This is a genomic window from Nostoc sp. UHCC 0252 (assembly GCF_034931145.1).
Taxonomy (GTDB): Bacteria; Cyanobacteriota; Cyanobacteriia; order Cyanobacteriales; family Nostocaceae; genus Nostoc.
The window spans coordinates 1-42,562 of sequence record NZ_JAYGHE010000064.1; the positions used below are offsets into that span (position 1 = coordinate 1).

Here is a 42,562-nt window from a genome sequence, read left to right on the forward strand (position 1 = left end):
GATAAATCTTTCCTGGTCTATACCTCACACCTTCTTAACGAGAGCATCCCACTTTGATGAGCTTCCCATTTAAACGATAAGTCACTTGACCACAAACGAAACCCGCCGACTTAGGTTCTACATAAGTCCGTGCGGGTGGATTTTGTTTATCTAGCTGCGATTTCCAGTTGCCAGATATTTTATTTAAACTAGGATATTTTTTTAAAAACTGAGAATCTGCAACGATATCGTGACGGCCTTTAACACTTATCTTTGAACTGTTCAAGTAAATATTATAATCATAAACAACGTTGTTATTTTTAGTATTATTATTAATATTCTTTCCAGGAAAACCATAGAGAATATTCCTTAAAATTCTGACATCAGATGACGTATGGGCAAATATTTGTCCTCCCTTAATTTCTGGACTCTGATTATTTAAAACAGCAGTATTATTTACAATATCAACATGATCGCTTAAATATGTATGAATGCCTGAACCACCATTATTAAATGTAAGATTGTTTTGAACTAAAGTACGTCCTATATAGGGAGTCAACTTTGAGTCTTGCCGCTCATTTCTTGAACCATCAATAATAATACCATTCCCGTCTGATATCTTGCCAACTTCAATCCAAGGGACGTACATGCGATTGTTGTAAACCTTGTTGTTGGTAACAAACATTTTGTATCCCCGATTATTGTCAGAATTCCAATTGTGCAACATTGAAATACCACTAGAACCATAAATACCATACCAGGCATTATCGAACACAGTGTTATTATCCACCGTCACATAATCGGACTCCATTACTGCAATCCCTCCTCCTCCGCATTTGTGTACTTTGTTGTTCAAGATACGAACGTGACGAACATGACCATTGATTCGTCCGTCAACATTTATGCAGTTTCCGTTTGTAAGCTTGTTTGTTCTGTTAGTCTTCTGACTTAATGCATAATCAAGAGTAATATTGTCATTGTTTCCTATAACCTCTAACCCATTGATCTCGATATATGAAGCTCGATGTGAAATTGCAACACCATTCCATGTATTGTGTTTAATTTTTGGGAAATGACCAGGATATGCTTTATACCTAATCCATGCGTTTGCAGTTCCAGAACGTTTAATACTTACTGCACTCCCAGCTTGGGGTAAATTTGTGTATACTCCGTTCATAATCAATACTGTATCGCCAGGGTTAGTTATATCTGCTGCCCTTTGAATTGTCCTAAAAGCGGATGAAGTAGAAACTCCGCTATTTTTATCATTTCCATTACCACTAACATAGTATGTTTTCGGAGTCGTCTTAGCGCTGATTAGCTCACGGTTGGGTAGGATCGCTTCATTGTAAGTGGACACCTGACGAACATTTTCGTTTTCAACTGAAGACACTTTTATTTTGTCTCCTTCAATTAAAAGACCCAAGACCACGGGAATTGCAAGATAGGCGCTTAATCTGAAACCGTGAGTTACCACAAGAAAAGGCTCCTTTATCAGCAGTACTTAATAAAAATATCAGGATATTCACTAATTTTAACTACTATTTTGTATAAAGATTATGATAAGATTACCTTCCTAATTCCCGCGACTTCTATCTTGCCCATAGGCTTGCCAAGCCAAATCTACCAATCCATCAACGATCGCAGCTGCAACAACTGCATTACCTTTGCGACTCTCGATTGTAATATGGGGCACTAAGGAGTCTTGTAAACGCCCCTTCGCTTCATCAACATCAACGAATCCCACTGGAGTCGCAATTACCAAAGCAGGTCTAATTTCCTCAGCTTCAATTAAATCTACCAGTGCTGTTAGCGCTGTTTGCGCTTGACCCACCACAAAAATGCCCTCTGGATAACGCTTTGCTAAGGTTTCAATTCCCCATGCTGCCCGAGTTTTTTCTTTTTGAGGTCGTGTCAAAGCTTCCATGCTGCAATACACAGGATTAGCAAAGGTGTTTTGAATCTCAGATGCAATACCTACTTGTACCATCGGAACATCTACCACAATGGTGGTACGCGCAGCTAGTGCTGCTGCTCCTGCTTGCAAGGCACGCTCAGAGAAACGAATCAAAGACTTATACTCAAAGTCGGCTGTAGAGTATATTACTCGACGCACGATCTCATATTCTGCGGGTGAAAAGACATGATTTTCAATTTCGTTATCGATGATTGCTAAACTTTGAGCATCAGTTACGTGCCATTCCATTTTCGTTGAGCTTCTTAAATATTAGCTTTCAGCTTATCAGCTCCAGGGAGTTAGGAGTAGAGACGCGATTAATCACGTCTCTACAAGAGTTAGGAGTTAATTAAAAACTCATAACTCATTACTGGAAGAAGGTCGACTGAAAACAGGAGAAAGATAGGCAACCAAAACACCAATCATAAAGCCAGATATATTGCGAACTAGAGGTAGCCAGTCATTTGTGCGCGTCACTACTGGCCCAATGCCAAAGGCGATAAATAAGATTCCCCACAAAGGTGAGAAAATTAAAGCCCATTGCCAGGCAAAAATTTGTCCTTTCTCACGGGGTTGAGCCGCAAATCCACAAATTATCCCACCAATCACTGAGGTAATCAAAGTAAGAATCCATTGCTCTCGCGGTAGTCCGGGAACAACGTTGCAACCACCTTTGAGCAAACAGCCTTTAACTGATTCTAAAGCTTGCAAAATAGCTTGGTCTTCGCCTTGTTCGCGGACAAAGTACAAATTACCAAAGCGGGTTTGCAGTTCTATCCAGAATGTTCTGGGTAAAAGTTCATAAACAGCATCACCGACACTAAAGCTGAGAATGTTACCACCACGAGAATCGGCAACTAATAAAATGCTTTTGTCATCCAAACCCCAATATTTGATCACTGCCCGACCTGGGGTGCGGTCATACTGAGTCAATACTCGCAGTTTCCAGCCCGTATCGGCTTCAAACTGTTCTAAATCTTTGACCAGCTTTTCTTCTTGCAGCACAGGCAGAGATTTAGCTAAGTCTACAACTGGGGTAAAGGTGTTAGGGAGTAAGTCAGGATTGTCATAAGCCAGGGCTGGGGGAGAATGCATGACCCAAATTGACCCAGCCAGGAAAAATACTGCAATAGATACGAGAATTCGCCGCCAAAAACAAGATTGCATGGACGTTTTTATATAAATATCAACGGTAGAAGTGAACAAGTTGTTTTAAAAGAGTACTAGAAAAATGATAGTTCTTTACACTTGTTTACTTTACTCTAATCTAAGGGATCAAAGCAAAACGTTTTTGGGAATTGGGGACTAGACAGTAGCATTAATGGAGTTTTAATATAAAGTGCATTTTGTCAATCAGTTAAAATACTCAAAATTGACTAAGCTATAACGGAGTTACCTATACAATAGAAGGAGAATAATTTAGAGGTGAGAGATGACTAACAAAGAATTATTAATCCAAGAAATAGAAACGTTACCGCCAGAGTTGCTAATAGAAGCGCTCGATTTGATACGTTCTATTAAGGTTAACTATACAAACAAAGAGTTGAAACCAGGTAAGCTTGAATCTATCCCTTTAAGCGATTATACAGAAACTTCTAGCGATCAAGAGCAACTTACATACCGTCCTGCTTCAGGACGCTCCATCCTTCGACACGCTGGCACTTGGGAAGGTAACGACTTTGAAGAATGCCTTCAAGCAGTATATGCTACTCGTGGTCAAGCTAAATTTGATGACGAAAACCTATTTTAATAATGTATTTACTCGATACAAATCATTGTAGTGCCATTATTTTAGGCGAACCAAATGTTATTCGTCGTGTGAATGAAGTTGGAGAAAATAATATTGCCACTTGTGTAATTGTCCAGGGTGAATTGACATTCATGATGGAAAAATCCCAACGCAAGGAAAATAATTTAGTTCGCTTGAGAGAATTTTTAGAAGATATTCGTATTTACCATATAACAGAGCAAACAGCAACAGTTTACGGTCAAATTAAGGCAGCTTTATTCAATCAATTTGCACCCAAAGATAAAAACAAGTGGCGAAAAACTAAAATTGTTAATTTGGGTTTTGATGAAAATGACATTTGGATAGCTGCTGTTGCACTGCAAAATAATTTAACTGTTGTTTCAAGTGATAGTGACTTTTTGCGAATTCAACAGGTGAGAACCTTTTCGCTGGAATCTTGGGTTTGATTTGCAGCATAAACCTATAGCTTTATAATTAACTTTACAGCACCCATTTTTTAACTAGCGTTAAAATACAGCTATCTCCAATTAAAATATATGGTGCAAAGGCTGTGTTTTCATTCCAGTCATTAACAAGAGAATAAAAAGTAATCTCACAGTTAGATTTAAGAAATAATCTTTTTGTTATTGTCTCAAAGAAAATTTCAAAATTAGGCTGATTCCTAAACCAAGAATTTCTCAAATTCTCAAATTTATCTTTACTAAAACATTCCGCTCGACGATAAATGTCCAATTCATCCCAATAATATGTACCCAGTATATTTTCTACCTCTGGATATAAATATTTGCCAAATTCACACAAATTGACAACATTACGGGTGCGAATGTAGCCTTTATCAAAACTCCGATATCCGCTACGTTTTGCAAATACTTTTAAATCACCTATTCCACTGTCCCAAGATTCATCATATTGGCTATTAAGGGTATCTACAAATTTACGAACAACTTTGTATGTACTTGGTTCTTGACAAAAATTTGGGAACAAGCACATTTCTCCTAAAAAGACTGCTTCATTAAAATATGCTTCACCCGTTCTGCCAAATTGATCAATACAATGCCAAAGTTTATCCATAAACAAAGCTCACTTTTTTTAAGCTGATAAAATAGCAAGTTTTGATATTGCATAAGGAAGATAAGCAATACGCCATACCATTTTTTGGTCAATCTTCGTCATCGAAATTGGTTTCCCAGTTAGCAACGTCATCGTAACCTTCGTTAGCGCGGTATACTTCTGCTTTTACGCGACGATTTTCTTGCCTTAGCACTTCTCGTTCTCGCAACGTTAGTGGTGGTTGTTCATTGCTTGGCAAGCGATCGCTATTTCGCCTCGGAGGTTTTGGGCGTGTGAAGTTTCTCCAAGCAGCTTTCGCACCAACAAAGATGCTACGTGTAGTTACTTGCAGATTTTGAGCCTGAATTCTTGCACTATCAAGGCTTTGATCGACTTGCTTGGCTACTTGACTGGCACTTTTTACACCTTCACTGACATCATCAGTTAAATCAGTTATTTCTAAGCCAGTCACACGGATAGCTTCTAGAGTGGGCGGTAACTCCCGTGAGAGGGTATCGAATAGCTTTTCTGCACTGCGAGCCGCGCGTGCTAACTCCTGCAAAGCCGGTATTGCCGCCACTAAAACCGCAGTTAAGCTTGTGGCGACTAAAAGTAAGGAGAGTCCCAACCAAAACAGGGGATCAATCACGATAATGTCATTTATGAGCGTTCTAATTGCTGGGGAAGATAATCTGAGTCTTCAGGTGATGTTTGCCGCTTTAAGATTTGGCTTTCCTTCTGAGTGGCATCTACACCTGCTGCGATCGCTTCCCGTAATCGATCTAAAGTCTCATCCCAGTTCTTTAGTGCGCCGGCAGAGAGACGATCTGCTTGGATTTGCACACTCGTTGATAAATCTTCAGCCAATTCTGGGATAGCATTAGCTGATTTCTTCAAAATTTTACGTGTTTCGCGCCCTGTACGTGGAGCCACAAGCAAACCGGTTAAAGCACCGATGGTAGCTCCCAGCATCAAACCGCCAAAAAATACTCCAGAACGGTTATTAGACATATTGTTGTTTATCTCCTTAAATCTATTTTAGGTGGGTTTTCTCTCCTTGCAAGGCTGACTGATTTTATTCAGTTAATCTATCCTGACAAAATCTCAGCCAAAAATGTTGCTTTTATTCATTAAACATTAAAAACATTAATTATTTATAATTCAAAACTCCTTGTGTCCCTGGTCTACCGGATCTTTTTGCCCTCATGTCAGCCCTAATTATAAATGTTCATGTGAACTTGACATAACTCATTTTGCAACAATTTTTTTCCCGGATATTAACTCTAGCCTCCAAAAATAACGCCGCCAGATTTTCTGTCCTTGTAAAAGTAGACTGATAATTTGTCGCACTTGTTGAATTTGTATTTGTAGCGCTTGATTTTTCTGCCGTAAATTATAAATATTCTCCTGGCTGAAATAAATATTTTCGGGTGCTTTATTCAATGCTGCATGAGTATAAGCTTCATAGATGATTAACTTATCTGCTATGTATGTTAGCTGCTGCTTGAGTTGCTGCACTCGCCAAACCACATAGAGTAGTATCAGCGAAATGACAATATTAACGAGAATAACTAAAATTACCATTGTTTATCTTCACCAATATCAGCTTTGACGAATTGTTCTATGTACTGGACTACGAATTTTAGATATTAGATTTTTTGGTTCACACTCAAAAAATCGCCAATTCGCCAATTTTGTAACAACTATATGCCCACACCTCACAAAACCACAGCTACAATTGCCTTAGATTCACGACTCGGTTTGCGAAATCAACCCGTATGCTCAAAAAGCCCCAGCATTACTACTCGCTACTTCAGCTGATCATTCTAGTCAATTTGCGAGCTTTGCGGAATCTAAGGATAATGGCATAGCCCTTCAACATCGGGTGAGAGAACTACACTACACTCCCGATCGCAGGCTTCCCAGCATCACCTTTATTATTGTGCTACTGCCTCTACCAGTTTTCCAGTTTGTCGTGTGAAGTTCACTAAAATTTTGTCTGCAAAATCTTACCAATGCTTAAATCAGCAAAACTTGCTGGATGTGCGCTGGGGAAAGGGAAAGTAGAGAAAGAGAGAGTCTATCAATTCCTCCTCCCTTATACAATTTTCCTAGCCGATGGCTTGCTTCATTGAAGGCTTTCCCCCTAATATTTCGCAATCGGTTACTAATAATGATTATTTTTTCTATATATCCAGTAGGACGTGAGGATGTCAAAAAAATTACCATCAGCTAATTTATTACGAGTCATTTTTGTTGCTTTGACAATTGGATTTGTTGGGTGTGGAAATCAAGCTGCAAGAACTACATTCACTGAAACTACCGCCCAGGTAAATGAGAATCTTCCTCAAGTTGTAGCAACGACAAGTATATTATGTGACTTAACCAAACAAGTTGCTGGGAATACAGTTAACCTCACTTGCTTAATTGAACCTAGTGCCAATCCTCGCGTTTATAAACCAAAGCCAGAAGATCGTAGAGCCATTGAGCAAGCTAATCTCATTCTCTATAGTGGCTATAATTTAGAACCAAATCTGATCAAATTAATTAAAGCAACTAAAAATCCTGCGCCGAAAATAGCTGTCGGACAACTTGCGGTATCTAAGCCAGAAAAATTTCAGAAAGATAGCAAGATTTTAATTAATCCTCATCTTTGGCATAATACTAAGAATACTATCAGAATGGTGGAGGTAATTAATAGTAATCTGAGAAAATTAGAATCTAGTAATGCAGCGAATTATCAGAGCAACACCAAAAAAATCACAAATGAACTGACTCAACTAGATAGTTGGATTAAGTCAAGAATTACGAGTATTCCGACCAATAAACGTAAGTTAGTTACAACCTCTAATGCACTGAGTTATTACGCCAAAGCATACGGTATTCCATTAGCAGGGGGATTACAAGGTATTAATAGTAGCCAAAACTTGACACCTAAACAAGTTAGAAATTTAGTTACAAATATTAAAGGGGCTAAAGTCTCAACAATTTTCCCTGAAACGGCAAGTAACGAGAATTCACTTCAATCTGTAGCAAGAGTTGCTGAAGTGAAAATTTCTGATAGAAAGTTATACGTTGAGGGACTTGGTGAACCAGGAAGCGAGGCGGACACTTATCAGAAAATGATGATTGCCAATACACGCACAATTATAGAAGGGTTAGGAGGGACGTATTTAATGTTTCAACCGAAAACTGCTAACTAGTTATAAATTCCATTAAAGAATCTGATAAACCGAATTCTTTTAGATTATTTGGATCAACGAAAACTCGGTTTATCAGCCCTTTTTTGAAGAGGAAAAGGCGAATGCTATTTGTCTTTTAATCTAATATCAATAACAGTTGCATTGAAGTTGTAATTAAAGCCTTCCAACTCAAATGGCATTCCAATTTTAACCTTACTGTTACCTAGAACAGGTCCATTTTCTGTTACCTGGGCTTTGCCATCTAGAGTCAAAAGCAAATCTGTACTAAAATTGTTGGTTTTAGGATCTGGTAATTCTTTAACAGTGCCATCAGGTTGGAAAACATTGACTGTTCTGGGTAGCTGTTGAACGGATTTAATCTCAATCTGCCCATAAGGTTGATTGCGGATAATCACATTAGTCTTCCCACCTTTTTTTAAACCTTGGTTAAATAATTGTTCAGGGTCACGGACATTTAAACCACGAACTACTAGGTCTACTTCTATAGGGATTGTTTTCGCACCGACTTGGGCAACAGAACCAGAAGTACCAGGGAAGACAAAGATGCCAAATATAACTAGCAGAATTACTAGGGCAGCACCTAAATCTAGAAGATTAATTTTGCCAAACAAGCGACCTTTTGAATCTAAAATAGCCATAAAAATTTTTCCGAGGTAATAGCGAAGTAATTGATTGTAGCAAGAACGCTTTTGATGGAAACGCCGATTTTTCCTATTTGGTAATAACTCAAAGTGGCTAGCATTGCGGTTATGCGACAGTTTATCACGAGTTCGTGCGATCGTTAACCCTCAAACTTTTGCCCATTAAGATTGATGTACCCAGAAAGTAATATCTCGTGTTTAAGCCTATCTCTAGAGGGAATCTCTAGACCCTCACAATTCGGTAGATTTGCTTAAGTATTACCTATATCAGAACTCATTTGTTCTTGAGTTAAGAATGCAACTTAGAATACTTGAAATCCGTCTCATAATTTATCCCATCACTTTATGTTCTCCCGAAATAATCTTTAAAGCGTATTATGTTGAATTGGAAAGGTTTTGTTGCAAGTTACCGTGTATGGCGGCGTAGCTGGTTTTATCCCCTAATTTCGGTAGTAGTCGCCCTGAGTTTGTGTCTGAGTACACCCTTGCCTGGAAGAGCTTTAGACTTCTTACCTCTTATATTGCAGGGAGTCCAGGTACTTCAGCTTTCTAATATATCCGATCGCCAGGAAACTGATATTGGCAAGCAGATTAATCAGCAAATATTGGGGGGTCAAGTCAAACTTTACCGGAATGCTGAAGTTAATCGCTATGTAGAACAAATTGGTCGGCGGTTAGCAGCTAATAGCGATCGCCCCAAGCTTCCCTTTACCTTTCAAGTGGTTGAAGATGATGCGATTAATGCCTTTGCAACTTTGGGAGGCTATGTATATGTCCACACAGGTTTACTGAAAACCGCAGACAATGAAGCGGAACTTGCAAGTGTCATCGCCCATGAAATTGGTCATATTGGCGGGAAACACTTGGTTAAACAGATGCGGCAAAAAGCGGTCGCTAGTGGTTTAGCAACAGCAACTGGTTTAGATCGCAATACAGCAGTGAATATTGGTGTAGAACTTGCCTTGAATCGTCCTCGCAGTCGTCAAGATGAATTTGATGCCGATCAAAGAGGGCTACGAACCATGACACGCGCCGGGTATGCCCAGTCTGGGATGGTTTCTTTTATGCAAAAGCTACTGAAAAAGGGTGGTTCTACTCCGACATTTTTGAGTACACACCCCGGAACTAGCGATCGCATTGAGGGTCTTAGACGCGCAATCAACTCCCAACCTAGTAATGCAAATTATGGGTTGGATAATGCTAGTTATAAAGCTAATATTCGACCATTAGTAAGGTCTTGAGGGAATGGGGAATGGGAAATGGGGAATGGGGAATTGGGAATGGGAATTGGGGAATTGGGAATTGCTTAGTCTCCTTGTCTCCCTCATTTTCCACATCCTTCCCCTCGCCTGATCTCGAATATTGTTTAATTTTTATTGCGGCGATCAACTTTGATTTTGGCTGGATTAACGGTAATTACAGCCTCTTCTAAAGGAAGGGCACGGATATAATTTTTAAAAATATTAACTTGATAAACCAGGTTATTTGTGACATCTAGTGCGGTCAACCAGCCACTCCGGGGATGATAAGCGCCAGTATCTATGTCTAGCCATCCCTGCCCTTGTGCCAATTTGCCGGGAGAAACACCAGGCAGAGTAAAAGTAATGGTGTGACCGATGATAATGAGCTTATCTGGAAAGTAGGGTTTTTCAATGCTGTGAAATTCCTCTCGTATCCAACAGAGTTGATCGGCAGTTTGTTCTGTGACTAACTTGGAAGGGTCAACACCAGCATGAGTTAACCAAATATCCCCCAAGTCTAGATATGTAGGCAAACTCTTGAACCAATCCAGGTGATCGTCAGGGATTGAAGCCTCGTGATAACTGGCTACGGTAGCTTGCCCCCCACTATACAACCACGCTTGCATTGTCGGAGAGGAAGTTCTTTCATTAGTCAGAATGTTTAATAACATCTGCTCATGATTTCCCAGCAAACATGCGTAGTTATGTCGCTTGACAAAATTAACTACTTGTGAACTATGAGGCCCGCGATCAATTAAGTCTCCCAAAAAATAGATTTGATCGTCTGATGTGGGGGCGATCGCCTCCAACAAAGTCATCAAACCTTCATAGTGGCCATGCACATCCCCAATTACAATTCGTCTGGGGCTAGTTTCGCTCATTGTCTCTTAGCTTCAATAGTTTGGCTAATACTTCTGCTACAGTTTAAGCTGTCTGGTTTCCGTAATAGAAGGTAAAAATACTGAATAAGTTGCATTTTAATTTAATTATTCTCCCAAAAATAAAATATCTTGATTATTCTCTAATAAATAAAATATATTTATGATGAACATAGAATAAGATTCATAGTTCTTAATGCTAAAGAATAAAATCGGCAAATTTGACCCATGTCAGCTTAGAATCGAAGCTATTGCCGTATTGCTCATTTTTTACCTCAACAATGTCTAAGGATTTCTCTGCTGATATTAGTTCGCGCATCTGCAAACACATGAATGACGATCATGCTGATGCCATAGTGATTTATGCTAAAGCTTTTGGTGGTGTGAAGGATGCGTAGGCGTAGCCCGTCGAAGACATCGCAGCACAAATGCTGTCAATTGATGCCCAAGGTATGGATTTAACAGCACAAGTCAACGGTGAAGCTGTACCAGTTCGCATTCAGTTTGATCATGTTTTAGAGGATGCAGAAGATGCCCATCAAACTCTTATTGCAATGGTGAAGCAGGCGCGGGTAAAGGCAAAGTAGAAATTTGGAAGTCCCGAATAGACCGCCATTGCGCTTTATGTTAGCTGTCACCCAGAGATAGCTACCTTTTCCTTGACTACTGCGGCATCAGGCTTGGTTTGAATAATGTCAAACTTCCAGTCTGAAGAGTAATCAGGCAACTCATAGCCAATACTCTTAACATGAGCCAGCATCAATTCATCCCGTTGATGCCAAACTAGAAATATTTTCTCCCTGCCATCATAAAGTGTCTCTAGGTCGATTTGATAAACTTCATTTACCCGCTTTAGTTTCAAGCCCAACAAATTTAAGAGTCGGCTGAGTATTTTTATCGCCGAAACCTGCTCTTTATCTCCAACTAAATTAATACCAAGCGCCCTTTTAATATGCTTACTATGTTGAAAAACAACGTTTTTAAGCATTATCAAATCTGGATTACTCTCAGTAAACTCTCGTTCTGCTTCGAGAAACTGAAGCATTCCCAAAGCTCTCATTGCTTCAACTTTAAGCGTGTAAGTTTTTAAATCTGGTAGAAAAACTTTCCCTTCACCCCAAGACAATTGCTGATGCCATTCTTGCTGATCTCTGACGTGAAAATACTCGCTCTCATGAGTTAGATAATAATGAATTAACAATTGACGATAATATCCTTGATCGTCTTGCAACTTCAGGCAAGGAGTGACTTCTACACCATACCTTTGTCTGAGAACATATTTATTGACTTGGTTACGTTCTCCATCAGTCAGGGAATGCTTCACTAATAGCTGCTCATATTCTACATAATTGATATCTTTAGCATTAGCTACAGCAGTTGCCACTGATAGTTGATTTTGCTGCTTAATCTCTTTAATTTTGCGTTTAATATCTTTAGCTTTTTGGCGGCTTTGCGCCCAATCTTTCTGAACTTTGACAATTTCTAAAATTAATCTTCTGCGGGTAGCTGAATCATCAGCATCAGTTGCCAAAAACGCAAGGCGTAAATCTCGAATAATATTATTGTGAACAGCATTACTCCGCATCTGAATTTGATGTCCATCAGCAATCAAACCATCTTGCATAGATTGACGATAGAGGCGAATAGAAGCATTTACCCGTGCAGATAACTTAGCCCAAGTTCGCAAATGAATCGGGTCATGAACTAAAGGTAAATCCACATCTATTTTGTGTAATGGACTAAGCAAAGCTAAGTTTTCTTTTTGATTTTCTTGATACCAGTCAGATAGCAAGCGATAATTTGTACTACCACTACCAATTAAGCCAATACCTCGTTTAGCGCACCAGACAACACGCGGCACATCATCCCGCACTCTTGCTAATGCTTGTCTTGCTTCCGAGTCAGGAATTACCCCTTGAAAAATGCCATAAACTCGGTCGAAATGTTGGACATCAATACTAATTCCTGTACCAAGGCTAGGAGTAACAAAAACGCCGTCATATTCAGAGATTTTTTGATTGATTGCTGCAATAAAATCAACCGCTTCGTGGCCAGGTGTGTTTGTAGTGTGGCTACTAACTACCAAAGTTTTGGGAAATTGCCTTCGTAATTTTTGTAACCGTTCTTTGAGATAACGTTCGATTGTTTCACAACTATAACGCCCAGCGCGACTATCAGTAGTAACATAACATTTACGTCCAGCAAGTAAATCTAATTCCAGTTGGTGAATTAGCGGTGTTGGGTTCGGCGAATCGTAAAAAGTTACATCCCAACCTTGTTGAGGCTTCCATTGGTTGAGAACTACCCAAGGGGTTAATTTAATTCCGGCTAATCCCTGTAGATATTCAAGTGATACATCTGATAAATCAGCATCTTGGGCAATTACTGAACCCCCAGTTGTTAAAACTGTAGAAATTAGCTGCTGGAATAATTTTAATATTTTTACACGTTTATATTTACAAGTATTACTGTTTAGTAGATGCCACAAAGATTGCTCTACTTCATCTAAAATTATTATTGCCCCGTGCCAATTTTCAGGATTAAGTTTCCAAATGGAATCAACGCACAGTCCAAGGGATTGCTGTGGAGAAAGTGAACGGAGGATAGGAGGAGCAGGGGTAAGTGTTTTATTAATCCTTTTATCCCCATCTTCTTTATGCGTTCCCCATTGAATACCGATTTTTTCACACAAAAATCTTCCTAGTAGAATTCTGTGAGTAATTAATAAAACGGGTTGATTTCTAATTTTTGCTTGCTTAACAACAGCTTGCAACGATGTAGTTTTACCTGTTCCTTTTGCAGACTTGACTCCTACTAACCCAGAAGTTGGAAAAGGAATTTCACCTATATAAGGGCGATTCAATGTGAGACTAGGAGGAATGGTTAACTCTGTATGGGGTTTGGTTTGAGCAAGATAAATTTCTAAGTCAACACTTTGGCGATAAATTTTCTCGAAACTAGTTGCACCTTTTGCAACCATAAACTCATCAACCCCTTTTTCTATCCCTGGGAGTTCTATGACTTTTACAGAGCAATTTTTTTGCTGGAATAAACAACCAAGTTGAGAAATAGCATTATTTACAGCAGCAATTGTTTTAGGTTGAGTTTCAAAATCAAAACAAATATAAAAGCTACGTTTTGTAATTGCAAAAACTGCTAAGTCGGGAATCAACTGACGACGCGTAACTTTGCCAAATTCATCTTTAACAACCCGATAACCACTGGTAATTCCGGGAATAGCAATAGCTGCATATCCTTGTGACAACAGCGTTGCTGCTTTCTTTACACCCTCGCAAAGAATGAGGGGAATGTTATATTGCATCACCCATTGCCAAAAGTCTCTAGCTTCACCATCAGCAGTAATGGTTATATTGTCAGGCATGACCAGATTGTAACGTGCAGCAACTTGCTGCCATACTTGCAACGTCACTCGCAAACAAAATACCCGCGTTGGCGTGCTGGGGGGATGCTCGTATTTGATAGATTTACCATTGTGATTCTGTCGGGGTTGGTTTGGCTTAAAGCATCCCCATTCCATCACTTGCCAGTTATTTAAAGGGTCTAGCCCCGAACACCACCAACCCCCTTCAGTAATATGAGCATAACGCTGCAACCATCCACTTTTCACCATTCCGGTATTGGTGCGAGGGAGTAGCTCAGAAATCAATAGGTACTCATAAGCGGTTACGCCTTGGAGTGACCTGAAATTGAGTTGCACTAGGTGTAAGTCTATACCACTACTCTTGACTAATTCCTCAAGGTGTTGGGGGTGTAAATAGTGCAGATGCATAGGGAAAGACCGGAAGAAAAGACAACTGAGATTAAAACATTAACATGCATCTGCTTTTTTTATATAAGAGATATTGCGAGGCTTTTATGATGCTTTTTTTACTTCGTCATGGAAGGCACATCGGTTAAGTCTCTAGTGGGTTATTCTGCCTATTGGATCCCCAAAGTAATAATTTTGTATTGTGATATTTGTTCGATTTTAATTTTAATTTATCAGTAAATCTTTGCGTAAAGGAATGCGATCGCTAGAGGGGTTGCAGCAGCGATCGCCATAGGGTAACATCTTCATTTACGTTCAACAAAAACTTTACACTCAGCATCCACCTACTACCACGCCTCATGTTTAGGGTGTGGCATCTCTGATGAATCAAGATAAAAACCTCACTCCAAAGGTGGGCTAACAAAGGTTTGAGATAGGCAAGGCTATTAATTTTTCTTTCGCAAACAAGACTAATACAGATAACTTGACGTAACACTTTTACCCAAGTAGCACGGTAACTTCAAATTTTGATTGGAGGTAAAATAGACAACAACTTTTCAAATAATTTCAATCTGCTTATAAACCCTTTGCTTTTAGTTGCGAATGTAGGAAATATGGCTTTATACTTTTTGAGTATACCGTGTGCTTGTTTCATCACTGGCTATTTTTTATTAAAAAAAAGTAATAATGAAATCTCACATTTAGTAGCTGTGTTTGCAGCTATCAGCCTGATTTTGGGTTTAATGTTAGCTCCTTGGCAGATTTTACTTCTACTATTAATTTTTATTCTTATCAATACAAGCTACGAATACTACACAAGCAAGGTAGTTAACAGGGAAATACAATATCCACAACAGCCAGTTGCCAAATCTGAACCAGATTATAATTTAATCTACCGTGGGGCTTCCTATCGTGCTGATCTTGATGCTAAATCAAATGAATTAACCGTACCATTAGTAACCCATAAATTGAGCTTTAGGGGATGTACTTATTTTGTTCGCGCTGATCCTAATGCCCAATCGGCTGGAACAATTACACCACCAGTAACCTATAAATTGAGCTTTAGGGGAAGCAGCTATTCTATAAACAGAACTACACACAAAGAAATTAAATAGCAAAGAGTGTAGTAAAAGCAACTCAAATCATTTGTAAAGCATACCTAATTCAACGCTGGACAAAAAAGCCTATTTTGAAAGATAGGGGCTATGAGTTACGTTTTAAAGTTCTAGCTTTTGCTCTTTCCAAAGCAGTTAACAGACGGACTGCATTTTTAGGTGAACGAAGTAAATGAGATGTTTCTAGTAAACTATCTAGTTCATCAACAGCAATTAGGGCGACGTTTTCGCCTTCTTGTCGCGTGATAATTACCACTTCTCTATCTGCAACTACTTGATTGCAGAGTTCGGCTAAGTTGTTACGAGCATCAGTCAAGTTTGTCTGCTTGGACATGGTGGGAAATTTCCTAATGCTGTAGGCTTTACAGTAGATAATAGCTTGGCTGGTTGGAGGCGCGATCGCTATTGGCTTTTCTTCATCTAATGTCAAAACAACAGATTATCCTTATATCTTTCACTTTAAGCCAAGATTAGTTTATCTCACATCTCAAAAATTGAATAAATTTCTCTAATCCTTTAAAAATATCAGGGTAATTTGTTTGCACTTGTATCTCTTCTTCTAGCTCTGGAAACTCATCTAATATGTCTTCATTTGCAATATTCAAATAAAATGTAATAGTAAGAATAATTTTTTCTAGATCATCTATTGAAATAGGATTTGAAGGTTGAGAAATGGAATAGGGACTTATATGGACAAAATTGGAGAGATACTTATATAAAAAGCTGTATCTTTTATTAATCTTTTCTTTATCCTGCTCACATACAGAATTAATTTTTACTAATCTGCTTAAAAGTACATCATAATGGTTTATGAAGCATCCATTAGCCTTGATCACAGCTTTATCGAAATCCTCGGAAAATAAATCTTTACATTTTCCATCCTTAAGAAGATTTTTATATTTTTCATTTTGTAATTCTATTTGTTTATAATATTCATTTTTATTAATTTTGTTTTTTAATTCATATAATTGTTCTCCTAGCTCTTTTAAGTCCGTTTGTTCTCTTACCTGTTTTAAGTCAGTCGCTTTTAATCGCCTAATCATTTCTTGTCTTTCCAAAATATCATGTATTTCAAACATGAGAAATCTAAATTGAAACTCGGACTCATTAATATCAGCAGATGTTAAATAATAAAACGTTTTGTAAGACTCAATTATGCTTCTTGTTAAAATTGCTACCGATGAAAAATCAACAAGATTTGGATTGTCAATATTTTGATTTAAAATGCGAAAAATAGTTGTGCTGGTAGACTTCATTCTACATAAAATATGATGCCTTAATTTATTTTTATCATCTAATTTTTCATAAGTCTTATTCAAAAAATTAAAAACTTGATTAGTTAGATTCAGAGATGACTTAAAAATTTCTAATAGTTCTGAGTAATTCATAGTTATTACTTTGGTAAATGTTCGTTAGTTAAATTTAATCTTTCTCATATTTCATAATTAAAAGAAAAAAGATTTTGGTAAAGATTATACATAACTTCTCACCCCTCAATCTTATCAATTAAACTCTAAACTAAGCTCCAACAGCTTCTTTAGCGGCGTACAACACCTCAGCGTTGATTTCTTTGAAACTGCAATCGCAATTCAATTTATTGATGCTGCGCTAGATTTATATTCAGTTACGTCAAATCATTGCTGAATAGGACGTAAAACTTCTAATTCACTAGGATGAGTTAAAATTTTGCCTAATGGCTCACTGAAATAAACAACTTGATAATTAGGTGCAAGTTCTGTTTGCAATACCTTCCAAAGACTAATTCCTTCTTCTTCAAAAGCCACTTCAGCCTCTGCACTCAAATCTGGTGAGTTAGCAGGATCTTGCCAATTTAATGTTGCATTATAATCAGCCGCCCATTTTCTCAGATGGCTAATGGTTTCTTGACTGAGGGGCAGTTTTGCTGGATCGATATTACCAACCTTATCAGCATCTGCCCACCATAAAGGGTCGCACCCATAATCAGCCATTAGTTTAATCTTTACTGCCATAGCTATTCAGGTGAAATTATGGTAACGAGGCGGGATTAGCTCCGACTATATAACCATTATCGCCCACACTCACTGCTATGTATTGTGTTTGTCCATTAAAAATTACTTCATAGATTTCTCGGCGAGGTTCTATCGTTCCTTGATAACCAAGAAACTTTCCTCTTGTCACAGCAGCCATAACAGCATCAGGGATTTCATTCTGAGAGATTCCGCGTCTGGCAAAATCATCTTGATGTTCCTTTAAGATGTGTAATAATCCGCTACCTTTTCTACCAGCTTTTCCCTGCTCTAAAAATACGATTTTGCCATCGGCTTGCTTGGCAATCCGCACAACTTTTTCTGGACTGTGATTAATACCAGCCTGACATAGTGCCGCAAACAATGCCGCTTTATCATCATTCATATTTAATTTAGTTATTTTAAATAGTTATTGAAAGAAATATATAAAAATTAATATTAAATATATGATATCTCATAATTTAATTTATATCACTAAAGCAAAAAAATAGGGTAAAGAGTATACATAACTCCTTACCCCTTAATCTTCTCGATTAATCGCTAAACTAAGCTCCAACAGCTTCCTTGGCGGCGTACAATACCTCAGCGTTGATTTCTTTGAAACCGCGATCGCGGGCAAATTTCTCAGTATTACGCTTCACTTTCCCGCGAACAAATCCAGGAATCTTATTCAATTCTGCTTGACCATCTTTTGTCCAATTCAAATCAGAATCAGCAGAAATTCCTCTAGTAATTACTTCCTTGGTATCATGACCACCGAAGATTTCTAATAGGTGATCTTCCATTCCCAAAGTGAAGGAATTGTAGATCAAATCTGTAATCTGATTTGTGCCTTCGTAACCCATAAATGGTTTGTAACCAATGGGGAAGTTTTGGACGTGGATTGGTGCAGCAATTACGCCGCAGGGAATATCTAAGCGCTTACCAACGTGGCGTTCCATTTGGGTTCCGAAAATGGCAGAGGGTTCAACGCGAGCGATCGCATCCCCAATTGCACCATGATCTTCGGAAATTAGCACTTCATCGCAATACTCGCTAACCTGTTCGCGGAACCAGTCTGCATCATATTTACAGTAGGTTCCAGCCCAAACAACATGAATCCCCATTTCTCGCGCCAGAATTTTGGTAATGGCGGCGGCGTGAGTATTGTCACCAAAAACCACAGCTTTTTTGCCAGTCAAGTTTTGACAGTCAATTGAACGGGAGAACCAAGCAGCCTGAGATACATGCAAGGTTTGCTCATTGATGAAGTTTTCATAGTCAACTTCTGCACCTTGAGCGTTAATAACCTGCTGAATCTTGCGAATACAACGGGCAGTTTCCACTACGCCCATTGGAGTAATGTCTATATAAGGTGTGCCAAATTGTTCTTCCAGGTAACGAGCGGTGGTTAAACCGAGTTCGCGGTAAGGCACGAGGTTAAACCAGGCTTGGGACATCTTTTTCAAGTCATTTACCGAAGCACCTTCAGGAATTAAGGTATTTACCTCAATACCCAAGTCAGCCATTAACCGTTTGAGTTCGGTGCAGTCGTGATTGTTGTGGAAACCAAGGGTGGTAGTACCGATGATGTTAACCGAGGGTTTCGCAGTTTTGCCCTGCGCCAATTCGCCCCGCTTCCGGGCTTTTTCAATATAGTATTGGACGATTTGATCCAAAGTGCGATCGGCGGCTTGGAGTTCGTTGTAACGGTAATGGTTCACATCCGCTAGCATTACATCTCCTTTTGCTTCCAGTTGCGCCCGTTCGACAAAGTTGTGCAAATCCTCTTGCAAAATGCTGGAGGTGCAGGTGGGAGTTAACACAATCAAATCTGGGTGTTCCTCAGCATCCTTGCGGACGATGTTATCTACCACCTTCTCTTGGGAGCCGCGTGCTAAAACGTTGCGGTCAACGACACTGGTTGTTACCGGAGTAAAATCCCTCTCGCGCGATAGCATGGAGCGCATGACGTTAAAGTAGTCATCGCCAATGGGGGCGTGCATGATCGCATGGACATTTTTAAAAGAGCTAGCGATTCGCAGAGTACCGATGTGGGCTGGGCCTGCATACATCCAGTAAGCCAATTTCATGTTTGTGTTCTCCCTTTTCAATAGAAATAACACGGAGTCCGATAAGAGTGGACTATAAGTGCTTGATTATTATTAAATCGTTTCTGATTGTCTCAAAAGTTGTATCCCTGATGAAGTGAAGAGTTGTAAGGGTTTTATCTAGAATGCATAGGAGTAAGCATCCCTCAAACCTGCTTACTGATTGGGATCTAGCTTCTAAATTTAACAACATGGCTGTTGTTTTAGTTAAATAAATCTTAATTTTTCGGCAAATTTGTTTTCAATGTGGGGCGGAGTGTTAACTTCCCTTAAAAAAGCAAAACTATGATGTACACAAATCTTTACAGAGGATGCAAAATCAAAATATTGCGCGATCCTCTTCAATCCTAAAATAAATCGGGGGTGGGCGACTTTCGTGGGACTTAGGCAGAAAAGTATTCCTTTAGGAAGATTGCCTGGACTCTAGAACTACCTGCCAGCACCGGACAACAAATTTGCTGGCTCTTTAAGGAAGTCGGCAATCTCAGCTTTTCAATTACTTGGAATATAGCTATTTACAAGGCATAGGGGCACACAGATGCAAGCCCCTATTGGAGTATTTGTATTAATTGCTTCAAAAATATTCCTATAAATACGGAACAATATCATACTTATCTATTTAAGTCTTATATCTAAAGATAGAAGATTAAGGTTAAAATTTGGGAAACCTAAGAGAGGTTCATTCCTAAGAGATGTCCTGCCTACTTATCGCAGAAAGCAACTGAGGTCAGATGACGCAACCTTTAAATCAAGTCAAAGAGTGGGAACAACGTCGTGATGAAGCAAACCGCTACTACCAGCGCGGTAAGTTTCAAGAATCACTCGATCTTGCAACCCAGAATTTACACCTGGCTAGAGAAATTCGAGATCGGGCCAGAGAAGGTCATACATTAAACGATATCGGTTTGGCTCACCTCAGTTGCTGGCAACCTCAAAGAGCATTAGAGCATTTTCATCAGGCGCTTTCGGTTGCTATTGAAATTGGCAACGTGCCAGCAGAGGGGACTGCACTGAGCAATCTGGGTTCTACCTACAGCCGTCTTGGACGCTTTTCGCAAGCGTTGGAATATTTTGACAAAGCACTGCCAATCTTTAGGCGATCGCAAGATACTCAAAGTGAAGTCTCTACTCTTAATGATGTAGCGCTAATTTATACCCGTTTAGGAGAACCAAAACGGGCGCTGTTGCTACAACACCAAATTTTGCGGATGCGGCGACTGTTAGGTGACTTTTCTGGTGAGGCTACAACCCTTAATGGTATTGGGTTTGCTTACAATGTCTTAGGCAAGTTTGAAGAAGCACTAGAATTTTTTCAAGCAGCACTTCCCATTCAACGAGCCGTCAAGAATGTGCTTGGTGAAGCAACCACATTGAATAATATTGCCTCAATCTACAGTGATTTAGGAAAACCGAAACAAGCATTATTGCTCTACTATCAGGTTCTTTTGACACGTCGGGAAATTAACGATCGCGCAGGCGTTGCTACAACCCTTCACAACATTGGTTTTACCTATAGCACCCTGGCACAGCATCGCCAAGCAATGAAGTTCTACAAGCAAGCCATTGTGATTTATCAACAATTGGGCGATAGTCTGGGAGAAATTTCAACTTTACTAAATATGGGAACCCTTTACGCCACCACGAAACGCAGGAAAATGGCGCGATCGTGCTACCAGAATGCTCAAGACTTAGCAGAGCAAATTGAACACCAGCCACTCCTGGAAAAAGTACAACAGTTTATAGATTCTCTCTAGTTTAGATGCAGCATGCTCAGATTCCCGATTTCTTAAAGAAGTCGGGAATTTTTTGTTCGAGTTGAAGCTCAAAAAGTTCGCAACTTCACTACCGCCGACCATATACTAATCAACAGGTTACGATCAATTAAGAAGTAATAATTTTTTATGGCATCGCCAGGAGTCTTTTTATGTTCATTAGTGAACTGTCACCTATATTCAGAGAATTTATCCAGCATCCAGCCTCATTTGTAGGTGGGTTATTCTCTGGTGTGCTTCGGCTCAACCTTGCAGACGATCCTGTTAAAACCTGGCTGGATCAACAGACCCGCTCAAATAATTATACCAGCAACACAACAGATGCACATAATGGTAAAGCAAGTGGGCCTCAACAGATTTCGATTGACTAAATTTTTGAGTAATCGTAAATCTGGTTAATTATTATTGGGAATAGAGAATTGGGAACAGGGAATAGTGATAGAAACTTTAGTTATGGGTTAAAATCCCATCTGAAAAAAGATGTTTTTCGAGACGCGCAGCGCTCTTAAATCGGTGTCCTTGTAACAATCCCACGTTTGAAACCCGTAGGTTTCCCAATTCCCAATTCCCAATTCCCCATTCTCAATACATAACCAAGGAAATATGGAATCCCTAACCTCTCGTATGCAGAGTGTACAGTCGCCGATTATTCCTGTGGTTTGGGAACTGATTAAAAACTCTCCTGGAACAATCTCTTTAGGACAGGGTGTTGTTCATTACAACCCACCACCGGAAGCCTTAGAATTTTTATCCAAATTTTTAGCTGAACCCACTAATAATTTATACAAATCAGTTGAGGGAATTCCCCCGTTATTGACAGCACTTGCTGGAAAATTGCAAGCATTCAACGGCATTGAAATCAATGAGCAAAACTGTATCGTTGTGACAGCAGGGAGCAATATGGGATTTATGAATGCCATTCTTGCGATCACTAACCCAGGCGATGAAATTATTCTGAATACGCCTTATTATTTCAACCACGAAATGGCGATCGCAATGGCTGGTTGTCGTGTAGTATTAGTGGCGACAGATGAAAATTACCAACTTCGCCCAGAAGCGATCGCTCAAGCAATTACTCCCAAAACAAGGGCTGTAGTCACAAATTCGCCAAATAATCCCACTGGAGTGGTTTATCCAGAAGCAGCATTGCGCCAAGTAAATCAAATTTGTGAGACTCGCGGCATTTATCACATCAGCGATGAAGCTTATGAATACTTTACCTATAACGGAGTAAAACACGTTTCTCCTGCTGCATTTGGGAGTTCCAAACACACCATTTCTCTATTTAGCTTTTCTAAAGCATACGGGTTTGCTAGTTGGCGCATTGGCTACATGGTTATTCCGAAACACTTATTTCTTACCATCAAAAAAGTCCAGGATACAATTTTGATTTGTCCGCCAGTAATTTCCCAATACGCAGCTTTAGGAGCATTGCAAGCAAAAACGGAGTATTTACAGAGTAATATAGGTGCGATCGCTCAAGTTCGGCAACTAGTAATCGATTCCCTTAACCGCCTAAAAGGTTTATGTAGCATTACACCCGCCAATGGCGCATTCTATTTTTTCCTTAAAGTTGATACCCAAATGGATGCTTTTGAGTTAGTTAAAAAACTAATTCAGCAACATAAAGTAGCAGTTATTCCAGGTACAACCTTTGGCATGGATAACGGATGCTACCTGCGCGTTGGTTATGGGGCGTTGCAAAAAGAGACAGCAAAAGAAGGTATAGAAAGATTAGTGCGAGGCTTGGAAACTATAGTTAGGAGTTAGGAGTTCGAGGATGTTTTAAAAGCCCTCTTGTCGGTATTAAAAAGTTCTAGATCCTCCTAAATCCTCCTTAAAAAGGAGGACTTTGATTCTCTTAAAAAAGGGGGTTAGGGGGGATCAATAAGTGCCTAAAATCACAGCCAAATACTTTTAAAAAAACTCTTAAGAGTTAGGAGTTGATATTAAACTTATAGGGTAATAGAGTTCAGTTAAGTATTTCTTTCTTTATTCTCTCTGTGTTCTCTGCGCCTCTGTGGTTCTTTAAAATTTAACCTTAACAAATTGAACAGATGCCGATTATTAACAAAGTAGTTGAAATTGAAACTAAACCAAAAATTAATATTCATAATATAACACCACAAATTCAAGATTTTCTAAATTCAACATCAATTAAAAATGGACAAGTTTTAGTATTTTCTCGACATACAACAACAGCCTTATCTATTAATGAAAATGAAGTCAGATTATTAGAAGATATAAAAGTATTCTTGCAAAAATTAGCACCGGAATCAGATAGTTATTTGCATAATGACTTGCATTTAAGAGATGTTCCAGAAGATGAGCCGATTAATGCTCACTCTCACTTAATGGCAATGATGCTGACCACTAGTGAGATAATTCCCGTTGTGGATGGTAAATTAGCTTTGGGAACCTGGCAATCTGTATTGTTTTTTGAGTTGGATGGGCCGCGCAAAAGAACAGTATTTGTCCAAATTTCGGGCGAATAATGCAACTTTATGTCTGTAATCCTTCCATGACAACCCAAATCTGAGAAAATTACAAAAACGACTAACAACTGCATCAGTTGAATTTACTTACAGCAATTAAAAACCTGAAAGAATGTTTCTAAGTATAACCTTCCTTTCCACAAACCAGAAATCTTGTTGTGTCAAAGGCAGAGGCAATTAGTGATGAAAAATAACGATAACTTCGTATTACGTAATACCTGGTACTATGCTCTGCCTAGTAATCAGATCAAGCCAGGTATGATGATCAGCCGCATTTTTTTGGGTGAACCGGTGCTGCTAGTCCGAGGGCAAGATGGCAAAGTCTCGGCTATGAGAGATATTTGTCCTCATCGTGCCGTACCTTTGAGTTGTGGTCGATTCGATGGGCAAGAAGTGGAATGCTGCTATCACGGTTGGCGCTTTAACCCGGCTGGACGTTGCACTGCAATTCCATCACTTGTTGAGGAGCAACAGATGGATTTGAGCCGCTTTGATGTTCAATCCTACGAAATCCGGGAAGCTCAAGGGAATATCTGGATATATATGGCTGATCCCGATAATCCTAAACCTGCTTCTGAGATGGAGATTCCGGTGATTCCAGGGTTTGGCGATCGCTCTCACCAGTTCGTAGAAGTGGTAAAATTCCCTTGTTTTATAGATCATGCAGTAGTGGGTTTGATGGACCCTGCCCATTCACCTTATGTTCATCGTGCTTGGTGGTGGCGAAATGAACAACTACACGAAGAAGTAAAGCAATTTGATGCTTCACCCTACGGCTTCACCATGCGACGACATCAATTACCAGATAATGGAGGTCGATTATACTGGTTGATTGGCGGTGGTAGACCAGAAACAGAGATTTGTTTCCGTTTACCTGGAGTGAGAATAGAAGAAACCACAATTGGTAAGCATCGAGTTGTTAATTTAACGGCAGTTACACCCATTTCAGATACAGAAACTGAGGTAACTTTTGCTCTTTACTGGACACTTCCTTGGGTGGGATTTTTCAAGCCACTGCTGCATCTTTTAGCCCGGACTTTCATTGGTCAAGACCGAACGGTTGTAGAAAAGCAGCAAATTGGTCTCAAATATAATCCTGTGCTGCGACTGATTAAGGATTCAGATATGCAGGCGCAGTGGTACTACCAGTTAAAGCGGGAGTATGCCCGGTCTGTCGCTGAAAACAGAGAATTTGTGAACCCTGTCAAGGATCAAGTACTTCGCTGGCGTGCTTAAAATTAATCCAAATTAAATTCTGCAAATTCTGTTTGTGCAAATAGCATATTTCGGTCTACTGCTGACAAAATTTTGTTATTGGTGCGATCGCTATTTAAACAGCGACCAACTAATTGCGCCACATCTGCGCGATTGATGCTACCAATAATCCGAGGATCTTCAGTCAAAACGCCATTACCCGTTGCTGGTTCTGACTTTAGTCCACCTGGGCGAATGATTGTATAGGTAAGTCCACTGGCAATTAAGTGTTGTTCAGCTTTCTCTTTTTCAGCTAAAACTTTTCCTAGTACGGCTAAAACTTGGGGTGATGCAGCAACAACACTATTGCCAGCACCAATGGAAGATACAAGAATAAACTTTTGCACTCCAGCTTTAACTGCTGCATCGATCAGATTTTTATTCCCAGGGTAATCCGGTCTTTCTGTGTCTGATGGTAAACCGCCAATGGTACTAATAACGGTATGGATAGGTTCATCTGTCAACATTGCGCGTTCTACATCCTCTACATTTAAGGCATCTCCCTGAACTACCTGAATACCGATTTTTTCTAGTTCAGTAGCAACTGCTGTTGTTCTCAGGAGTGCTTTAACCTTTAGCTGTTGCGCTGTGAGATATTGAGCGATTTCTCGACCAACACCGCGACTTGCTCCAGCCAGAAAAATGTAAGATGCACTTGTCATAATAAACCTAACTACTTGCGCTCAAAGGATTTTATCAAAGGATTGGCAGTATTTAATAATTGCTCAAGCAACTGCGATGCTTCTGCTTGGTGGCGAACATGAGTATCAATAAACAAGCTAATGACTTCACCCATCAGCAGACGAAAGCTTTCTTGGGGTTGGGTGGCAGGAAAGTCCAGCAAGGGTGTATCTAGGGTAGAGTCTAGCTGATCAACTATCGAAAAGTGATTTGCTCCATCCAAAAGCATCAGATAGCTATCATTTCGTCCTCCAGTAATCGCTTCTTGGAATGTACGGATAACTGAGGTGGTAGCATTTCCAGGATTTATACCATAGCGATCGCTGCTCTTAGCAATCACTCCATCACAGGTTCCTCCCATCAGTAGAAGTGGTAGAGAGTCTGGTAAAGGTAGAATAGTACCTGCTTCGTACCCCAATAGTAACGTTCCCATAGTGTGCAAACCATAACCAAAAGATGCTGCCACTTGAGGGAAAAAATGAGGATCGGCGTTTTCGATCGCTACTCTACCACCTGCGGAGTGTCCACCTAAAATTATTCTCTGTAGATCAAGCATTCCAGCTAAAATACCCTCAGACTGTAACTGTTCCACTTTTGCTAGCAGGGTTGGCAAAGCCGATGCAGTGGGAACAGTACGGTAAATTGTTGGTTTTTCCTTTTCAAAATCAACCCCTGGAGTCAGACTAATTATTCCTGGTATGGCTTCTGCAATCCAGTTAAAGAGAATCACCACTAATCCACGTTCAGCGAGTTTAACCGCCAACCATTGATATTGTTGAGCATCACAGTTAAACCCGTTGAAGAAAATCACTACTGGAAAAGGTGCTTTTTCTAAATCAACTGGCAAAATTTCCCTATTTGTTTGTACCTTACGCCTCGACATTTGTACTGGATAGAGAATTTTGAGGTGAATGGTATCGTAAGGAGACTGGAAACCCTCGATTTTAGCAGCTTGGAAAAAAGCCCGAACTGTCATCTGGTTCTTCCTAAGAGGTTGTTTGAAAAGTGGTTGGCTGTAATTTTAAGCATTTGTCGATCTCCCCTAACCCCCTTAAAAAGGCTACGGTGTATACACAAGTCTGAAGTAGTTTACTCACCTAGTTTTTGCGTCGGTTTTACCCCACCCTAACCCTCCCCTTGCAAAGGGGAGGGAACAAGATTTTCCGGTTTCCCCCCTTTACAAGGGGGGATTAAGGGGGGTAATTAAACTTTAGCAATTATACTTAACCCAATTGTAGGAAGTATTTTGGTAAGCAATTGTGCCAATGTAGCAAATAACTTTTCTTGGGATAAACTTATGGCTAAAAAATCTCAACCAAATCTAGAACAATACCAAGATGTCAGATTATCTGCCACCACCAGAATCTGGGTGATTACAGTCGCCATTCTTGGAGTTTGCGTCCCACTGTCAGCCGTTACTAGAAGCGGTGCTATTCTTCCTTTAGTTGCTATTGGTGGTGCAGCAGTTGGTACAGTCGCTGTTTGGCGTTCTGATGAGCAAAAATCAAAAACTAACTATTTGCAACAGCAGCAAATAGAACTCTTAGAACGGAGATTAGCGAATTTAGAAACGATTGTTAGTAGTGATGACTTGAATTTGCAAATGAAAATTAAACAGATTGAGGCAAGGGATACTTTTGGCGACTCCTCTGATGTAAGTACTATGCCCAGACAACCAAAACGCAAAGGTTAAAATTAGCTAATCTTCACCATTTATGCCAATTTCAGATGATATACCTGAGAATCATCGTTACTAGGTCAGCGTAATAGAGGTATTGGTTGACTTAACGTTGCCGCAACCTTTAAAATCTCTCTTACATTAAACTTTCCTTTGCAGCTAGAAGTGTTTCCTGAGAAACAGTATCTTTTTCACCATCTCCGTTAGAATTGACTGACATCATTGAATTCTATATACTTCAACTGCATCAGTTAATGAAATGTCTAAGTGCTATCCATCTTTATCTTTCCCGGAAATATATTCCAATAGCTGTGTTTTATTAGACTACTAACATTACTGAATTTTTAATTAACTAAGGTTATAAACTTGAGTAATTGCATTGGTATAGCTTACCGTAGGTATGCAATAGTTTGCCGTAGGAATGTAGATGGATTGGATTAGCTTACTTAAAGCTCAACAAACTGACTTCCTTCAACGTGTGAAGAAACCTAAAACTTATGACTTATCTTTATTAGAAAGTCAAGTCAAGGGTTGTCACACTGAAATGATGGCTTTTTGGGGCGAACCATTGGCCAGACTGCAAGAACTTTCTCGCCAACAAGCAGAAGTTCTTGCCAAAAACCCGCCGCCTACGCCACCTGAATATCCTGAACCTCCCGACTGGACGATACCTTTTCCGAAATACTTTCAACAACAAGCTCAAGATTATCTTTTACGGGAGCATATTGTTGAGCGGGTAATGGCTGAACGCTTGGGCAAATTGGTCAAAAAGGTGTCACAAGATACCTTAAAAAATATGATTTTAGATGATGAGGGAAATTTGTGTGGCGAAAGCAAATTCTCTTATGTACTCAAAGATAATCCTCAGCTAAGTGTTCAAGTTTACGTTGCTGATGGAGAAAGTTTTAATGGTATTAAGAAAGACAAAATTAGATGGTCGGTTACTCAAGAAGATTTGAGAAATCACCAAGTATTAATTTTTCTATGTTTGTTTTATCCATCTACAGGTAATTTAGGTTACGAAAAACAAAGCATCATAACAGGCTTTTTACCAACAAATTTACTTGAAATTACTGAACCAAAACTGTATGTCACTCCGAGTAGCTTGTTGTATGCCGGAGGGTTAAGTTGGTATTTAGAATCACTAATTGGTAAAAAAGATCCGTCGCCAGTAATTAATGAGATTGCGATCGCAGATACAATAGAAACTCTACCATCAGAGCATTACCTCAAAGATGTAGTCGGTGATTGGGAATGCTGGCAAACTTTGCAAGGGCACAACAGAGGGATTAATTGCCTAGCTTTCAGTTCCTTGTGTAAGAATGGCAGAGCCTTACCCATACTGGCAAGTGGTAGTCGTGGAGAAACGAAACTCTGGGATTTAAGCAAAGGCGAATTAATCGATACATTATCAGAGTATCCTTGGGTGATGTCTGGGCTGATAGATGAAGTGAATTCCCTGGCTTTTAGTTCAGATGGACAGACTTTAGTAAGTTGCGGTGCAGATTCCACAATTAAGCTTTGGCATGTAGGCGCACTAGACTTGATAGATATTTTGCACAAACATAATGGCGTAGTGCGGTGTGCTGCTTTTACTCCAGATGGCAGAATGTTAGCGACGGGTGGAGATGATAGAAAAATTCTGTTTTGGGATTTGATGCAACGTCAAGTTGCGATCGCACTCTCTTTAGATGATACAGCTGCTCATTCCCTAGTTTTGAGCCGAGACGGGGAAACTCTAGTTACAGGTAGCTACCGTAAAATCAAAGTTTGGCGCACTTTACCCCAGACGGGGATCAAAAGTTTAAAGGACGCAGAACCTCTGCATACCCTTATGGGTCATTCTCACATTGTTCGTTCCTTAGCAATAAGTGCAGATGGTAAAACGCTCGTCAGTGGTAGCTGGGATCAAACGATTAAAATTTGGCAATTGGAGACTGGAGAATTACTTCATACTCTGAAAGGACATAGAGATAAAGTATATGCGATCGCATTAAGTCCAGATGGACAAATCATTGCTAGTGGTAGTGCTGATAAAACCATCAAATTATGGCATCTACAAACCGGGGAATTACTGGGTACGTTTACAGGTCATGGAAACATAGTTACAGCATTAGCCTTCACAGCTTCCGGCGAGATGTTGGTTAGCGGGAGTTTAGATAAAACGATTAAAATTTGGCAACGAAGTTAAAACATTTAACATTCGGCGATCGCATTTGTTGATTCGGGGTTCGCATTTGTTGATTTGGCGATCGCATTTGTTGATTCGGGGTTCGCATTTGTTGATTTGGCGTTCGCATTTGTTGATTTGGCGATCGCATTTGTTGATTTGGGGTCAAATTAAGGTTGTTGCCACAGGCGAGGGGATTTTGTCCGAACCGTAGTGCTAATTTTATTGATTGCACCATCACGCTGATAACTCATCAAAGTTGCTCTCATTGCAGCCAGTGCAATGAAAGTAACGATTGCCAGTACAACTACTAGTTTTCTAGGTTTGATTTTCCTAATCAAATTATCTATTTCAGTAGCACTACCAACCACCTCAATTTGCTTCAGCGCTGTTAAAGCAACAGATGCATTAGCATAGCGACGTTTTCGATTCGGTTCTACCATTCTCATTAACCATGACCGAAAATGCGGACTTACTTGAGGAACCAATTTCTGGAAATTAAAGCGATATTTATCATCAATTAACTTCCCAATTTCAACAGAACGAGTATTAGTAAGTAAGCAAATCAATGTTGCTCCTAAACTATATAAATCTGATGCCTTAGTCAGGGAATGACCAAACTGTTCTTCTGGTGGCATAAAACCTGGGGTTCCTGCTACAAAGCTGCTCAGAGCTATTTTTGCATCCTCTACTCTAGCCAAACCAAAATCAACCAAATAAGCATTTAATCGCTCATCAACCAAAATATTCTCTGGCTTAATATCCCGATGAATAATTGGCGGAATTTGCTTTTGGAGATAAACCAAAATCTCTAAGATTGACAAAGCAATTTGCTTAATTTCTTCTGGATTAAAACTACTTTTTAAGCCTAAAGATGGGGCATTTTTATATTCCTGCACCAGATAAAAAGCCCCTGGTATTTCAAAGGAATCTAAATAACGAGGGATGCGAGAATGATTTAGTTGCTGCAAAATCTTGATTTCGCGCTCATAAGCTTTCACTCCTGACAAATCAGCATCCGCACGAGCAAAACAAAACTCTTTAATCACCACCTGTTGCTTAGAGTTGAGGACATTCGCTAGATAAGTAATGCGTCCCCCTTCTCGATTGCGTCCTAGTTCTTTGACAACTTGATAGCCTTGTTTGGAAAAATTTGGATATTGATTTAAAGGAATTACGCCTTTATTTCCATTATGCACATCAAGATCCATTACATACACCAGATGAGTTTGATTCTGTCAAGGTGCAATTAGAAAGATTAACAACTTTTAGATTTTGGATTGAAAGATTTAAAATTCAAAATTTTTAATTGAGCAGCCTTGGTTTATTTATAAGCCACTACGGTCTTCTTTAAAAGTGATCTCCCAAGTGGGACAATTGGCGTGCTAGTAGTCAATCTAAAATCTAAAATCCAAAATTTAATCCCTCAGATTGTCAACCCCATTTCTACCCTGCATAGGCCAAGACGCATCAGTAGGAAGTGTATTTGCATTTGCGTCTTGGCATGAATTGTTAACTTTGCGCTAGCCAATCGATAATCTTGGCATTAACAACATCTGGAACCTCATCGTGGGGACAATGACCGGCATTAGGAATAGGAATAATTTTGATTTCTTTGCCATTTTCACGTGCCTCTTCGTAAATTTTGGCCCCGGTAATTGGTGTCCAGGGATCATCAGCACCCCAAATTACTAATAGAGGACGTTCTACTTTGGGCAAAAGTTCCTCTGGGCTTGGGCCAGGAGGGGCTGTGAGAATGGAAGCGAAGACTTGTTGCGCTCCTGGGTCGCAAGAGGGTGTATAAAGTAAATCGACTAATTCATCGGTAACGGCTTGGCGATCGCGGTAAACTTGGTAGAGAGTACGGCGAATTTGGGCTTTTTGGCGGATGCGGTTATAGACAAATTTACCTGTAATTGGCGATCGCACAAACCGATTAAAAGCTGCCATCACCATCCGTAGCGGCGGGTTCAATTCATGGGGACGATGACTCAAACCACCCGCAGAGTTAATCAAAATACCACCAGCAGCAATTTCTGGATGTTCTACCAGTACAATTAAGCTCAAAAGTGCGCCGATGGAGTTGCCAATAAATACAGCAGGTTCGTGTATATGTGCTGTGCAGAAATCTTTCAGCAGTTCCACCCAAACTTCCACACTGTAATCAATAGGCGCTTTATCGGAACCGCCAAAGCCTAAAAGGTCGATGGCAAATACTTGGTAGCCAGCATCAGCTAAAACTGGGATATTTTTACGCCAATGTCCAATGGAAGCACCGAAGCCGTGAACCAGTACCAGAGGCCGTCCAGTGCCCATGACAGTGTACTGAATTTTGTAGCCCTGCCAAGTCCAAATGAATTTTTCAAAGGAGTCTTGGGTTGCAAGCGGTTGTGTACTTACAGTCATTATTAAGATTAATAAAGTGTTTCTTTAATATAGTAATGTTCTCTGACCTTATAACTCCTCACCCTCATTGATTAGATGTTAGTTCCATCTACCCCAAGGGATTAATAGGTCAAGAGGTACTTAGTATCCCTTGACTTATTAGATGAATGGTAGTGTGAGATGAAATACATAAATCAAAGTTACTTTGCTCAAATGAGCAAATTTATTTTAGCTGTAACCTCAGTGGCAATATTTTCGCCAATATCTTCTGCATCGGCAGCTTTAGGGTTCTCTACTATCCTCGCCCAAATATCTGATAATTCCACAAATCAACAACTTTTAGCTGATAAAAAAGTAGAAACAACGAATCGCACTCAGGTAAATAGTAATAAAGTTTCCGCAAAAGGGAAAAAAACAGGTTTTAGCCTTGCGATTTGGCAACCTGCAAATACTTTTTCAGAGGTAATTGCCCGTGTTTCTGTCAAGAGTAAAAGTGATAATAATTATTTACAAGAACGGTTTGTGGGTGATTATAAATACAAGATTAAACAAAAAGTAAAATTTGTTAAGGGGTTAAAAGCTAGCGATCGCATCGTCGTGCGATTGTATGATATTCAAAACCGCTTTATTGGCTACAGCGAGTTTGAATGTTTGTCGGCAAATACCACAGTTAACCTGATTTTGTCGGCCAAACCTAATGAATACCAAGTCGTTCGTACTGTTTATGGTCTTGATGCTGACCAAGACGGCATTATTGACAAAAATGCCACCACCTACGACTACTTTACCCAAATCAGAAACCAAGGTGTTATTTTCCTGAGCAGTTCCCAAACCTTCCAAGGTAGTCAGTTCCAAGTAGAAGGTTTGTCAACAATTGCCAAAACTAGTATTTATCCGCTTTCTTTCACTCAGGGAGATTATGCTTTAGTTCGTCAGTCGTTCATTACCCCTTTTAGTTCCGACTTGGCAGATGTTTTACAAGCTAATCCAGGTAGTTTGGTGCAGGTGATGGAAGTCAGCGACAACTCTAGCTACGACATTAGTCAAATGCTAATGAATTATCGCCAAATCAGTATGTCTCGAACTCTGCAAGTTGGTTTTTCTGATGTTTCCGTAAACTACTGGGCTAGAAATTTTATTACCAAATTGGCAACAATGGAAATTCTCGAAGGTTTTCCTGATGGGACTTTCCGCCCAGATGCACCAGTAACTCGTGCCCAGTTTGCGGCAATGCTGCGAAAAGCCTTTGCCAAAGGGAAAATTCGCCAAGCGATCGCATTTAAGGATGTCTCAAATCGATATTGGGCTTACAACGCCATCAGCGAAGTTTATCAAATGGGCTTTTTAAACACTGTTGTGGGCAAGGATTTCAATCCCAGCCAAAAGCTTTCTCGCCTTGATGTTTTGGTAGCATTAGCGCAGAGATTAAATTATCAAACTACTGGCTCCACAGATACAATCTTATCTGTTTACAGCGATGCAAATACTATCCGTCCTGAATATCGGAGTCTGATTGCTGCCCTGACACAACGCGGTATAGTCGTCAACTATCCCAATGTGAACTTGCTAAATGCTGAACAGGTAGCAACCCGGTCTGAAGTTTCTGCTTTAATATACCAAGCCTTGTCTAGCACTGGAAGGGTTGCAAACATCTCTTCGCAGTATGTCGTTAGACAACAACAAGTTGCAGCTGAGGATTCGATGGAGCGTGTCAAACCACGTCGCCATTGTAACCAAGGAATTGGTAATGGTGCTGAGGGATGCGACCCAGGCAATTCCCATCCTCACGGTGGTAGTAATGATGAAGGTGGGCGTACTCCTGGTAATTAAGTCAATACGCTTGGGTTAAGAAGAACCGTAGGTTGGGTTGAACTTTAGTGAAACCCAACAAAGCCTTGATAATGTTGGGTTTCGTTCCTCAACCCAACCTACACCAATTTTATTTTTTAGCCTTAACCCAACCGTATTGGGTAATAAGTAACACTATTTTTTTAAGAGACGCGATTACTCGCGTCTCTAGCTTGCTCAACTGTAAAACTAATCTCCTGACCATAGGAAATTTCCAGTGTATGACTATCAGGGTCTCGAATATAAGCCCAGTAACCAACCGGAAAGCCCCAGTCATTTGGCCCATCCAGCAGTATTTCCTCAGCGCGTGCCTCATTGCACAGGCGATCGATTTCCCCACGATTCTGATAAGCTATCCCAAGATGGGATTGTGGTAATAATGCGCCTTCTACTTTCGCTGCTTTAATTAGGACAATCACAAAAGGTCTAGTCAGGTCACTAATCCAAGCAACATCTACGTGAGTAGTTTGATCGGTGCGACGATGCACAACTGTCATCTGGGCATACTTTGCATAAAATGAGATACTTGCATCAACATCACTGACTGCAAGTGCAATGTGAGTAAAACCAAGATCAGACATAAAAAAACCCCGTGTGTAGACTTAACCGGAAGAATGTAGGTATTGGACTCATTGCTTACATAGAAAGCTGACACGATTGATAATGAAGGTAGGCGTTATCTTCACAAAATTTATGTTTTTAACTTGGTTCGACAGCAACTCTTGGTTACTGGAAATTGGTGGAAAAAGAATACTGATTGACCCTTGGCTGGTTGGTTCGTTAATTTTCAGCAATTTGGATTGGTTATTTAAAGGATCGCGATCGCAAAATCGCCCAATACCAGATAATATTGATTTGATCGTGCTGTCTCAGGGTTTAGAAGACCACGCTCACCCACCAACGCTTCAGGTACTCGACCACAACATCAAAGTTGTAGCCTCTCCCAATGCTGCCAAGGTAGTACAGCAGTTAGGTTATACCCAAGTTACTACTCTCGCTCATGGTGAAACTTTCACTTTAAATAATCAAGTTGAAATCAAGGCTTTCCCCGGCTCCCCCATTGGCCCCACTTTGGTAGAAAATAGTTATCTCCTCAAAGAATTGGAGAGTGGTCTAACTGTATACTACGAGCCTCACGGTTATCATTCTCCACAACTTCAGCAATCTGCACCCATTGATGTAGTGATTACACCGTTTATTGATATGACGTTGCCTTTGCTTGGGTCAATTATTAAAGGTAAAAATAGTGCTTTGGAAGTTGTAAAATCGTTACAGCCTCAAGTAATAATACCTACGGCGGCTGGTGGTGATGTGGCGTTTGAAGGATTGCTGATGAAATTGATTCAAACTAAAGGAACTGCTGAGGAATTTCGTTCGTTGCTAGAGAAAAACAATATTTCAACACGGGTACTTGAACCAAAACCAGGCGATCGCTTTGAACTACCATTAGAAAAACGAGCATTAGCAATTTAAGCATCTAACCCTAGCGATTAGAATCAAGGTTTTTAACCCACGCAGACGGGTTTTGCCTGTGTAACTGCGATTTCTAGTCGCCAGGGTTAACTGAATTATCTTGCGTATACACTTCTCTAATCGGAAAAGGAATTTGAATTCCAGCTTGCTGATAGCGTTTGTGTAATTTTTTGACAAATAAATGTTTACCAATCCGTTGATCAAAGTATTCATTTACGCGCATATAAAGCGTAAAATCTATACTAAAATCATTAAAAGTATGAAATCTGATAAACGGTTCACTTTCTTTTAATTCCGGTGCAATTTCTTGCATAACTTCTTTAGCAACTTCTACAGTCACTTTTTCAACTTGTTCCAAATCGCTATCATAACTTACGCCCACATCCATTGTTAAAGTAATTTCCTTGGCGGGTAAATGATAGTTGGTGAAAATCGCCGAAGACAATTTAGAATTGGGAACAATGACAACATTATTGGAAATTTCTCTCATTGTTGTATTGCGCCAAGAAATATCTATAACATATCCCTCATGTCCAGCATCTAATTTTACATAATCTCCGGTTCTAACTTGCTTAGAAATAATTAAGTAAAAGCCAGAAAACAAATTTGCTAAAGTGTCTTGAAGTGCCAAACCAACTGCCAGACCACCAATACCTAAAGTTGTAATTATTGGTGTAATTTGAACACCCACAGTTTGCAATATGATTAATGTTCCCAAAACTAAAACAGTAATTTTAGCTAGGTTAGAAATTAATGATGTGGGAACCCCTTCTGTTCGACGAATAAATAAATTTACAAAACCAGCAGTCAATCTGGCTAAAACGAGGGTTACAGAATACAGCAGTGCGATCGTCAGAAGTTTTTGCAATACTAATGCAATATCTGGTTTGAGGGGAGAACTCAGAACTGCCCAAAAAAAACCGCCAATGACAAACCAAATAAATGTCATGCGGTGCAGAGAGTGAAATATAATATTACCCCCGGCAATTCGTTTATTATTAACGAATCTTTCCAGTTTTTTGAAGATAACTTTTTCACCAATTATTCCAGCTAGTAAACCAGCTAAAATAAACGTTATCGGCGGAATCCATTCCATCATCATTAGTTTTAAATTTGTAATTTTAGATTTACAAGAACAGCATTTTTACTGTGATTATGGCTAAATTTTACCTTGTTGTCGGATTAGCTGCTTGAGATTGTCTTTCCTTATGGACTTGCCAATTATTTACCACCCAGATTATATTGCTCCTCTACCTGAAGGACATCGTTTCCCGATGTCTAAGTTCCGACAACTCTACGAATTGCTGTTAGCTGATGGTGTAGCGAATCAAGAACAATTTCACACCCCCGAACGTCCACCACTAGAATTGATAGAATTAGTCCACACCCCAAGCTACGTTCAAGCTTATTGCGAAGGAACCCTAGACCCCAAAGCACAGCGACGCATTGGTTTGCCTTGGAGTCCAGCATTAGTGAATCGTACCTGTGTAGCGGTAGGTGGTACGATACTCACCGCAAAACTGGCATTAAGTCATGGTTTAGCCTGTAATACGGCTGGTGGAACTCATCACGCCTTTCCTAGTTATGGGTCTGGTTTTTGTATTTTCAATGATTTAGCGATCGCTTGTCGCGTTTTACAAAAATTCGGACTCGTCCAAAAAATCTTAATTGTAGATTTGGATGTTCATCAAGGAGACGGCACAGCTTTTATCTTCCAAGACGACGACAGCGTTTTTACTTTCTCCATGCACTGCGAAGTCAATTTCCCCGGTACAAAACAAAATAGCGATTTGGATGTTCCTTTACCGATAGGAATGGAAGACGACGCTTATTTACAAACCTTGGCGAATTATCTATCAGATTTGTTGTCTAAAGTCAAGCCAGACTTAGTATTTTATGATGCTGGTGTTGATCCTCATATAGGCGATCGCTTGGGCAAATTAGCCTTAACCGATGCGGGAATTTTTCGCCGTGAAATGCAGGTTTTAAGTACTTGTATGAGTAGCGGTTATCCCGTCGCCTGCGTCATTGGCGGCGGTTACGCTGATGATATGAAATCTTTAGTTTGGCGGCATTCCCTACTGCATCGCGCCGCCAGTGAAGTTTACCAACAGTACAAACTTTAAACGCAGAAGAACGTAGAGTGTTGCCAAATCTAATTCGTAGCGAATCGCACTAAAATAATACTTTGCGCCCCTCTGCGCTTACCTTTGCGCCCCTCTGCGTTTAAATCTAAACCCTCAATTGTTAACTGGATGAACAACGGTAAACTCAGAATCTACGAACTAGCAAAAGAATTAAATTTAGATAGCAAGAAGCTATTAACAATTTGTGAGAAGCTAAAAATAGCAGTCAAAAGCCATAACAGTGCAATTCCAGAATCCGATGCAGAACGTATTCGTGTAGCGATAAGTAAACTAACAGCAAAATCTTCAAAAACTAAAACAACCTCTGAAGATTGGGGCTATACGTTTATAGCTTCAGCAATTGATAGCTTTATCCGCCATCTTGAAGGTGAGGCTGCCTTGAAATCATATCCCGATTTTAGGGAGCGGCGCGATCGCGCCAATGAGTTAATGTATGAATGTGTCGGAAAAAAGCCTTCATTATTTTATGTGCGTCGCAAAGGTGCAGGGAAAGAAGCAAGAGAAGAAATTTGGGATTTGACAATAGCGACAGACTCCGATGATTTTCCATTGCCTGCAAGCCTTGACAAGCTCAGAAAAACATTAGGATTTAGAGCAGCTGTACAAAAAGATGGACGCGACGGTATAAAAATACTTTCGGCTCAGTTGTTACAACCTTCACGCGGACACGCCGACAGCTACGCTATACCTTGTTGCTTGCGTTTACTGGCTAATCATCAGCATCATCTCGACATTCCGCCAGCGACATTGAAGCGCATCGCCACCGCGCCAGTTTGTGGCGAAAATGTACCTACAGAAGATCAGCTGAAAGCTTGGAAAGCGTTTTTACAAATTGAAGAAAAAATTGCTAAAGCACGTCAATTTTGTGTGCGTTACGTAAGTCATAACTATAACTTCAAAAGGCGGATTAGTTTTGAAATTGATGTAAACTCAGCCACCCTTGACGGTTTTTATCAAAATTCCCTCGAAGTAGATAATTTTTGGGAACGAGCAAGACGCACAAAAAACGAAGATTTAAAACTTTTTGAAACTGCTCCTGTCGGAAAAAATTGGATTAGCGGTCGTCAACTAGGGACTGTTGAAGAAGTTGATATCAACCGTGGTATTATCAGCCTCAAACTAGAACGCGACTTAGCTGAGTTCATGGCAACAGAGCGCTATAAATTACCAGCTACCGGATTCTTATGTTTTGAGGCAGTTGGCGATATTCAGCAGATTCAGCGTAAGAAAAAAGCTTTAGATGATTTGAATAATGGTTACACCCAAAATCCTTATTTAGGTAACTTTTTATTCGCTGCTTCTCAGGCTAGACAAATCAAAACAACTGTTGAACTTCAACTACAAGATTTATTATTATCTTCCGCTAATCCCGGACAAAAAGCAGCAGTAGAAAAGGTACTTGCCGCGAAGGATCTTGTTCTCATCCAAGGGCCACCGGGTACTGGTAAAACTACCGTAATTGCTGAAATTTGCTATCAAATTGCCCTTCGAGGTGGACGAACTCTAATTGCTTCACAAGCGAATTTAGCAGTAGATAACGCCCTAAGTCGATTAGTTCACAACCCAGTGATTCGGGCAGTACGCAAGGGTAGAGCCGAAAAAGTTGGGGAAGAAGGACAGCCATTTTTAGAAGACCAAGTTATTGGCAGATGGCTAGAAAATACAGCAACTGATTGCGAAAATAATATTACACAACGTCTCGAAAATATCAAAATTTTCAGTCAGTTACTGGCATCATCACAAAGATTCACACCCTATTTCCAAGCAGAGGAAGAATTTAGCCAGCAGCAGGTGAAATTCAATAAAAATAAGTTAAAAGTAGAGACAAACTTTAAAAATCAAGAAAAATCTTATAACGAAACTGTAGAAAAGCAGAACAATGTTGAATCTCTAATTGCAGGTCTAGAAAATATACTAAATACTGCACCAAATATAAATTGGGAAGCTCCAGAAGTTACAGATTTTTTGCCCCTTCTGAAGCCATACACAGAAGGTAATAGTTTAGTAGAAGAATTTTTAGTAAATGTTCGTCAAACCATCAAATATACTGATGAACTTGGCTTAGTGCATCCGGCGCTTGGTGCTTTTGGTTTAGCAGTTTGGTTGCGTGAAATAGCAACAGAAATTTCTGGATTTAAATCTGCTTTTATTCATGCTCAAGAGGCTAGTCAAGCCATCTTAGAAGTTGCAGCATCAGTTGAGGTTGTCAAACAGAATTTTGCATTGTTAAATCAAGCCCAACCAGATTATCAGAAATATCTTGCCAAACTACAAAATCTACAGCAAACAATCCAGATTTGGGAAAATCGCCAACGAGAAATTGATTATATTATCTCAGCAGTAAAAGAATGGAAATCTACAGCACCTTCTCATCTATATCAAACTTTAAAAGATTGTCAGCAATCAGGTTTACCACTAACAGAGAATTTAGTAGACTTACCATTAGGTTTATTGATGTTTGCTAATACATTAAAATTACAAATAGTACCAAAAATTTACAAAATTAATCTGCCAGAATGGGAGCTATTGACAAAAGCGATCGCTTATGAAATAGACGGAGGTTTTACCGATAGACGGGGTAAACAGCATAATTTCAGCTATTTTTTACAAGAAAACTTTAGTCAGATTCCAATGGTGCTATCAAAGAGCGATCGCACTCAATGGCAAGAAACCTATCAACAGTTTAGCAATTATCAGCTACTCAATCCCAAACAGCGAAAATTACTGGTCGAAAATACCCAGGTTTTCTTAATTAGAATGCAACGGACTTACGGCACATCATGGGAATGGAATAACATCGATTCTACTCTCACCAAAATTACCCAAGAATTGTTAGATACTATTCTTGTAAATGCACGTCAATGCGTTTTAAAAGTCAAAACCGAAACTGAACAACAGCTTCAGTATTTACAAAGACAATTAAATGAATTTCAGAAGAATGAAATTAGCCAACAACAAATATCCATTACTCAAGCTGAGGTAGAAAAAGCACAACAAGACGCTAATCTGCAACTTGGTAGAGTTATTAATATTTTGCAAGAACTTAATCAACAAAATATACCTACTCAATTACGCACTTTAACTGATAAATATATTGCAACTCAATCAAATATTTGGGAAAATCCGCAAGAATTTTCAAATCAAGTGAATTATTGGGTAACTTCCATTAGTCAGCTTGAAACCTTAATTTCATTCTTAGAACCTTTTGCTGTGTTGGAGATAATTAGAAGTTCTCTACACGAGCATTTATCAAAACTACAAGAAGAAACTGAGACTTCTCTACAGCAACTTCAAAAATTACAAATTAGCTTACGTGAAATAGAAGACAAATTACAACCACAGCCATCAGATAGTTTAATAGAAGAAAGAAACTGGTGGTTGACAGAATGGCAGAGAATACCGGATAAGTTTAAGCCAGAAAATTATGCTGCTGACTTGTTTAATATAGAGTTATTGCGCGGTATTAATATTCAGTTTAAATCTTGGCAAAAGGAACTCGAAAAAGAAGAAAATTATCTCAAAAAATATCAGAATTTTGTCCAAGATTGGATTGGCAAATTAAGACAGCCAAATGAGCGCGATCGCGACGATTTAAGGCGCATATATTTAGATAATGCCAACGTCGTTGGTATCACCTGCGTTCAAGCTGCAAATAGAGGTTTTTCGGAAGAATTCAAATCTTTTGATGTTGTCATCATTGATGAGGTTAGTAAGTGTACTCCACCAGAGTTACTAATCCCAGCTTTGAAAGGTAAAAAATTAGTCATGGTAGGCGATCATCGGCAATTACCACCCATGCTTGATACTAGCACTGTAGAAGAAGTTGCTCAAACAATGGGTAATACACGAGACGAATTACAATTCTTAGAAGAATCACTATTTAAAAGTCAGTTTGAATCGGCTGATGAAAGCATTAAACAAATGCTAACTACACAATATCGAATGCACCCATTTATTATGGGAGCAATCAATCAGTTTTATGATGGTAAACTAGAATCTGGCATTTTGGAGCCGGACACAAAACGCGCACATCATTTAGCAGGCGAAATCATCCAAGAATCTCAGCATCTTATTTGGGTAAAAACGCCTATCGAGAATCAGTTTTTAGAGCAAAGAAACGGAACTTCTTACTTTAATACACCAGAAATTGATGCGATTGAACGTCTCTGTCAGCAGTTTGAGACGACTTGGGCTTCTAAAGTTGCTAATGGAGAACCAAAAAAAGAAATTGCTGTAATTACCTTTTATGGCGCTCAATTAAGGAAAATTGATGAACGCCTACAATCCGAACTTTTCCCTTCATTAGAGATTCGTACTGGGACAGTAGACAGATTTCAAGGTATGGAAAGACCTGTTGTGATTGTGAGTATGGTTCGCAACAACAGTAAAGGAGATGTCGGATTTGCTAAGAAACCAGAACGGGTAAATGTTGCATTTTCTCGCGCTCAAGAATTACTGATAATTGTGGGTTGTCATAATTTATTCACCCATCAACCAGGTAAAGTCGGAACTATGTATTCCGAAGTATCAAATATTGTAAATATTCATAAAGGTTTTGTTGATGTTTCTCGTATTTTCAGCTAGATATTGCTTGAGAAGTATTGGGCGAATAGAATAGAGCCTCCGGCACGCTACGCGAACGCTACTACACAAATAAAGCCCACCTCCGTGGACTAATACAAAATCAAGAGTTTTTAACCTGTGGAGGCAGGTTTTGCCTGTCCTATCTCTTCATACTCTTTTTTGCATAAGGTATTGAGAGCATAAATAAAAATACATTTACGTAAATTTATCAGTAAATAATATGAAGGGTATGCAAAGATATTTTTTTCAGTAAAGATATCTAAGTAAATACGGTATTATATGCTAAGTGTGGGGTTATTAAGATGTTCTCTATTTTCAAGCTATACATCTTTGCAGAATTGCCCACAAGGAGGTTACAAAAGTCTCTTTACCATTCATCCAGTTGAATATTTT

The 42,562-nt window shown here is 39.5% G+C and carries 39 protein-coding genes and 1 pseudogene; 17 read left to right on the plus strand and 23 right to left on the minus strand.

All coding sequences use genetic code 11. From position 1 onward, the window contains the following. Positions 1 to 34 precede the first annotated feature (34 nt). The 3 genes from VB732_RS26960 to VB732_RS26970 all read right to left on the minus strand — a co-directional run bounded on the left by VB732_RS26960 (position 35) and on the right by VB732_RS26970 (position 3,103). On the minus strand, positions 35 to 1,456 hold the full coding sequence (locus VB732_RS26960; RefSeq protein WP_323233946.1) for a right-handed parallel beta-helix repeat-containing protein: 1,422 nt from the start codon (positions 1,454 to 1,456) through the stop codon (positions 35 to 37). Positions 1,457 to 1,555: 99 nt separating this feature from the next. After that, positions 1,556 to 2,185 (minus strand): precorrin-8X methylmutase, encoded by a 630-nt coding sequence (locus tag VB732_RS26965; protein WP_323233947.1) that lies wholly within the window; start codon positions 2,183 to 2,185, stop codon positions 1,556 to 1,558. 108 nt (positions 2,186 to 2,293) lie between these two features. Further along, positions 2,294 to 3,103: a TPM domain-containing protein gene (locus tag VB732_RS26970; protein WP_323233948.1), complete on the minus strand. Its 810-nt coding sequence runs from the start codon at positions 3,101 to 3,103 to the stop codon at positions 2,294 to 2,296. Positions 3,104 to 3,368: 265 nt separating this feature from the next. Between VB732_RS26970 and VB732_RS26975 the strand changes: the two genes are divergently transcribed. Next, on the plus strand, positions 3,369 to 3,686 hold the full coding sequence (locus VB732_RS26975; protein WP_323233949.1) for a DUF2281 domain-containing protein: 318 nt from the start codon (positions 3,369 to 3,371) through the stop codon (positions 3,684 to 3,686). Between the two features lie 2 nt (positions 3,687 to 3,688). Further along, the gene (locus VB732_RS26980; RefSeq protein WP_323233950.1) at positions 3,689 to 4,132 is read left to right on the plus strand and encodes a PIN domain-containing protein; all 444 of its coding nucleotides are present in this window, start codon (positions 3,689 to 3,691) and stop codon (positions 4,130 to 4,132) included. A 34-nt stretch (positions 4,133 to 4,166) separates the two neighbouring features. On the opposite strand, the gene VB732_RS26985 is transcribed toward VB732_RS26980, so the two are convergent. The 4 genes from VB732_RS26985 to VB732_RS27000 form a co-directional block, all read right to left on the minus strand. Beyond that, entirely contained in the window at positions 4,167 to 4,757 is a 591-nt protein-coding gene (locus VB732_RS26985) for a hypothetical protein (RefSeq protein ID WP_323233951.1), read from the minus strand. An 88-nt stretch (positions 4,758 to 4,845) separates the two neighbouring features. Continuing rightward, positions 4,846 to 5,385 (minus strand): DUF948 domain-containing protein, encoded by a 540-nt coding sequence (locus tag VB732_RS26990; RefSeq protein WP_323233952.1) that lies wholly within the window; start codon positions 5,383 to 5,385, stop codon positions 4,846 to 4,848. Positions 5,386 to 5,396: 11 nt separating this feature from the next. After that, positions 5,397 to 5,747: a YtxH domain-containing protein gene (locus tag VB732_RS26995; RefSeq protein WP_323233953.1), complete on the minus strand. Its 351-nt coding sequence runs from the start codon at positions 5,745 to 5,747 to the stop codon at positions 5,397 to 5,399. Between the two features lie 237 nt (positions 5,748 to 5,984). Then, on the minus strand, positions 5,985 to 6,320 hold the full coding sequence (locus VB732_RS27000) for a hypothetical protein (protein ID WP_323233954.1): 336 nt from the start codon (positions 6,318 to 6,320) through the stop codon (positions 5,985 to 5,987). 626 nt (positions 6,321 to 6,946) lie between these two features. On the opposite strand from VB732_RS27000, the gene VB732_RS27005 reads away from it, so the two are divergent. Beyond that, a complete protein-coding gene (locus VB732_RS27005) occupies positions 6,947 to 7,939 on the plus strand; it encodes a metal ABC transporter solute-binding protein, Zn/Mn family (RefSeq protein ID WP_323233955.1) in 993 nt (330 codons plus the stop codon). Between the two features lie 104 nt (positions 7,940 to 8,043). Here the strand turns inward: VB732_RS27005 and VB732_RS27010 are convergent, their stop codons facing one another. After that, positions 8,044 to 8,577: a DUF4330 domain-containing protein gene (locus tag VB732_RS27010; RefSeq protein WP_323233956.1), complete on the minus strand. Its 534-nt coding sequence runs from the start codon at positions 8,575 to 8,577 to the stop codon at positions 8,044 to 8,046. Between the two features lie 380 nt (positions 8,578 to 8,957). On the opposite strand from VB732_RS27010, the gene VB732_RS27015 reads away from it, so the two are divergent. Further along, entirely contained in the window at positions 8,958 to 9,821 is an 864-nt protein-coding gene (locus VB732_RS27015; protein WP_323233957.1) for a M48 family metallopeptidase, read from the plus strand. Between the two features lie 125 nt (positions 9,822 to 9,946). On the opposite strand, the gene VB732_RS27020 is transcribed toward VB732_RS27015, so the two are convergent. Further along, a complete protein-coding gene (locus VB732_RS27020) occupies positions 9,947 to 10,702 on the minus strand; it encodes a metallophosphoesterase family protein (protein ID WP_323233958.1) in 756 nt (251 codons plus the stop codon). A gap of 278 nt (positions 10,703 to 10,980) precedes the next feature. Here VB732_RS27020 and VB732_RS27025 point away from each other — a divergent pair. Continuing rightward, a pseudogene (locus VB732_RS27025) lies at positions 10,981 to 11,286 on the plus strand (DUF2470 domain-containing protein). A gap of 47 nt (positions 11,287 to 11,333) precedes the next feature. On the opposite strand, the gene VB732_RS27030 reads toward VB732_RS27025, so the two are convergent. After that, positions 11,334 to 14,489 carry a plasmid replication protein, CyRepA1 family gene (locus VB732_RS27030; RefSeq protein ID WP_323233959.1) on the minus strand — a complete coding sequence of 1,052 codons (3,156 nt, stop codon included), beginning with the start codon at positions 14,487 to 14,489 and terminating at the stop codon, positions 11,334 to 11,336. 244 nt (positions 14,490 to 14,733) lie between these two features. Further along, a complete protein-coding gene (locus VB732_RS27035; RefSeq protein WP_323233960.1) occupies positions 14,734 to 14,964 on the minus strand; it encodes a hypothetical protein in 231 nt (76 codons plus the stop codon). A gap of 31 nt (positions 14,965 to 14,995) precedes the next feature. On the opposite strand from VB732_RS27035, the gene VB732_RS27040 reads away from it, so the two are divergent. Next, positions 14,996 to 15,583, plus strand: coding sequence for a hypothetical protein (locus tag VB732_RS27040; protein ID WP_323233961.1), 588 nt, complete (start codon positions 14,996 to 14,998; stop codon positions 15,581 to 15,583). Between the two features lie 88 nt (positions 15,584 to 15,671). Here the strand turns inward: VB732_RS27040 and VB732_RS27045 are convergent, their stop codons facing one another. The 5 genes from VB732_RS27045 to bchB form a co-directional block, all read right to left on the minus strand. Then, on the minus strand, positions 15,672 to 16,013 hold the full coding sequence (locus tag VB732_RS27045; protein ID WP_323233962.1) for a type II toxin-antitoxin system prevent-host-death family antitoxin: 342 nt from the start codon (positions 16,011 to 16,013) through the stop codon (positions 15,672 to 15,674). A 40-nt stretch (positions 16,014 to 16,053) separates the two neighbouring features. Next, entirely contained in the window at positions 16,054 to 16,971 is a 918-nt protein-coding gene (locus VB732_RS27050) for a DUF5677 domain-containing protein (RefSeq protein ID WP_323233963.1), read from the minus strand. A 246-nt stretch (positions 16,972 to 17,217) separates the two neighbouring features. Further along, on the minus strand, positions 17,218 to 17,574 hold the full coding sequence (locus VB732_RS27055; RefSeq protein ID WP_323233964.1) for a hypothetical protein: 357 nt from the start codon (positions 17,572 to 17,574) through the stop codon (positions 17,218 to 17,220). A gap of 16 nt (positions 17,575 to 17,590) precedes the next feature. After that, the gene (locus VB732_RS27060; protein ID WP_323233965.1) at positions 17,591 to 17,977 is read right to left on the minus strand and encodes a hypothetical protein; all 387 of its coding nucleotides are present in this window, start codon (positions 17,975 to 17,977) and stop codon (positions 17,591 to 17,593) included. Positions 17,978 to 18,137: 160 nt separating this feature from the next. Continuing rightward, positions 18,138 to 19,664, minus strand: a complete 1,527-nt coding sequence (gene bchB, locus VB732_RS27065; protein ID WP_323233966.1) for a ferredoxin:protochlorophyllide reductase (ATP-dependent) subunit B — start codon at positions 19,662 to 19,664, stop codon at positions 18,138 to 18,140. A gap of 749 nt (positions 19,665 to 20,413) precedes the next feature. Here bchB and VB732_RS27070 point away from each other — a divergent pair. The 5 genes from VB732_RS27070 (at position 20,414) to VB732_RS27090 (ending at position 25,185) form a co-directional block, all read left to right on the plus strand. Next, the gene (locus tag VB732_RS27070; protein ID WP_323233967.1) at positions 20,414 to 21,436 is read left to right on the plus strand and encodes a tetratricopeptide repeat protein; all 1,023 of its coding nucleotides are present in this window, start codon (positions 20,414 to 20,416) and stop codon (positions 21,434 to 21,436) included. A gap of 170 nt (positions 21,437 to 21,606) precedes the next feature. Continuing rightward, complete coding sequence (locus VB732_RS27075; protein ID WP_323233968.1) at positions 21,607 to 21,825, plus strand: hypothetical protein; 219 nt, start codon at positions 21,607 to 21,609, stop codon at positions 21,823 to 21,825. Positions 21,826 to 22,057: 232 nt separating this feature from the next. Next, entirely contained in the window at positions 22,058 to 23,224 is a 1,167-nt protein-coding gene (locus VB732_RS27080) for a pyridoxal phosphate-dependent aminotransferase (RefSeq protein ID WP_323233969.1), read from the plus strand. A gap of 287 nt (positions 23,225 to 23,511) precedes the next feature. Beyond that, complete coding sequence (locus VB732_RS27085; RefSeq protein WP_323233970.1) at positions 23,512 to 23,949, plus strand: secondary thiamine-phosphate synthase enzyme YjbQ; 438 nt, start codon at positions 23,512 to 23,514, stop codon at positions 23,947 to 23,949. Between the two features lie 183 nt (positions 23,950 to 24,132). Continuing rightward, complete coding sequence (locus VB732_RS27090) at positions 24,133 to 25,185, plus strand: aromatic ring-hydroxylating dioxygenase subunit alpha (protein ID WP_323233971.1); 1,053 nt, start codon at positions 24,133 to 24,135, stop codon at positions 25,183 to 25,185. A 2-nt stretch (positions 25,186 to 25,187) separates the two neighbouring features. On the opposite strand, the gene VB732_RS27095 is transcribed toward VB732_RS27090, so the two are convergent. Both VB732_RS27095 and VB732_RS27100 read right to left on the minus strand, forming a co-directional pair. Further along, positions 25,188 to 25,865: an SDR family oxidoreductase gene (locus VB732_RS27095; RefSeq protein WP_323233972.1), complete on the minus strand. Its 678-nt coding sequence runs from the start codon at positions 25,863 to 25,865 to the stop codon at positions 25,188 to 25,190. 11 nt (positions 25,866 to 25,876) lie between these two features. Further along, positions 25,877 to 26,860 carry a dienelactone hydrolase gene (locus VB732_RS27100; protein WP_323233973.1) on the minus strand — a complete coding sequence of 328 codons (984 nt, stop codon included), beginning with the start codon at positions 26,858 to 26,860 and terminating at the stop codon, positions 25,877 to 25,879. Between the two features lie 321 nt (positions 26,861 to 27,181). On the opposite strand from VB732_RS27100, the gene VB732_RS27105 reads away from it, so the two are divergent. Together VB732_RS27105 and VB732_RS27110 are read left to right on the plus strand one after the other, a co-directional pair. Next, positions 27,182 to 27,577 carry a hypothetical protein gene (locus tag VB732_RS27105; protein WP_323233974.1) on the plus strand — a complete coding sequence of 132 codons (396 nt, stop codon included), beginning with the start codon at positions 27,182 to 27,184 and terminating at the stop codon, positions 27,575 to 27,577. 412 nt (positions 27,578 to 27,989) lie between these two features. Then, positions 27,990 to 29,753: a WD40 repeat domain-containing protein gene (locus VB732_RS27110; RefSeq protein WP_323233975.1), complete on the plus strand. Its 1,764-nt coding sequence runs from the start codon at positions 27,990 to 27,992 to the stop codon at positions 29,751 to 29,753. On the opposite strand, the gene VB732_RS27115 is transcribed toward VB732_RS27110, so the two are convergent. The 3 genes from VB732_RS27115 to VB732_RS27125 all read right to left on the minus strand — a co-directional run bounded on the left by VB732_RS27115 (position 29,731) and on the right by VB732_RS27125 (position 32,138). Beyond that, entirely contained in the window at positions 29,731 to 29,901 is a 171-nt protein-coding gene (locus VB732_RS27115; RefSeq protein ID WP_323233976.1) for a hypothetical protein, read from the minus strand. The genes VB732_RS27110 and VB732_RS27115 overlap by 23 nt on opposite strands. 1 nt (position 29,902) lies before the next feature. Beyond that, positions 29,903 to 30,943, minus strand: coding sequence for a serine/threonine-protein kinase (locus tag VB732_RS27120; protein ID WP_323233977.1), 1,041 nt, complete (start codon positions 30,941 to 30,943; stop codon positions 29,903 to 29,905). Positions 30,944 to 31,244: 301 nt separating this feature from the next. Then, the gene (locus tag VB732_RS27125; protein WP_323233978.1) at positions 31,245 to 32,138 is read right to left on the minus strand and encodes an alpha/beta fold hydrolase; all 894 of its coding nucleotides are present in this window, start codon (positions 32,136 to 32,138) and stop codon (positions 31,245 to 31,247) included. A 159-nt stretch (positions 32,139 to 32,297) separates the two neighbouring features. Between VB732_RS27125 and VB732_RS27130 the strand changes: the two genes are divergently transcribed. Further along, complete coding sequence (locus VB732_RS27130; protein WP_323233979.1) at positions 32,298 to 33,947, plus strand: S-layer homology domain-containing protein; 1,650 nt, start codon at positions 32,298 to 32,300, stop codon at positions 33,945 to 33,947. Positions 33,948 to 34,108: 161 nt separating this feature from the next. Here the strand turns inward: VB732_RS27130 and VB732_RS27135 are convergent, their stop codons facing one another. After that, positions 34,109 to 34,546: a VOC family protein gene (locus VB732_RS27135; protein ID WP_323233980.1), complete on the minus strand. Its 438-nt coding sequence runs from the start codon at positions 34,544 to 34,546 to the stop codon at positions 34,109 to 34,111. A gap of 112 nt (positions 34,547 to 34,658) precedes the next feature. On the opposite strand from VB732_RS27135, the gene VB732_RS27140 reads away from it, so the two are divergent. After that, a complete protein-coding gene (locus VB732_RS27140) occupies positions 34,659 to 35,438 on the plus strand; it encodes an MBL fold metallo-hydrolase (protein ID WP_323233981.1) in 780 nt (259 codons plus the stop codon). 73 nt (positions 35,439 to 35,511) lie between these two features. Here VB732_RS27140 and VB732_RS27145 read toward each other — a convergent pair whose 3' ends face one another. Next, positions 35,512 to 36,537: a mechanosensitive ion channel family protein gene (locus tag VB732_RS27145; protein ID WP_323233984.1), complete on the minus strand. Its 1,026-nt coding sequence runs from the start codon at positions 36,535 to 36,537 to the stop codon at positions 35,512 to 35,514. A gap of 109 nt (positions 36,538 to 36,646) precedes the next feature. On the opposite strand from VB732_RS27145, the gene VB732_RS27150 reads away from it, so the two are divergent. Together VB732_RS27150 and VB732_RS27155 are read left to right on the plus strand one after the other, a co-directional pair. Then, positions 36,647 to 37,564: a histone deacetylase gene (locus VB732_RS27150; protein ID WP_323233982.1), complete on the plus strand. Its 918-nt coding sequence runs from the start codon at positions 36,647 to 36,649 to the stop codon at positions 37,562 to 37,564. A gap of 129 nt (positions 37,565 to 37,693) precedes the next feature. Next, positions 37,694 to 42,169 carry a translation initiation factor IF-2 N-terminal domain-containing protein gene (locus tag VB732_RS27155; protein ID WP_323233983.1) on the plus strand — a complete coding sequence of 1,492 codons (4,476 nt, stop codon included), beginning with the start codon at positions 37,694 to 37,696 and terminating at the stop codon, positions 42,167 to 42,169. Positions 42,170 to 42,562 lie beyond the last annotated feature (393 nt).

What these genes read in the sequence shown, in the direction of transcription:
- VB732_RS26985 (WP_323233951.1), bottom strand. Translation starts at nt 4,757, where the DNA reads ATGGATAAACTTTGGCATTGTATTGATCAATTTGGCAGAACGGGTGAA.
- VB732_RS27005 (WP_323233955.1), top strand. Translation starts at nt 6,947, where the DNA reads ATGTCAAAAAAATTACCATCAGCTAATTTATTACGAGTCATTTTTGTT.
- VB732_RS26965 (WP_323233947.1), bottom strand. Translation starts at nt 2,185, where the DNA reads ATGGAATGGCACGTAACTGATGCTCAAAGTTTAGCAATCATCGATAAC.
- VB732_RS27090 (WP_323233971.1), top strand. Translation starts at nt 24,133, where the DNA reads ATGAAAAATAACGATAACTTCGTATTACGTAATACCTGGTACTATGCT.
- VB732_RS27010 (WP_323233956.1), bottom strand. Translation starts at nt 8,577, where the DNA reads ATGGCTATTTTAGATTCAAAAGGTCGCTTGTTTGGCAAAATTAATCTT.
- VB732_RS27080 (WP_323233969.1), top strand. Translation starts at nt 22,058, where the DNA reads ATGGAATCCCTAACCTCTCGTATGCAGAGTGTACAGTCGCCGATTATT.
- VB732_RS26970 (WP_323233948.1), bottom strand. Translation starts at nt 3,103, where the DNA reads ATGCAATCTTGTTTTTGGCGGCGAATTCTCGTATCTATTGCAGTATTT.
- VB732_RS27095 (WP_323233972.1), bottom strand. Translation starts at nt 25,865, where the DNA reads ATGACAAGTGCATCTTACATTTTTCTGGCTGGAGCAAGTCGCGGTGTT.
- VB732_RS27145 (WP_323233984.1), bottom strand. Translation starts at nt 36,537, where the DNA reads ATGATGGAATGGATTCCGCCGATAACGTTTATTTTAGCTGGTTTACTA.
- VB732_RS27015 (WP_323233957.1), top strand. Translation starts at nt 8,958, where the DNA reads ATGTTGAATTGGAAAGGTTTTGTTGCAAGTTACCGTGTATGGCGGCGT.
- VB732_RS27085 (WP_323233970.1), top strand. Translation starts at nt 23,512, where the DNA reads ATGCCGATTATTAACAAAGTAGTTGAAATTGAAACTAAACCAAAAATT.
- VB732_RS27135 (WP_323233980.1), bottom strand. Translation starts at nt 34,546, where the DNA reads ATGTCTGATCTTGGTTTTACTCACATTGCACTTGCAGTCAGTGATGTT.
- VB732_RS27150 (WP_323233982.1), top strand. Translation starts at nt 36,647, where the DNA reads ATGGACTTGCCAATTATTTACCACCCAGATTATATTGCTCCTCTACCT.
- bchB (WP_323233966.1), bottom strand. Translation starts at nt 19,664, where the DNA reads ATGAAATTGGCTTACTGGATGTATGCAGGCCCAGCCCACATCGGTACT.
- VB732_RS26995 (WP_323233953.1), bottom strand. Translation starts at nt 5,747, where the DNA reads ATGTCTAATAACCGTTCTGGAGTATTTTTTGGCGGTTTGATGCTGGGA.
- VB732_RS26975 (WP_323233949.1), top strand. Translation starts at nt 3,369, where the DNA reads ATGACTAACAAAGAATTATTAATCCAAGAAATAGAAACGTTACCGCCA.
- VB732_RS27130 (WP_323233979.1), top strand. Translation starts at nt 32,298, where the DNA reads ATGAAATACATAAATCAAAGTTACTTTGCTCAAATGAGCAAATTTATT.
- VB732_RS27140 (WP_323233981.1), top strand. Translation starts at nt 34,659, where the DNA reads ATGTTTTTAACTTGGTTCGACAGCAACTCTTGGTTACTGGAAATTGGT.
- VB732_RS27060 (WP_323233965.1), bottom strand. Translation starts at nt 17,977, where the DNA reads ATGAATGATGATAAAGCGGCATTGTTTGCGGCACTATGTCAGGCTGGT.
- VB732_RS27030 (WP_323233959.1), bottom strand. Translation starts at nt 14,489, where the DNA reads ATGCATCTGCACTATTTACACCCCCAACACCTTGAGGAATTAGTCAAG.
- VB732_RS27125 (WP_323233978.1), bottom strand. Translation starts at nt 32,138, where the DNA reads ATGACTGTAAGTACACAACCGCTTGCAACCCAAGACTCCTTTGAAAAA.
- VB732_RS26980 (WP_323233950.1), top strand. Translation starts at nt 3,689, where the DNA reads ATGTATTTACTCGATACAAATCATTGTAGTGCCATTATTTTAGGCGAA.
- VB732_RS27050 (WP_323233963.1), bottom strand. Translation starts at nt 16,971, where the DNA reads ATGAATTACTCAGAACTATTAGAAATTTTTAAGTCATCTCTGAATCTA.
- VB732_RS27105 (WP_323233974.1), top strand. Translation starts at nt 27,182, where the DNA reads ATGGCTAAAAAATCTCAACCAAATCTAGAACAATACCAAGATGTCAGA.
- VB732_RS27155 (WP_323233983.1), top strand. Translation starts at nt 37,694, where the DNA reads ATGAACAACGGTAAACTCAGAATCTACGAACTAGCAAAAGAATTAAAT.
- VB732_RS27075 (WP_323233968.1), top strand. Translation starts at nt 21,607, where the DNA reads ATGTTCATTAGTGAACTGTCACCTATATTCAGAGAATTTATCCAGCAT.
- VB732_RS27020 (WP_323233958.1), bottom strand. Translation starts at nt 10,702, where the DNA reads ATGAGCGAAACTAGCCCCAGACGAATTGTAATTGGGGATGTGCATGGC.
- VB732_RS27100 (WP_323233973.1), bottom strand. Translation starts at nt 26,860, where the DNA reads ATGACAGTTCGGGCTTTTTTCCAAGCTGCTAAAATCGAGGGTTTCCAG.
- VB732_RS27120 (WP_323233977.1), bottom strand. Translation starts at nt 30,943, where the DNA reads ATGGATCTTGATGTGCATAATGGAAATAAAGGCGTAATTCCTTTAAAT.
- VB732_RS27000 (WP_323233954.1), bottom strand. Translation starts at nt 6,320, where the DNA reads ATGGTAATTTTAGTTATTCTCGTTAATATTGTCATTTCGCTGATACTA.
- VB732_RS27110 (WP_323233975.1), top strand. Translation starts at nt 27,990, where the DNA reads ATGGATTGGATTAGCTTACTTAAAGCTCAACAAACTGACTTCCTTCAA.
- VB732_RS27070 (WP_323233967.1), top strand. Translation starts at nt 20,414, where the DNA reads ATGACGCAACCTTTAAATCAAGTCAAAGAGTGGGAACAACGTCGTGAT.
- VB732_RS27055 (WP_323233964.1), bottom strand. Translation starts at nt 17,574, where the DNA reads ATGGCAGTAAAGATTAAACTAATGGCTGATTATGGGTGCGACCCTTTA.